Annotated in this window: 49 protein-coding genes (1 of these 49 only partly in view); 26 read left to right on the top strand and 23 right to left on the bottom strand. The window is 58.5% G+C overall.

From position 1 onward, the window contains the following. Positions 1-224 precede the first annotated feature (224 nt). Complete coding sequence (locus EE949_RS15000) at positions 225-383, bottom strand: DUF3309 family protein (RefSeq protein WP_080238018.1); 159 nt, start codon at positions 381-383, stop codon at positions 225-227. A 230-nt stretch (positions 384-613) separates the two neighbouring features. Between EE949_RS15000 and EE949_RS14995 the strand changes: the two genes are divergently transcribed. From EE949_RS14995 to csrA, 4 genes are all read left to right on the top strand, one after another. After that, entirely contained in the window at positions 614-985 is a 372-nt protein-coding gene (locus EE949_RS14995) for a DUF2784 domain-containing protein (RefSeq protein WP_122664988.1), read from the top strand. Positions 986-1,101: 116 nt separating this feature from the next. Continuing rightward, positions 1,102-1,917: an SDR family oxidoreductase gene (locus tag EE949_RS14990; protein WP_122664987.1), complete on the top strand. Its 816-nt coding sequence runs from the start codon at positions 1,102-1,104 to the stop codon at positions 1,915-1,917. 189 nt (positions 1,918-2,106) lie between these two features. Further along, positions 2,107-2,439 (top strand): YnfA family protein, encoded by a 333-nt coding sequence (locus tag EE949_RS14985; RefSeq protein ID WP_122664986.1) that lies wholly within the window; start codon positions 2,107-2,109, stop codon positions 2,437-2,439. Positions 2,440-2,589: 150 nt separating this feature from the next. Then, positions 2,590-2,808 carry a carbon storage regulator CsrA gene (gene csrA, locus EE949_RS14980; RefSeq protein ID WP_122664985.1) on the top strand — a complete coding sequence of 73 codons (219 nt, stop codon included), beginning with the start codon at positions 2,590-2,592 and terminating at the stop codon, positions 2,806-2,808. Here csrA and EE949_RS14975 read toward each other — a convergent pair whose 3' ends face one another. The 8 genes from EE949_RS14975 to mnmC all read right to left on the bottom strand — a co-directional run bounded on the left by EE949_RS14975 (position 2,809) and on the right by mnmC (position 15,677). Continuing rightward, a complete protein-coding gene (locus EE949_RS14975) occupies positions 2,809-3,036 on the bottom strand; it encodes a YheU family protein (RefSeq protein ID WP_087265449.1) in 228 nt (75 codons plus the stop codon). Positions 3,037-3,471: 435 nt separating this feature from the next. Next, on the bottom strand, positions 3,472-4,674 hold the full coding sequence (locus EE949_RS14970) for an osmoprotectant NAGGN system M42 family peptidase (RefSeq protein WP_122664984.1): 1,203 nt from the start codon (positions 4,672-4,674) through the stop codon (positions 3,472-3,474). A 172-nt stretch (positions 4,675-4,846) separates the two neighbouring features. Next, positions 4,847-6,595 carry an N-acetylglutaminylglutamine synthetase gene (ngg, locus tag EE949_RS14965; RefSeq protein WP_122664983.1) on the bottom strand — a complete coding sequence of 583 codons (1,749 nt, stop codon included), beginning with the start codon at positions 6,593-6,595 and terminating at the stop codon, positions 4,847-4,849. Between the two features lie 3 nt (positions 6,596-6,598). Then, the gene (locus EE949_RS14960; RefSeq protein WP_122664982.1) at positions 6,599-8,371 is read right to left on the bottom strand and encodes an N-acetylglutaminylglutamine amidotransferase; all 1,773 of its coding nucleotides are present in this window, start codon (positions 8,369-8,371) and stop codon (positions 6,599-6,601) included. Between the two features lie 291 nt (positions 8,372-8,662). Beyond that, positions 8,663-9,736: a lipocalin-like domain-containing protein gene (locus EE949_RS14955; RefSeq protein ID WP_122664981.1), complete on the bottom strand. Its 1,074-nt coding sequence runs from the start codon at positions 9,734-9,736 to the stop codon at positions 8,663-8,665. Further along, entirely contained in the window at positions 9,726-12,206 is a 2,481-nt protein-coding gene (locus EE949_RS14950) for an ABC transporter permease (RefSeq protein WP_122665006.1), read from the bottom strand. Before EE949_RS14950 ends, EE949_RS14955 begins: the two co-directional genes overlap by 11 nt. 1 nt (position 12,207) lies before the next feature. Continuing rightward, positions 12,208-12,876 carry an ABC transporter ATP-binding protein gene (locus tag EE949_RS14945; protein ID WP_122664980.1) on the bottom strand — a complete coding sequence of 223 codons (669 nt, stop codon included), beginning with the start codon at positions 12,874-12,876 and terminating at the stop codon, positions 12,208-12,210. 824 nt (positions 12,877-13,700) lie between these two features. Then, the gene (gene mnmC / locus EE949_RS14935) at positions 13,701-15,677 is read right to left on the bottom strand and encodes a bifunctional tRNA (5-methylaminomethyl-2-thiouridine)(34)-methyltransferase MnmD/FAD-dependent 5-carboxymethylaminomethyl-2-thiouridine(34) oxidoreductase MnmC (RefSeq protein WP_122665005.1); all 1,977 of its coding nucleotides are present in this window, start codon (positions 15,675-15,677) and stop codon (positions 13,701-13,703) included. A gap of 602 nt (positions 15,678-16,279) precedes the next feature. On the opposite strand from mnmC, the gene EE949_RS14930 reads away from it, so the two are divergent. Together EE949_RS14930 and pap are read left to right on the top strand one after the other, a co-directional pair. Continuing rightward, the gene (locus tag EE949_RS14930; RefSeq protein WP_122664979.1) at positions 16,280-21,013 is read left to right on the top strand and encodes a dermonecrotic toxin domain-containing protein; all 4,734 of its coding nucleotides are present in this window, start codon (positions 16,280-16,282) and stop codon (positions 21,011-21,013) included. A 223-nt stretch (positions 21,014-21,236) separates the two neighbouring features. Next, complete coding sequence (gene pap / locus EE949_RS14925; protein ID WP_122664978.1) at positions 21,237-22,733, top strand: polyphosphate:AMP phosphotransferase; 1,497 nt, start codon at positions 21,237-21,239, stop codon at positions 22,731-22,733. A gap of 142 nt (positions 22,734-22,875) precedes the next feature. On the opposite strand, the gene EE949_RS14920 is transcribed toward pap, so the two are convergent. The 3 genes from EE949_RS14920 to EE949_RS14910 are packed head-to-tail and all read right to left on the bottom strand — an operon-like array spanning position 22,876 to position 27,774. Further along, positions 22,876-24,225, bottom strand: a complete 1,350-nt coding sequence (locus EE949_RS14920; RefSeq protein ID WP_122664977.1) for an HlyD family type I secretion periplasmic adaptor subunit — start codon at positions 24,223-24,225, stop codon at positions 22,876-22,878. A gap of 12 nt (positions 24,226-24,237) precedes the next feature. Beyond that, the gene (locus EE949_RS14915; RefSeq protein ID WP_430735955.1) at positions 24,238-26,385 is read right to left on the bottom strand and encodes a type I secretion system permease/ATPase; all 2,148 of its coding nucleotides are present in this window, start codon (positions 26,383-26,385) and stop codon (positions 24,238-24,240) included. 33 nt (positions 26,386-26,418) lie between these two features. Then, complete coding sequence (locus EE949_RS14910) at positions 26,419-27,774, bottom strand: TolC family outer membrane protein (protein WP_122664975.1); 1,356 nt, start codon at positions 27,772-27,774, stop codon at positions 26,419-26,421. Positions 27,775-28,194: 420 nt separating this feature from the next. Here EE949_RS14910 and EE949_RS14905 point away from each other — a divergent pair, with 420 nt between their 5' ends. Beyond that, on the top strand, positions 28,195-31,074 hold the full coding sequence (locus EE949_RS14905; RefSeq protein WP_122664974.1) for a retention module-containing protein: 2,880 nt from the start codon (positions 28,195-28,197) through the stop codon (positions 31,072-31,074). A gap of 119 nt (positions 31,075-31,193) precedes the next feature. Here the strand turns inward: EE949_RS14905 and EE949_RS14900 are convergent, their stop codons facing one another. Beyond that, a complete protein-coding gene (locus tag EE949_RS14900) occupies positions 31,194-31,595 on the bottom strand; it encodes a YbaN family protein (protein WP_122664973.1) in 402 nt (133 codons plus the stop codon). 10 nt (positions 31,596-31,605) lie between these two features. Further along, positions 31,606-32,193, bottom strand: a complete 588-nt coding sequence (locus EE949_RS14895) for a YecA family protein (RefSeq protein WP_087265463.1) — start codon at positions 32,191-32,193, stop codon at positions 31,606-31,608. Between the two features lie 176 nt (positions 32,194-32,369). Between EE949_RS14895 and recQ the strand changes: the two genes are divergently transcribed. The 4 genes from recQ (at position 32,370) to EE949_RS14875 (ending at position 38,011) form a co-directional block, all read left to right on the top strand. Further along, positions 32,370-34,499, top strand: a complete 2,130-nt coding sequence (gene recQ / locus EE949_RS14890) for a DNA helicase RecQ (RefSeq protein WP_122664972.1) — start codon at positions 32,370-32,372, stop codon at positions 34,497-34,499. Positions 34,500-34,775: 276 nt separating this feature from the next. Next, the gene (locus tag EE949_RS14885) at positions 34,776-35,210 is read left to right on the top strand and encodes a MarR family transcriptional regulator (protein WP_122664971.1); all 435 of its coding nucleotides are present in this window, start codon (positions 34,776-34,778) and stop codon (positions 35,208-35,210) included. A 103-nt stretch (positions 35,211-35,313) separates the two neighbouring features. After that, positions 35,314-37,461: a FimV/HubP family polar landmark protein gene (locus EE949_RS14880; protein WP_122664970.1), complete on the top strand. Its 2,148-nt coding sequence runs from the start codon at positions 35,314-35,316 to the stop codon at positions 37,459-37,461. Positions 37,462-37,714: 253 nt separating this feature from the next. Then, positions 37,715-38,011, top strand: coding sequence for a SelT/SelW/SelH family protein (locus EE949_RS14875; RefSeq protein WP_122664969.1), 297 nt, complete (start codon positions 37,715-37,717; stop codon positions 38,009-38,011). Here EE949_RS14875 and EE949_RS14870 read toward each other — a convergent pair. After that, complete coding sequence (locus EE949_RS14870; protein ID WP_122664968.1) at positions 38,005-38,886, bottom strand: DMT family transporter; 882 nt, start codon at positions 38,884-38,886, stop codon at positions 38,005-38,007. The two genes, EE949_RS14875 and EE949_RS14870, sit on opposite strands and share 7 nt — an antisense overlap. A gap of 324 nt (positions 38,887-39,210) precedes the next feature. On the opposite strand from EE949_RS14870, the gene EE949_RS14865 reads away from it, so the two are divergent. Beyond that, positions 39,211-40,038 carry a UDP-2,3-diacylglucosamine diphosphatase gene (locus EE949_RS14865; RefSeq protein ID WP_122664967.1) on the top strand — a complete coding sequence of 276 codons (828 nt, stop codon included), beginning with the start codon at positions 39,211-39,213 and terminating at the stop codon, positions 40,036-40,038. A 26-nt stretch (positions 40,039-40,064) separates the two neighbouring features. Here the strand turns inward: EE949_RS14865 and EE949_RS14860 are convergent, their stop codons facing one another. Then, positions 40,065-40,376: a DUF962 domain-containing protein gene (locus EE949_RS14860; RefSeq protein WP_122664966.1), complete on the bottom strand. Its 312-nt coding sequence runs from the start codon at positions 40,374-40,376 to the stop codon at positions 40,065-40,067. An 80-nt stretch (positions 40,377-40,456) separates the two neighbouring features. Then, positions 40,457-41,911, bottom strand: a complete 1,455-nt coding sequence (locus tag EE949_RS14855) for a TrkH family potassium uptake protein (protein ID WP_122664965.1) — start codon at positions 41,909-41,911, stop codon at positions 40,457-40,459. 163 nt (positions 41,912-42,074) lie between these two features. On the opposite strand from EE949_RS14855, the gene EE949_RS14850 reads away from it, so the two are divergent. Next, positions 42,075-42,635, top strand: coding sequence for a nitroreductase family protein (locus EE949_RS14850; protein ID WP_122664964.1), 561 nt, complete (start codon positions 42,075-42,077; stop codon positions 42,633-42,635). A gap of 122 nt (positions 42,636-42,757) precedes the next feature. Here EE949_RS14850 and EE949_RS14845 read toward each other — a convergent pair whose 3' ends face one another. The 6 genes from EE949_RS14845 to EE949_RS14820 form a co-directional block, all read right to left on the bottom strand. After that, a complete protein-coding gene (locus tag EE949_RS14845) occupies positions 42,758-44,095 on the bottom strand; it encodes a HAMP domain-containing sensor histidine kinase (RefSeq protein ID WP_122664963.1) in 1,338 nt (445 codons plus the stop codon). 66 nt (positions 44,096-44,161) lie between these two features. Further along, positions 44,162-44,599: an LTXXQ domain protein gene (locus tag EE949_RS14840; protein WP_122664962.1), complete on the bottom strand. Its 438-nt coding sequence runs from the start codon at positions 44,597-44,599 to the stop codon at positions 44,162-44,164. A gap of 285 nt (positions 44,600-44,884) precedes the next feature. Next, entirely contained in the window at positions 44,885-45,562 is a 678-nt protein-coding gene (locus EE949_RS14835) for a response regulator transcription factor (protein WP_122664961.1), read from the bottom strand. 7 nt (positions 45,563-45,569) lie between these two features. Further along, positions 45,570-45,977, bottom strand: coding sequence for a translation initiation factor 2 (locus EE949_RS14830; RefSeq protein ID WP_122664960.1), 408 nt, complete (start codon positions 45,975-45,977; stop codon positions 45,570-45,572). 189 nt (positions 45,978-46,166) lie between these two features. Then, positions 46,167-46,466, bottom strand: a complete 300-nt coding sequence (locus EE949_RS14825; RefSeq protein WP_122664959.1) for a YciI family protein — start codon at positions 46,464-46,466, stop codon at positions 46,167-46,169. A gap of 1 nt (position 46,467) precedes the next feature. Further along, entirely contained in the window at positions 46,468-47,070 is a 603-nt protein-coding gene (locus EE949_RS14820; protein WP_122664958.1) for a septation protein A, read from the bottom strand. Between the two features lie 66 nt (positions 47,071-47,136). Between EE949_RS14820 and EE949_RS14815 the strand changes: the two genes are divergently transcribed. From EE949_RS14815 to murB, 13 genes are all read left to right on the top strand, one after another. Further along, a complete protein-coding gene (locus EE949_RS14815; protein WP_122664957.1) occupies positions 47,137-48,000 on the top strand; it encodes a PHP domain-containing protein in 864 nt (287 codons plus the stop codon). Positions 48,001-48,013: 13 nt separating this feature from the next. Next, positions 48,014-48,643, top strand: coding sequence for an L-threonylcarbamoyladenylate synthase (locus EE949_RS14810; RefSeq protein ID WP_122665004.1), 630 nt, complete (start codon positions 48,014-48,016; stop codon positions 48,641-48,643). Positions 48,644-48,762: 119 nt separating this feature from the next. Next, entirely contained in the window at positions 48,763-49,461 is a 699-nt protein-coding gene (locus tag EE949_RS14805; protein ID WP_205505018.1) for a segregation and condensation protein A, read from the top strand. A 10-nt stretch (positions 49,462-49,471) separates the two neighbouring features. Further along, entirely contained in the window at positions 49,472-50,239 is a 768-nt protein-coding gene (gene scpB / locus EE949_RS14800) for an SMC-Scp complex subunit ScpB (RefSeq protein WP_122664955.1), read from the top strand. Positions 50,240-50,341: 102 nt separating this feature from the next. Continuing rightward, the gene (locus tag EE949_RS14795) at positions 50,342-50,533 is read left to right on the top strand and encodes a DUF1289 domain-containing protein (RefSeq protein WP_095093414.1); all 192 of its coding nucleotides are present in this window, start codon (positions 50,342-50,344) and stop codon (positions 50,531-50,533) included. Positions 50,534-50,730: 197 nt separating this feature from the next. Beyond that, positions 50,731-51,987 (top strand): 23S rRNA pseudouridine(2605) synthase RluB, encoded by a 1,257-nt coding sequence (gene rluB / locus EE949_RS14790; protein ID WP_122664954.1) that lies wholly within the window; start codon positions 50,731-50,733, stop codon positions 51,985-51,987. A gap of 166 nt (positions 51,988-52,153) precedes the next feature. Further along, the gene (locus EE949_RS14785) at positions 52,154-54,370 is read left to right on the top strand and encodes a DNA internalization-related competence protein ComEC/Rec2 (protein ID WP_122664953.1); all 2,217 of its coding nucleotides are present in this window, start codon (positions 52,154-52,156) and stop codon (positions 54,368-54,370) included. Positions 54,371-54,451: 81 nt separating this feature from the next. After that, positions 54,452-55,126: a MotA/TolQ/ExbB proton channel family protein gene (locus EE949_RS14780; protein ID WP_027898764.1), complete on the top strand. Its 675-nt coding sequence runs from the start codon at positions 54,452-54,454 to the stop codon at positions 55,124-55,126. After that, positions 55,123-55,554: an ExbD/TolR family protein gene (locus EE949_RS14775; RefSeq protein WP_122664951.1), complete on the top strand. Its 432-nt coding sequence runs from the start codon at positions 55,123-55,125 to the stop codon at positions 55,552-55,554. Before EE949_RS14780 ends, EE949_RS14775 begins: the two co-directional genes overlap by 4 nt. Then, positions 55,554-56,549 carry a tetraacyldisaccharide 4'-kinase gene (gene lpxK / locus EE949_RS14770; RefSeq protein ID WP_122664950.1) on the top strand — a complete coding sequence of 332 codons (996 nt, stop codon included), beginning with the start codon at positions 55,554-55,556 and terminating at the stop codon, positions 56,547-56,549. Before EE949_RS14775 ends, lpxK begins: the two co-directional genes overlap by 1 nt. Before the next feature lie 17 nt (positions 56,550-56,566). Then, positions 56,567-56,752 (top strand): Trm112 family protein, encoded by a 186-nt coding sequence (locus EE949_RS14765; RefSeq protein WP_007931663.1) that lies wholly within the window; start codon positions 56,567-56,569, stop codon positions 56,750-56,752. Further along, complete coding sequence (gene kdsB, locus EE949_RS14760; protein WP_122664949.1) at positions 56,749-57,513, top strand: 3-deoxy-manno-octulosonate cytidylyltransferase; 765 nt, start codon at positions 56,749-56,751, stop codon at positions 57,511-57,513. Before EE949_RS14765 ends, kdsB begins: the two co-directional genes overlap by 4 nt. Beyond that, positions 57,510-57,671, top strand: the 5' portion of a protein-coding gene (murB, locus tag EE949_RS14755) for a UDP-N-acetylmuramate dehydrogenase (protein WP_122664948.1). It continues 858 nt past the right edge of the window; the window shows 162 of its 1,020 coding nt (coding positions 1-162); it begins with the start codon at positions 57,510-57,512; the stop codon falls past the right edge of the window. Before kdsB ends, murB begins: the two co-directional genes overlap by 4 nt.

The raw sequence follows: 57,671 nt of genomic DNA, 5'->3' as shown, positions 1-57,671 counted from the left end.
CAAGCTCACTCCTACAGAAACGCATTCCAAATCAGGTAGTTGAATTTTGTTTGATAGGTGTCATCGCGGTTTACGGCGGTCGTGATGTCGAATTGTCAGACACTTTGCCATCAAGTGGTTAGATCAAAAGTGAATCTGATAGTTAAGCGCTTAAAGTGGTTAGTTATCAATCCAATAAAAAGCCCCGCTATAAGCGGGGCTGTTTTACTGCGGGTGCGGGAACGTTATATCCGTCCCAACAGCACCAATATCAGCAGAATCACCAGGACGGTACCGATGATGCCCGATGGACCGTAGCCCCAGCTGCGGGAGTGCGGGAAGACTGGCAGACCGCCGATCAACAGCAGAATCAGGACGATGATAAGAATAGTGCCGATGCCCATGATGATTTCCTTCCTTAGTTCTTGGTAAATGGCTAGAACAGTTCAAGCTTCCGCCCGATGGCATAAAGTTTGTGCTGCTTGAATGATCCGACTGTAGGCGTTCGGAAAAAGTCCATCGAAAACGTGAGAAAGTTTACATTTTGAAAAAAGTTTATAGTGAGCGAAATCAAGTTGAACTTTAAACACTTGGAGCTGTTTCCGTTTTCGCCGTTTTGCTTGAGGACATGTACATGCTCTATCGTCTGGGCGCCGATGCTGTATTGGTCATTCATCTGCTGTTTATCGTGTTCGTGCTGTCTGGCGGACTGCTGGTTTTGCGCTGGCGCTGGGTGATGGCGTTGCATATACCGGCGATGATCTGGGGGGCAGTGGTGGAGTTCTTTCATCTTTACTGTCCGCTTACGCCTTTGGAGAACGCGCTACGTGCCCGCGCGGGCGGGGAAGGGTATGACGGGGGATTCATCGAGCACTATCTGATTGCGTTGATTTATCCGGCAGGCCTGACTCCGCAGATCCAGCTGTGGCTGGGTGCTGTAGTACTGCTGGTCAACACCGCAGTGTATGGCTGGGTCATCTTCCGTTTATGGCGCAAGCCCACGTAGGCCGTGGGTTTGCCCGTGTCATTCAGCGCCCTGATGGTGGGTAGAAGTGATGATTTCCGTGGTTACACTGGGCTCACGCTGTAAAAACATGAGCCCCTAACCACAAGGCGTTTGTTATGCAAAATCGCATCATGATCACTGGTGCAGGTTCCGGCCTGGGTCGCGAAATCGCTTTACGCTGGGCCCGGGAAGGCTGGCGCCTGGCACTGTCTGACGTCAACGATGGCGGTTTGCAGGAAACCCTGAAAGTGGTGCGGGAGGCCGGTGGTGATGGCTTCGTTCAGCGCTGCGACGTGCGTGACTACAGTCAACTGACGGCGCTGGCTCAGGCGTGCGAAGAGAAGTTTGGCGGTATCGACATTATCGTCAATAACGCTGGCGTGGCTTCGGGAGGCCTTTTCAATGAGCTGTCTCTGGAAGACTGGGACTGGCAGATCGCGATCAATCTCATGGGCGTGGTCAAAGGCTGCAAGGCCTTTTTGCCGATGCTTGAAGCGAGCAAAGGCAAGATCATCAATATTGCGTCCATGGCTGCCCTGATGCAGGGGCCTGCCATGAGCAATTACAACGTCGCCAAGGCCGGTGTCGTGGCTCTTTCCGAGAGTTTACTGGTTGAATTGAGTGCGCAGGAAGTGAGCGTTCATGTCGTGTGTCCGTCGTTTTTCCAGACCAACTTGCTGGATTCTTTCCGTGGGCCAACGCCGGCCATGAAAGCTCAAGTTGGCAAGTTGCTGGAAAGCTCGCCGATTACAGCCTCGGACATTGCCGATTACATCTACGAACACGTCGCGCAAGGCGAATTCATGATCCTCCCCCACGAACAAGGGCGCATGGCCTGGCAACTGAAGCAGAAAAACCCCCAGGCGCTGTACGACGAGATGACGAGCATGTGCGCGAAAATGCGGGCGAAGGCGCGGCAGGGTAGGGAATAGATAACCGGCGATGAAATGCAATCTCTGTGGGAGCCGTCCAGACCAAGCACCGCTCCCATATGAAATCGTATTCCGGCTCAGCCGTGATGGTGTTGACGGATGCTGTCCTTGGGCCGCATGCCTTTCGTTACATCCCCTGTTTTCTGATACGGTTGCCGCCATCCATCGCAACCGTTGAAGAGAATCTCTGTGCTCAATTACCTGTGGTTTTTCCTCGCGGCGCTGTTTGAGATCGCGGGCTGCTATGCATTCTGGATGTGGCTACGCCAGGGCAAAAGCGCACTCTGGGTGATTCCGGCGTTGATCAGCCTGACCGTGTTCGCAGTCTTGCTGACCCGTGTCGAAGCAGCGTACGCAGGGCGTGCTTATGCGGCGTATGGCGGGATCTACATCATCGCGTCCATAGCCTGGCTGGGAATCATAGAGCGGGTCAGGCCCCTGACATCGGACTGGCTGGGCGCAGCACTTTGCGTCATTGGCGCGAGCATCATTCTGCTCGGTCCGCGTTGGTCTGCGCAGTAAGTTTTCCTACCTAATTCGTCGTTAAGTAAGACATTTCTGTCAGTTAAATCTGGCGGAGATGAAGGACGTTACTGAATTTATCCAGGCCAATTGATGCCTGGAGACAGGCCATGCAATCTGCTCTTCGGTTAACAATAAGAGAGCAGGGATATGCTGGTTATAGTGCGCGAAACAGGAGAGGTGTTCTCGATCGGCGAAGAGATCACCGTACAAGTCCTGGCTATTCACGGGAATCAGATACGCTTGGGGATTGAAGCTCCACGGCATGTCAAGGTTCACCGGGCCGAAGTCTATGAGCGTATTGCCAAGAGGCTTTCGAGTCAGTCGAAGGTCAAGGTTGAAGGGGAAGTACCCGACACCAGTTCATGATCAGTCGAAAAATTCTTTTGGAACGTCGTGCTTGAGCATGAGCTGGCACTGCTGACTTTCCAGGTCGAAAAAAATCACCGCCTGACCTTTGCTCAGTGCATGACGTACACGCAGGACTCGGGTTTCCAGCGGGGTTTCGTCGCCATTGTCGGTTCCGTCACGGGTCACGAAATCTTCAATCAGACGGGTAAGGGTGTCAGCTTCGAGTTGGTCGTGGGGGATCAGCATGGGCGCTCTCGCATCAATTCCCGGCGATGATAGTGCCGATGTCTGAAAAAAGCAGGGAGATTTTCCCAGACGCAGATAGGAGGAAGTTGTGAACCCGAACGGTACAGACTGTGTGAAAACTACTGCAGGCTGGGCACCTTCGGTGCTACGCGCACAATACTGCGTTAAAAACAGCCGAAAAATGCTCATTTAGAACATCTAGAGTCGGACGCGACCCCGGCCGTTTTTCGGCTGTTTTTGCCTTGTCTTGCCGTCGCTCGCTACGTTTTCACACCGTCTGGGTAGGAGCGAATTCATTCGCGAATGCGGTGTTCCAGTACATAAATCCATAGCGACTGTACGTGCCTCTTCGCGAATGAATTCGCTCCCACGGGAGACTCTGTGTTTTCAGGCAAACACAGAGTCTCCCGTGAAGGTGTTTTTCCGCTCTAAGCGTTACTCGACTTCTTCCCGGTTCTGCCCCACCAGGCTATCGACGCTCGGTACCCGGGTATCGGTTTCCATCTGCGCATCGTGCTCGATCTGATGGCTGAAACGCTCAAGCGAAGACTGCGCGGGCTGCGCGTCGCTGGCAAAGACCGGCGGGCTGAGCATGTAGGCACCCAGCAGGCGGCTCAGCGCGGCCAGGCTATCGATGTGAGTCCGCTCGTAACCATGCGTGGCGTCACAGCCGAACGCGAGCAGCGCGGTACGAATGTCGTGACCTGCGGTGACTGCTGAGTGGGCATCACTGAAGTAATAGCGGAACATGTCGCGACGCACCGGCAGCTCATTCTCAGAGCCCAGACGCAGCAGGTGGCGGGACAGGTGATAGTCGTAAGGGCCACCGGAATCCTGCATCGCCACGCTGACCGCGTGTTCGCTTGAGTGCTGACCCGGCGCAACGGGCGCGATATCGATGCCGACGAACTCACTGACATCCCAAGGCAGCACTCCCGCAGCGCCGGTGCCGGTTTCCTCGGTGATGGTGAACAGCGGGTGGCAATCAATCTGCGGCTCGGCACCACTGTCAACAATGGCTTTGAGTGCGGCCAGCAGCGCGGCGACACCGGCTTTGTCGTCCAGGTGGCGGGCGCTGATATGGCCGCTCTCGGTGAACTCCGGCAGCGGGTCAAACGCTACGAAGTCGCCGATACCTACACCCAGAGATTCGCAATCGGCTTTGGTGGTGCTGTAAGCATCAAGACGCAGCTCGACGTGATCCCAACTGATGGGCATTTCGTCGACAGCCGTGTTGAACGCATGACCGGAGGCCATCAACGGCAGCACGCTGCCGCGAATCACACCATGGTCAGTAAACACGCTGACCCGGCTGCCTTCGGCAAAGCGACTCGACCAGCAGCCAATCGGTGCCAGTGACAAGCGACCGTTTTCTTTCACCTCTCGCACGGCGGCGCCAATGGTGTCCAGGTGGGCAGATACCGCCCGATCAGGGCTGTTTTGCTTGCCTTTGAGGGTGGCGCGAATGGTGCCGCGCCGCGTCAGCTCAAAAGGGATACCCAGTTCTTCAAGGCGCTCGGCGACGTAGCGCACGATGGTGTCGGTGAAGCCTGTAGGGCTTGGGATCGCGAGCATTTCCAACAGGACTTTCTGCAGGTAGTTCAGATCCGGTTCGGGGATAGTTTTTGCAGTCGTCATGGGGGTACTCCTGAGATACATAGTGCTGCTGGAGGCCGAAGTCGGATCTCCTGTGGGAGCGAATTCATTCGCGAAAGCGGTGTGTCAGATGGCTTTGTGCTGACTGACCTGTCGCTTTCGCGGATGAATCCGCTCCCACAGGTTCAACGTCGGCCTGTGGAAGCGTGGTTATTCACACGTGCGCAGGCAAGCTGTGCGGGAACAGCAGATCGACAAACTTTTCTGCCGTCGGTTGCGGTTCATGGTTGGCGAGGCCGACGCGTTCGTTGGCCTCGATGAAAACGTACTCGGGCTGATCGGCGGCCGGGACCATCAGGTCCAGGCCCACCACCGGGATGTCCAGCGCACGGGCGGCGCGGATGGCGGCGTCGCTGAGCACCGGGTGCAGAATCGACGTTACATCCTCCAGACAGCCACCGGTGTGCAGGTTGGCAGTGCGGCGTACCGCCAGACGTTCGTCCATGGGCAACACGCTGCCGAACTCGTAACCGGCATCACGCACCGTGCGTTCGGTTTCTTCGTCCATGGGGATCTTGCTTTCGCCACTGGTCGCTGCCGCACGGCGGCGACTCTGGGCTTCGATCAACTGGCCTATGGTGTGGCGACCATCGCCCACCACTTCTGCCGGCCGGCGGATGGCTGCGGCAACCACTTCAAAGCCGATCACGACAATGCGCAGATCCAGCCCCTCGTGGAAGCTTTCCAGAATGACCCGGGTGTCGAACTGTTTGGCGCGCTCGATGGCGCCGTGCATTTCTTCGACGGTCTGCAGATTGACGGCAACGCCTTGACCCTGTTCGCCGTCCAGCGGTTTGACAACAATCTGCTGATGCGCTTCAAGAAACGCCCGATCAGCCTCGTCGTCACCGGCCCGTTGTTGCGCAGGTAACTTCAGGCCTGCCGCTTTCAGGGCTTTGTGGGTCAGGCTTTTGTCCTGGCACAAAGTCATGCTGACTGCGCTGGTCAGGTCGCTCAACGATTCCCGGCAACGAATTCGGCGTCCGCCATAAGCAAGGGTAAACAAGCCTGCTTCAGCGTCATCGACTTGTACTTCAATACCGCGACGATGAGCTTCTTCGACAATGATCCGCGCATATGGATTGAAGTCCGCCTGCGGGCCCGGGCCGAGGAACAGCACTTCGTTGATACCGTTTTTGCGCTTGATGGCGAAAGTCGGCAGGTTACGAAAGCCCAGCTTGGCGTACAGCGCCTTGGCTTGCTGATTGTCATGCAACACCGACAGGTCCAGATAACTCAGGCCACGGCTCATGAAATGCTCAATAAGGTGACGCACCAGCACTTCGCCAACACCGGGGCGCGTGCATTGCGGGTCTACGGCCAGACACCAGAGGCTGCTGCCGTTTTCCGGATCGTTGAACGCTTTATGGTGATTGAGGCCCATGACGCTGCCAATCACCGCGTTAGTCGTTTCGTCCTCGGCCAGCCAATACACCGGCCCGCCCTGATGACGCGGGGTCAGCAATTCGGGGTCGATGGGCAGCATGCCCCGCGCGATGTACAGATTGTTGATGGCCTGCCAATCGGCACTGTTCTGCGCCCGACGAATTCGAAAGCCGCGAAACACTCGCTGCGCGGGACGGTAATCGCTGAACCACAGGCGCAACGTGTCCGACGGGTCGAGAAACAATTGCTGAGGCGATTGAGCCAGTACCTGCTGCGGGGCCGCGACATACAACGCAATATCGCGTTCGCCAGGTTTCTCGTTGAGCAGTTCGTTGGCCAGTGCGGCCGGGTCAGGGTACGTATGGCCGATCAGCAGTCGGCCCCAGCCGCAATGCAGGGCAAGCGGCTTGGCTTCGTTGTCGCTGCCGTCCTCTGCAAAGCGCGCTTGAAGCCGTTCATACGAAGGCGACTGGCCGCGCAACAGGCGCTGGCTGTAGGTCGTCGAGTGCTGTTTCATTAATCAGAGTCCTTGTTCGCTGAGCCACAGGTTCAGCGCTGCCAACTGCCACAACTTGGAGCCGCGCAGAGGCGTCAGTTGACCTTCCGGGTTGGTCAACAGTTTGTCGATCATGGCCGGGTTGAACAGGCCACGATCCTGGCTTGGGTCAACCAGCAAGTCGCGTACCCAACCCAGCGTCGCACCTTCCAGATGCTTGAGGCCCGGTACCGGGAAGTAACCTTTTTTGCGGTCGATCACTTCCGAAGGAATGACCAGGCGCGCTGCTTCTTTCAGCACCTGTTTGCCGCCGTCGGGCAGCTTGAATTTGCCGGGAATGCGCGCCGACAGTTCCACCAGGCGATAGTCGAGGAACGGCGTACGTGCTTCCAGGCCCCAGGCCATGGTCATGTTGTCCACGCGCTTGACCGGGTCATCAACCAGCATGATCGTGCTGTCCAGACGTAACGCCTTATCTACCGCCGCATCAGCACCTGGCTGAGCGAAATGCTCACGGACGAAATCGCCCGCTGCGTCATTGGCAGTCAGCCATTTAGGCTGCACGGTGGCTGCGTACTCGTCGTAACTGCGATCGACAAACGCATCGCGATAAGCCGCAACCGGATCGGCAGCGCCATCCACTTGCGGATACCAGTGATAACCGGCGAACAGTTCGTCCGCGCCCTGGCCGCTTTGCACCACTTTGCAGTGCTTGGACACTTCGCGGGACAGCAGATAGAACGCGATGCAGTCGTGACTGACCATCGGCTCGCTCATGGCGCGAAACGCCGCAGGCAACTGCTCGATAATCTCGTGTTCCTGAATGCGCAACTGATGGTGGTTGGTGCCGTAATGCTTGGCGATCAGGTCCGAATACTGAAACTCGTCACCCCGCTCGCCGCCTGCATCTTCAAAGCCGATGGAGAAGGTCGACAGATTCTCGACGCCGACTTCACGCAACAGACCGACCAACATGCTCGAATCGACACCGCCGGAAAGCAATACACCGACATCAACCGCCGCACGTTGACGAATTGCCACCGCTTCGCGGGTGCTGTCGAGCACACGATCACGCCAGTCTTCCAGCGTCAGGTTGGCTTCGTCGGCATGCGGGCCGTAAGGCAGGCGCCACCAGACTTTCTGCTCGGTCTTGCCGTGGGCATCAATGCGCATCCAGCTGGCAGGTGCAAGCTTCTCGACACCGGCTAGCAAGGTGCGCGGGGCAGGGACCACTGCGTGGAAGTTCAGGTAGTGATTGAGTGCCACCGGGTCGAGCATGCCGCTGATGTCGCCACCTTTGAGCAGGGCTGGCAGCGTCGATGCGAAACGCAGGCGCTTGTCAGTGCGCGAGAAATACAGCGGCTTGACGCCCAGTCGGTCACGAGCGATGAACAGCTCCTGCTTGTCGCGATTCCAGATCGCAAAGGCGAACATGCCATTGAGCTTGGGCAGTAAGTCCACGCCCCAGGCGTGATAGCCCTTGAGCAACACTTCGGTGTCGCCTTCGGAATGGAACTGGTAACCCAGGTTTTGTAGCTCGGTCCGCAGTTCCGGATAGTTATACACCGCACCGTTGAAAGCCATTGAGAGGCCCAGATGGCTGTCGATCATCGGCTGCGCAGAGCCGTCCGACAGGTCCATGATTTTCAGACGGCGATGACCAAGGGCAATCGGCCCCTGGCTGTGAAACCCCCACGCATCCGGGCCGCGAGGCGCCAGCTCATGGGTAATGCGTTCAACAGCGGCCAGATCCGCTGGTTGATGGTCGAAACGTAGTTCACCTGCTAATCCGCACATAAGTCCTTACCGGTTTTCCGTTGGGGAAGGTGGCTGAGAAAGTGCAGCCACCCAGAAACTGACCCATGGGAAACGGGGGAGTTTTAGATCAATCGGTTATAAGGGCTTCAGTGCGGGCTAGATTTGGGTTCAATTCCTGTATGAACTTTGCAATGCATTACCCCGTGGGAGCAGAGCTTGCTCGCGATAAGAACACCGCGGTCTACCCGAAATCGAGTCCAGCCATATCGCGAGCAAGCTCTACTCCTACAGAGGATCATCCAAGGCACTTGCACTCTAGGCGTGCAGCCATCAATACCCGGTCATCTCCAGATAGCCCACGCCCTTGTGGCTGCCGCTCAAGGTAATCGGGCCTTCCCAGTAGGGGATCTGCAGGTCCATCCAGGCTTTGGGGTTCAGGGCTTCGGTGATGATTTCCAGATCCTTGCCAGGGATTTTTACCGACCAGCGGGTCGGCATGTCATGACCCGCAACGCGGGTGTTGGCCAACGGCGACAGGCTGATGTCCCTGCCGCTCAACAACTGCGTATTGCCGTCGACACCGATCCATGTTCCGGTCAGGTAGGGCTCGCCCTGTTTTTGGCGCATGCGATACAGCATCAACTCTTCGCCACTGTCCAGATGCACGGAGAACCAGTCCCAGCCGGTCTGGTTGGCGGTCAACGGCTGGCTGCTCCATTCCCGGTCCAGCCACGCCGGGCCGCTGACGCGATAACGTTTGCCAGCGATAGTCAGTTCGCCGTCGGCTTGAAAGTACGGCTGGCTGTAGTAATACGAAGCCTGACCCTGTTCGGATTTCTGGCTGAAGCCCTGTGTGCCTTGCAGCACCAGCGGCTTGCTGGCTGTCAGGTGGAGCTGATAAGCGAACTGCGGCCCTTTTGCTTGCAATTGTATGTCGGCCAACGGGTCTGCCGTGGTCGAATCGCTACGCAGTGCCCACTCGTCGATCCACGCTGAAAATGGCGTGAGATTTACACCTGCCTGTTCGATACCCCCCCGTGCATAGCGCTCCGCCGCGTAGTGTTGCGTGGCCGAGGTCACCGCGGCGTGGCCCATCCAGATCGTTCCGTCATTCCAGCCCGAGCCCTCGGCACCCGCGCGCAATGCATTGCGGAACAGCGTCCATTGCACGCCGAAGTCCTGCCCTTGCTCGTCCTTGAGGTTGGCGGTGATGTACCACCATTCGATGCGGAATCCCGGATGCGGGCCGTGATCCTTCGGAAAGGCGAACTGGCGGCCCGGCGTGACCGGGGTGAACTGTTCTGCCTGAGTGCCCAGACCGGCGAAGCCCTGTTCTGGCTCGGCAGGTTTATCACAGCCAACAAGGGCCAGGAGAATCAGCGGTACCAGCCAGTTAAGCTTCATTGGCAAAGGTCCTCAGCAGGTCGGCAGGGCGAGTGCGCGACAGCTTCAACAGTGGCCATGCAGAGGCGAGCAGGGTGGCAAGCAGTGCCAGCGCGGCCAATTGCAGGAGCTGCATCGGGAAGATATGCAGCGGCAAGCGCCAGCCGAAGGCCTGCACGTTGATCACGGCATCCAGGCACCACGCCAGCAGCAAGCCCAGTGGCAAGGCCAGGATCAGTGTCAGTACCGCCAACAACCAGGTCTGGCCGAGGTTGAGCAGCATCAACTGGCGACGTGTGACACCCAGCGCCCACAACGGCGCGAGTTGGCCGAGGCGGCTTTGACTCTGGGTCAGCAGGCTGATGAACAATGCGATGCCCGCGACGGCGAGGGTCAGGCTGTTCAGCGCGGCGGTAGCCGCGAAGGTGCGTTCAAAGATCTGCGTGGACCAGCCTTTGAGTTGGGTCTGATCAATGATGTGGTTGTCGTCCAGCGCGAATCGTCGTTGCAGCTCGCTGACCAGCGCGGGCACGACGGCCGGATCGATGCGCAGGTTGAAGCGATTGGCAGCCAGTTGTGGCCAGTGGCTCAGCAAGCGTTGCGCGTTGACCAGCAAGTGGCCTTTGGGATTGCCGTAGTCGGCGTAGACACCCACGATGCGTGGCGTCCACTGGCCGTCCGGGGCGGGAATCACCAGGCTTTCGCCGACGCTCAGTTTCAGGCGACGGGCCAGTTGTTCGCTGATCATCACGCTATCACTCTGGACCAGTTGGTCCCACGGATCGCCGCTGGCGGCCTCCAGCAGTGGCCAATGTTCGCGGTAGGTTGAATGATCCACCACGCCGAACAGGTCCGCTGGCCAACCCTCCAGTTGAACCGCCACTTGCCAGTTAGGCAGTATCGCGCCAACGCTGGGTTGCTGCGCGAGCCAGGCTTGCAGCTCGGGCGCTTGGGCGGCATTTTGCGGGGTGACGTACAACTCGGCAGTCAGCCTTTGTTCCAGCCAGTTGCCGAAGGTTTGCCGGAAGCCGGACGTCATGCTCCCAGCTCCGATATTGGCCGCCAGCGCGAGCAGCAAGGCCATCAATGCCAGGCTCAGGGCGGGCAGTTGCTGACGGCAATCAGCCAGAAACCATTGGCCCAATACTGAACGACTGCGCCCCAGTAACACCTTGAGCAGACTGTTGAGCACCACCGGCAGGCCCAGAGCCGCAGCCAGCAGCAGGGCACCTGTCAACACAAAGCCAGCCGCGAGGCTGTCACCCAGCACCAGTGCGGCCAGTGCAATGATTGCGGCACCGCCAGCCACCCAGCCCTGGCGGCGCAACCAGCGGCTGTGGGCCTGATGCCAGGCCTGTGGGTTGGCCAGTGCCAGCAAGGGCAGGCGCGCCGCACGCAGCAAACTGCTGACGCCAGCCAGCAATGCACCCAACACACTCAAGCCAAGGCCGCCCAGCCACCAGACCGGACTCAGGCTCAGTTGCCCGGCGACCTCAGCGCCATACAAGCCGCGCAGGCTGGCAGCAACATCGGGCAGCAGCAGACTCGCCAACAGATAGCCACTGGCAATCCCGAGCAGCCCGCCGAGCAGGGCCAAAACCCCTAACTCCATGCCCAGCGCTGCAATCAGCATTCTGGCGCTGACCCCGCAGGCGCGAAGGTTGCGCAGCAGACCCCGGCGCTGCTCCAGCGCCAGACCGATGGCCGCATGCACAATGAACAGACCCACGATGAAGGCCAGCACGCCCAATGCGTTCAGGTTCAGGTGGAAACTTTCAGTGAGGCGCGTCAGATTGTTCTCTTCGCCGCTTTTCTTCAGTTGAAGCAGGCCGTTCAATTCAGCTGGTAAAGGCGGATTGCTCGCGGCGAAGTCTTTGGGCAGCAGCAGACGTGACACTTGATTGGGCATCTGCAGCAATGGCTGAGCGAAGCCGATATCCGTGAGCAGTACGCCGGGCGCCATGCCGACTCGACTGTGCAGCGGTGGCAGGCGCTGGCCGTTGCTGGTCAGTGGTTGTTGCCCCTCATGTAGGCCCAGCGCTTGCAGTGTCTGGGTCGCGATCCAGGTCTGGCCGGGTGGGGTGAGGAAATCAACGATCCCGTTCAGATCAAGTGTCTGTCCGGCCACCGCTGTACCGCTGGGCAATGACACCGGTTCAATGCCCATCAGTTGCACACGGCGGCCTTCCAGCCCTCGAAGGGAGATCCGGCCCTGTACCACGGGCGACACCGGCCAGCCCTCACGGCGCAGACTGATAAAGACGTCCTGCGAGAACGCCCCGTTGTTGGCGGTGGCCAGACTGCTTTGCGGTTCGCCGCCGATCAGTTGGCTGGCCTGGGCGTAGCTCTGCCGCGCCTGACTGTTGAGCGCTTGCACACCGGTCAACAGCGCAGTGGCCAGCCACAGTCCCGTCAGTACGCTGAAAAACTGCACCGGGTGACGTCGCCAGTGGCTGAGCAGGGCCCGCAGCGTCCAGTAGAAAACCCGCACTTCAGCGACCGCTCTCGGTTGCCAGACGGCCATGATGCAGGATCACTTTCTGAGCCAGTCGCTCGGCCACTCGAGGGCTGTGGGTGACCATCAACAGGCTGATGGAGCTGTCGGCCAGCAGGTCCAGGAGCAATTGCAGGACTTCATCGCTGGTGGCTTCATCGAGGTTGCCGGTGGGCTCATCGGCCAGCAGCAGACCCGGTCGAGACGCCAGCGCCCGGCCAATCGCAACCCGCTGTTGTTGGCCGCCTGACAGTTGCTCGGGATAGCGTTTGAGCAAGTCACCAAGACCCAGTCGTTCCACCAGTTGCGCCTGCCATTGCGGCTCATAACGCCCGGCCAACCGCGCCTGAAATGCCAGATTGTCTTCAACCTTGAGGCTGCCGATCAGGTTGAATTGCTGAAACACCAGGCCGATTTCCGTACGGCGCCAGTTGGCGAGTTGTGATTCGCTCATAAGATCCAGCCGCTGCCCGGCAATCTCGATCTGCCCCTCGTCGGCCTGATCAAGGCCGGCCACCATATGCAGTAACGTGCTTTTGCCGCTGCCGGATTCGCCCATCAAGGCGAGACTGCTGCCTTTCTGCAGAGATAAATCCACTCCACGCAAAACTGCCAGTGGACCTTGGGCAGTGGCGTAGCTCTTGAAGACATTTTTTACTTCAAGCATGGGGGGCTCGATTGGCGGGTTGGGAGGGGAGGATAGCAATATTGTGTACATATCCGTTTTTGCGTTCATGGCTGATATTGGTTGCGCTTTTACAGCGCCTCACTTTTGAAAAGAGCCCAAAAGTAAGCAAAACGCTCTTGCCCCATCACTTGGCACCTCGCTGGTGCTCGGTGTACCCGCCCGCAGATCCTGAAGCGTGGGCCGCCGCAACGGGCCATCCATGGCCCAATGCGGCTAACCCGGCGTCCTGCCGGGTTGCCCACGCTTCAGAATCTGCGTTCGGCCAGCGTGATTTAACGGGGCGCCTCAGATCAAAATCAGAAGCGCGGCGGCCTGACAGCCGACCTGGTTGTGTGAGCTTTCCGGTTTTCTGTAGGAGCTGCCGAAGGCTGCGAAGCGGTGTGTCAGATGTCAAATGCGTTGGTTGTGGTGACGTCTCGCGAACAAGTTCGCTCCTACCGTTCCGCGGTGAAACCGCTGTTTTTGATCTGCTTTTGATTTTGATCTGAGGCGCCCCGTTAAACCACGCCGGCCGGAATTCGACATTGCTGCGTGGGGCTAACCGGCAGGGATGCCGGTTTAGCCGCCTCAGGCCATGGATGGCCGGTGGCGGCGGCCCCACGCAGCAATGTCGGATTACGGGCATGCCGAGCACCAGCGAGGCACCCAGTGGTGGGGCAAGAGCGCTTTGGTTACTTTTGTCTGGGCCGGCTTCCGGATTTTCGAAAGTGACGCGCTGTAAAAGCGCAACCAATACTAGCCGTTACCTCATCAACGGATATGTACACTGAACCCGAGCGCGACCAGGCCAAGCCAAGTCGTAACTATTTCCCCCGAATCAACTCCCGCAACATAAACCGATTCGGATGACACGCCTCAGCCACACTGCGGGGCAATGGCAGCGGCTCATTGTCGAGCCAAGCGGCAAGTAGCTCGGCGCACAAGGGCGCGGTGATCAGGCCACGAGAGCCATGACCGCTATTGATGTACAAACCATCCAGCCAAGGGCAGGGCGTTTCGGGGATCTGCCGAGCGTCCTTGCCAAGGGCGGCATAAGCCTGGACGAACGCGTCCCTGTCCGCCAACGGCCCGATGATCGGCAGATAGTCCGGGCTGGTACACCGGAAAGCAGCTCGCCCCTCTAACTGTTCTGCCGACAAACCAGCGACACCGAGACGCTCACTCAAGTCCGCCGAGATTTCCTGCAATAACTGTAGATTGCCCAGATGATCGGCCGTCGTGGTGCTCAAGTCTTCATTGGTGAAATCAAAACTGGCCCCCAAGGTATGTTCACCCAACCTTGCCGGAGCGACGTAGCCTTCAGCACAGACCACTGTGTTCAGCGCTTTGCTGGCCTCGGTTTGCGTTAAACGCGTGATCTGTCCGCGAATACGCTTGAGCGGTAACGAAGCGCTCAAGGGGAATTGCCTGATGTCGGCTGCTCCGGCAAGCACTACGACTTCTGCCTGATCCAGCAACTCCTCGCCATCCCATGCTTGCCATTGGCCTGATTCACGGCGCAGTTCGACGATGTTTCGATGAGTTTGCAAACGAATATTTTCGTGGCCGACATGCGCACGGCACAAGGCTGGCGGATGCACCCAGCCCCCCTCAGGGAAGAACAAACCGCCATTTTCCAGCGCTATGCCACTGCGTGCTTCGGCGGCCGGTTGATCAACCTGATGCAACAACTCTTCAGGAAACGCCGCCGCCAGTTGCGCCTGGCGCTGGGCTTCCTTGTCGTTAAAGGCCAGTTGCAACACACCGCAGGCATCCCAGTCCACGCCCCTTTGCAGACGTTCGAGAATGCGCCGGGTATAACCAAAACCACTGAGTATCAGTTGCGACAACGCCGTGCCGTGGGCCGATAGCTTCAGGTAAAGCACACCTTGTGGATTACCCGACGCTTCCTGCGCAAGGTCGCTGTGGCGTTCTATCAAGGTCACTCGCCAGCCCCTTGCCGCAAGGCTTGCAGCGGTGGTGCAGCCAGCCATGCCGCCGCCAATGACTAGTGCTTTCCGGTCGCCGGTCAGCGGCGCAGGGCGGGAGAACCAGGGTTTGCTCGCTGGCACTGGCGGTGCCTCTTCCGGCCAGCCAAGGAAGGTGCCGCGCAGCACTTCCCATTTGTGACCAATGCCAGGCACTCGCTTCATTTTGAAGCGTGCGGCATTCAGCGCACGGCGTACCCAGCCAGTACTGGTGAAGGTACCAATCGTCGAGTTCGGCGCAGCCAGTCGGGCCAGTTCGGCGAACAACTCGGGTGTCCACATTTCCGGGTTTTTCGCCGGAGCGAAGCCATCCAGAAACCACGCGTCAATTTGCCCGTCCAGCTGCGGCAGCATGTCCAGCACATCACCGATCAGCAGGGTCAGCGTCACGCGTCCGTCGTCGAACACCAGACGCTGAAAACCCTCATGCACCGCCACATACTGCTCCAGTAACGGCTCGGAAAAGGGCAACAGCTCTGGCCACAGTGCGAGGGCGCGCTTGAGGTCTGACTGGCTCAGCGGGAATTTTTCGACGCTGACAAAGTGCAGTCGGGCCGATGCGGGGGCGCACTCGGCGAACAGTTGCCAGGCGCAGAGAAAATTCAGCCCGGTCCCGAAGCCCGTCTCGCCAATCACCAACCGACCGCCCAACGGCAATGCGCTGAAACGATCACGCAGATCGTTTTGCACCAGAAATACGTGTCGGGTTTCTTCAAGGCCTGCCCCGGTCGCGAAGTAGACGTCGGAGAACTCCCGGGAAAGAGGGTTGCCCTGTTCGTCCCAGTCGATCTGGGCATGGCGGGTGATGGTCACGGTATGGCTCGGCTTGTGTGCGGGGGCGTGCATCTTAGCGCAGCAAGCACCACACCTGTAGGCGCTGCTGAAGGTTGCGGGCGAGCGCTGTCGGGGGCTCTGGGCGATTGCTTGGCAAATAACACTAAATTTATCTGAGTCTACACAGGACCTGTGCAGACTGTGTGAAAACTACTGCAGGCTGGGCACCTTCGGTGCTACGCGCACAATACTGCGTTAAAAACAGGCGAAAAATGCTCATTTAGAACACCTAGAGTCGGACGCGACCCCGGCCGTTTTTCGCCTGTTTTTGCCTTGTCTTGCCGTCGCTCGCTACGTTTTCACACAGTCTGTGTAGGACCGGATTTATCCGGGAAGGCTGCATTCCAGCCGACGATGATGTGCCGGATGCACTGGCCTTTTCCCGGATGAATCCGGTCCCGCACGTCCAGTGTTTGCTGAACGACAACGCCGTTTCAGGGCTTCGGTACGATCTTCTAAAGGGATAGCCGGAGTGTATGGCCTGGCATGAAGCCGCAAAGCCCCATGCTGGTATTAACTATCTACCCCCTTAGGCACGACTAAACCTGATCACGTGCAGACTCTTCTATAGGAGTCATGCAATGAGAAAACCTGTAATCCAACCCCACCAGCGTCACATCAAAAATACCCTGCCATCCTGGTACGTCTATACCACCGCTGAACTGCGTCAGCGATTGCATCGCGACATGTTGCGCAGCCATCACCTTCGCGAGCAGGTGAGCAAGGCCCTGAGCGGTATGCAGGATCTAATGGCCTTCGCCCGCCCTTTACTGACCCGTGCGCTCAACGAGGCATTCGGGCCGGGCCTGGATATCGACCGTGATCACTTTCGCCATGTCCGTTTTGCGGACACTTGGTTGCCGCTGCCAAGCAAGTTGGTGGAGCGCCGCTTTACCGTGCAATCGTTACTGGAAGCTGCGTTGCAGAACTACCATCAGGAGGAGGTTGATGAAGTCACTGGCGACTCGGTGATTTATCACGGCAAGCCCAATCTTGCGAACTTCGCTTCGGGTGCCAGTTACCCTCATGCCCTGAAGGTATCGCCAGCGAAGTTCATGGCGTTATGTCGAAGCCTGGATATTGGCGGTCAATACCAGAATCATCTCAAGTCTGTATTGGAGCCGGTTTCAGGCCCGCTGGCGACGGGTGCGCTGGGTACTACGCAGATCAAGGATGTGCTGAGTCATCAAGTGCGTAATGCCTTGTATGTCGAGGCGCACCTTGCCTACATGCAAGGGCGCGATGTGCTTTCCTGGGAGGCTTATCGTTCAGTCCTGTCAGCCATCGGGCACCGGGCGGAGCAGGGGCGGGCGCAGGCCCTGGATATCCAGCATCTGACGCTGCTCGGTTTTTCCGTGCGCGACGTTCTGGTGTTCCAGGCCCGCAGCCTGAGCGGCTGTGTGGTGTATATGCCGGGCGACCCGACGGCCCCCCTCAAGGAATACGATTCACTGGATCAGTTCGTGAAAGAGCTGCGCACAAAACTGAGGGCTGGCGACTATCAGCGTTATTTCTCCGGTTTTATTGCGCAGCGGCGCAGGGCCGAGTTTCTCGGCAGGCTTCGTGCGTGCTTGACGCCGATGCGCGAGCGTCGGGTGCCAGGGGATACAGGGTTGATACCCAGAATGTGGCTGGTGCCAGAGGTCGATGCAGATGCCGATCTGCAACCGATCGCCGAGACCATTCCTTATCCACTGCTGGAGTATTTGTATTTTCAGCGAATGCTGCGCATCAAGGACGATGCCAGAGCGTTGGCTGTGCCTACCGGCGATGAAGATGAAGCGTCACGTCGTGCGCGGCTGGCTCACTGCCTGGCGTTAGGCATGAACGTGGCCAATCTGGCTGCTTTGTTCGTGCCGGTGCTGGGCGAACTCATGATGGTCGTCGCGGGGGCGCAACTGCTGGTCGATACCTTTGAAGGCGTCGAAGCATGGGCGCTCGGCGATATGGATCAGGCCCTTGAACACCTGGCCAGCGTTGCGGAAAACCTGGCAATGCTTGCAGTGTTTGCTGCTGCGGGTAAAGCCGCGTCTTCAGGTGAACTGCCAGCGATCAAGGACTCCTCGTTTGTGGGCAATATGATCCCGGTCAAGCTGGACAATGGCCAGATGCGCCTATGGTCGGTGGACCCCAAGCCCTTCGCTGTCGATATCACGCTGCCGACGGGTGCGACGCCCAGCGCAGAAGGTATCTTTGAACACCAAGGCGTCAAATACATCGGGTTGCAAGGCCGGTTCTATCGGGTAGAGCTGGACACTGCACTGAATAAATGGCGAATCAAGCCGCCTCGCGGCAGGCGTTTTTCTCCAAAACTGGAGCACAACAGTGCAGGCGCCTGGCGACATGAAGGTGAAAACCCGTTGCTGTGGGATTTGAAAACCTCGTTCCGGCGTCTGGGCTACTCGGTGACGGATTTGTCCGCGCAAGCCGTTGAAGACGTTCTGAGCGTAACCGGTACTGATCAGGCGTTGCTCACCACGTTGCATCTTGAGAATCAGCCACCGCCCGGAGCGTTGACGGATACCGTTGAACGTTTCGCGCTGAACGAGCGTGTGATGCAGATGAACGCCGAGTCTGCGCCGTTGCTGTTTGAGCGTCTCAATCAAGTGCGCGAAGCCAGCAATGACCCTCTGGTGCAACTGATAAGAAGGGATTTCCCGGGGATGACCGGAGCAGCAGCCCGCGAGTTACTGCTTGAAGCCAGTGCGGAGCAATTGGGGGCAATGCAAACAACGCAGTCAATCCCTGTGAATATTGCCGGAAGGGCGCGTGGTTATTTGCAGCAAACCCGGATCAATCAGGCCCTGGAGGGCTTTTTTCTGCAATCGAGGGCGGGCAGCCCCGACACGCTGAAACTGTCTTTGCATGGGTTGAAGCAGCTGCCGGGATGGCCTGCTGACCTGCGGATTGAAATCAGGGATGGTGCGTTTGGCGGGCCCTTGCTGGAGGGCGTGGGCGAGCGCTCCACCACTCGACGCCGGATTCTTGTCAAGCAGGGCAATCGCTACACGCCTTGCGATACGACTGGTAAAGAACTGGCACCTCAGGGGGAATTCTTTACGGCTGTGGTGAACGCATTGCCCGGCGATGTACTGCGTGACATCGGCATCACAGAGGCCGCTGCGCTGAGTAAACGCATTGTCAGTGAGGCAACCGGGCAACGCGGGCGGGTAGCGCAGACGCTTGGCCTGCAGGAAATCACTCCCGGTTTCCGTGGCCCGACACGTCTGGCGGATCGGCGGCTGGGTTACGAGTTGAGCGGGCGAGGTGCGGCGCTGCCCGATTTGCCAGTTGAGTCTGTTGACTTGATTACAGCGATGAACATCCTTTATCCGGAAGCGCCCGATCTGGCAACCCATGTGCAAAATCTGATGTTGCGGGGCTGGGACATTCCGCAATTGGTGGAAATGACCCGGGCCAGATTGCAGTCCTGGGAAGTGATGCGCAGTGCGCTGGAAGGTTGGGTAAACCCTAGCGGTCCCGGACCTTCAATCAGCAACGAGCGATTGGCTGTTCGCCGGGTCGTCGCGGATGCGTTGGGGCGTACCTGGCGATTCAGTGATCTGCTATCGCCTATGCACTCCAGAAACCTCTTGCTGGAGAACCTCGACCTTACCGGGCTTTCCGATATGCCCGATCTGCCTGCCCACTATTCGCAGGTTCATTATCTGACACTGAATACTGTCACGGGTGAAGCTGAGGATATCAACCGCTTCCTGGGACGTTTTCCCGCGGTTAACCGGCTGGAAATACTCGGCCGTGGTTTGACTGCAATACCTGAGGGCATAGCGGGTATGGAGGATTTGGTTCACTTGTCACTTGAACGCATGGGGCTGACCATTGATCAGCAGTCCATGGACCTGTTCATGAGGATGCGGGCTCTGGATGACCTTGATCTGACCGGTAATATACTCGGGGAAATTACCGACGTCGGTCGCCTGCGTATCTCAACACTCTGGCTCAACGAAACGGGATTGACTCAGTGGCCCGCATGGGTCGACAGCCTTCCTTTGCAGACGCTGGATATCAGCGACAACCAGATTGTGCATCTGCCAGATTACATCCTCGATAACAGCATGGGGCAGCCGTCGCAGATGACCATTCATGCGTATGACAACCCTATCGATAATGAGGAACTGCGCAGGTTCTGGGTCAATGATCGCGGTTACGACATGACCTATCGTCTTGAATACGACTTCCCGGAGGATATCCGTGACCTGGTGGTGGATACCACCTCCAGCGATGACGAAGCCTCGTCGGACGAGGATGTTGATTGGCATACCCACAACGCTGGTCATACGCCTCTTGCGCCCCCTGTGCCCGTGGCGGATATCTGGGTTGTCGAAGGGCGCACTGAACTGAATTCAAGGTTGAGCGTTGCCTGGCAAACGGTGGAAGAGGCAGCGGATGCGCCCAACCTGCTGATATTGCTGCAGCGCCTTCAAGAGGCTCCGGATTTCCAGCGCTTTCATGAAGAGCTGGCCAATGACGTGATGAGGGTGCTCGAAGCAGCGGCGGAAAATCCGACGCTGCGTGCTGAGCTGGAAGTCATGGCCAATGATCGGCTGTTTGGTGCTGATCAGACCTGCGAGGACGGCGCGAGGCTTATTTTCAGCGACATCCAGGTGGCAGTTTATGCCCAGAGGGAGTTGCAGGAAGTACCTGAGGCGCAGCATACCGAAGTGCTGTTTCGGGTCATGCGTGGCCTGTTTCGTCTGAATGAGGTACAGGCCATCGCCGATCTGGAAATCGCCAGCAGGGAAAGTCGCGGCGTTCATGTTGACCATGCCGAAGTCCGTATGGCGTATCGAATCGGTCTGGCTCCCGATTTGAACTTGCCGGGTCAGCCGTTGAGCATGGCCTGGAGCCGACTGGCTTCGGTGGATCGTCAGGCGATTCTTGCGGCGCGGCGTTTGGTGCTGGAGCGCGAAATCGGCGATGAGTTTGTCACCTACGCGCTGGCTGATCGTCGCTGGACCGAACGCTTGCGCGCGGAGCATCAGGCTGACCTGGTGCGGGTGACTGCTTCCATCAGGGAGCAAATGGATGCCCTCGAGGAACACCCACCCATTGATATTGCCGAGGACCTGCGTCGGCGCAGCGAGGTCAACGCACGTCTGGTCGCTGCCCAGTTTGCGAACGACCTGCAAGCTGTGGTTCGGGAGAATCATGAGCTTGAACAACTGATCGCCAACCCGCCGATTGATAACGATGAATACGACCGACAGGGCCGAGCGCTGATCGCCAGTCTGAACGCGGCCGAAAAGGCTCTGCTTGAGCAATTGATCCACAACATGCGCCAACGATGGTTCTGATTCATTGATCCATCCCCGGCAACTTTGCCGGGGATGGATTAGTCTCAGGGTTATTACCGAGTCTTAAGCAGGTGGAGGACCTGTAGGAGTGAGCTTGCTCGCGATAGCGCCACGTCAGACGATATCTATCAACGTACAAAACCTCATCGCGAGCAAGCTCACTCCTACAGGGATTAACGTCGTTTCAGATGTTTACAGGGTCCAGGCCAGAGAGGAGTCATGCATGTTCGAATCCGCTGAAATCGGTCACGTCATCGCCAAGGAAACTTACGACGCTGAAGTTCCGGCTTTGCGCGAGGCGTTGCTGGAAGCGCAATACGATCTTCATGAGCAGGGCAAGCGCCAGATCATCGTATTGATCAATGGCATTGAAGGCGCGGGCAAGGGCGAAACGGTCAAGCTGTTGAATGAATGGATGGACCCTCGTTATATCGAGGTACGCACCTTTGATCAGCAGACGGATGAAGAGTTGGCGCATCCCACCGCTTGGCGTTATTGGCGGCAATTGCCCGCCAAAGGCCGGATGGGTGTTTTCTTCGGCAACTGGTACAGCCAGATGCTGCAGGGGCGAGTTCACGGGTTATTCAAGGATGCGGTGCTGGATCAGGCCATCAATGGCTCCGAGCGTCTTGAAAAAATGCTCACCGATGAAGGCGCGCTGATTTTCAAGTTCTGGTTTCATCTGTCGAAGAAACAGATGAAATCGCGCCTCAAACAGCTCAAGGACGACCCGTTGCACAGTTGGCGCATCAGCCCGCTCGACTGGCAGCAATCCAAAACCTACGACAAGTTTGTCCGTTACGGTGAGCGTGTTCTACGGCGCACCAGTCGCGAGTATGCGCCGTGGCACGTCATCGAGGGTGTTGATCCGTATTACCGCAGCCTGACCGTGGGCCGTTTGCTGCTTGAGGGCATGCAAGCGGCGTTGAACGCTCCCAAGGCCACTTCGCAACCGCTGAGCATTGGGCCGCTGGCGCATAACCACGATGAAGTAACCCTGCTGGGCAGCCTCGACATGAGCCTGAGCCTGGACAAGGACGATTACGAAGAGCAACTGATTACCGAACAGGCGCGGCTGTCGGGCAATATTCGCGACAAGCGCATGCGTAAACATGCGTTGGTTGCAGTGTTCGAAGGCAACGACGCGGCAGGTAAGGGCGGGGCAATTCGCCGGGTGGCGGCGGCGCTCGACCCACGCCAATACAACATTGTGCCAATCGCCGCGCCCAGTGAAGACGAGCGCGCTCAGCCCTACCTATGGCGTTTCTGGCGACAGATTCCGGCGCGGGGCAAATTCACAGTGTTTGATCGTTCCTGGTACGGCCGGGTGCTGGTGGAGCGGGTCGAAGGTTTCTGCAGCGAGGCTGACTGGTTAAGAGCCTATGGCGAGATCAACGACTTCGAAGAGCAACTGACCGACGCCGGAATCGTGGTGGTCAAGTTCTGGCTGGCCATTGACGAAAAAACCCAGCTGGACCGGTTCAAGGCCCGGGAGAAGATCCCTTTCAAACGTCACAAGATTACCGACGAAGACTGGCGCAACCGCGAAAAATGGCCGCAGTATCGTGAAGCGGTGGGCGATATGGTCGATCGCACCAGCACCGAAATTGCGCCGTGGACACTGGTTGAAGCCAATGACAAACGCTGGGCGCGGGTGAAGGTCCTGCGCACCCTCAACGAAGCGCTGGAAGCAGCGTTTGCCCGGGATAAGAAGAAGTAAGTGCTGGGATGGCAGCACCGACGCTATCGCGAGCAAGCTCGACTCCTACAGTCGACGGCATACCCCTGTAGGAGTCGAGCTTGCTCGCGATAGCGATTTTAGGTCCTCGGACTTCGGGCTGATTCAACCCGGGAGCCAACCATCACCGCTCGCGCATCGCCTCTGTCCTCGCCTTCAATACCGGCTTCAACAAGTAGTCCATCACGCTTTTCTCGCCGGTGATGATATCCACGGTGGCGATCATGCCGGGGATGATCAGCAGCGGTTTGTCGTCGCTGCCCAGGTGATTACGATCGGTGCGCACCTGAATCAGATAGAAGCTGTTGCCCTTGTCATCCGTCGTCGTGTCCGCCCCGATCAGTTCAAGCTTTGCCGGGAGCCCGCCATAGATCGTGTAGTCGTAAGCACTGAACTTGACCATGGCCTTCTGGCCCGGGTGCAGAAAGGCAACGTCCTGCGGTCGCACTTTTGCTTCGATCAACAGGTTGTCTTCCAGCGGCACTATTTCCACCAGATCGCTGCCTGGCTGGACCACGCCGCCAATGGTGTTGACCTTGAGCATCTTGACGATGCCGCGCACCGGCGATACCACGGTCGTACGGCTGACCCTGTCGTCAATGGCAACACTGGTGGCGGTGATTTTCGCCAGCTCTGAACGCCGCTCATTGAGTTCTTTCGACGCGTCCGAGCGGAAGGTCATTTCTGATTCCTGCACCTTGCTCTTGATCTCGTTGATCGCGGCTTCAGCCCGGGGAATGGCTAGCGTCGCGGCTTCCAGAGAGCCTCTGATATCCACTGCGCTGCGTTTCAGACGAAGGATTTCCACTGGTGAGACGGCACCGGAGGCCACCAGTGGCGACGACATGTTCAGTTCCTGCTGAACCAGTCCCAGGCTGCTGCGGTACTGCTCTTGCTTGGCGCGAAACTCGGCCAGTTCTTGAGTCTTCTGTCGCAGTTGCTCGTTCAGCGTACGTTGCTCGCTGGTCAAGCGGCGCTGCCGGGATTGGTAGAGTGACAACTCATCCCTCGCCGTTTGCGACGCCTTGGCGACGATCTCGTCCGAAAGCTTGAACGGCCAGCCCTGCGACTCCGCTGAAAGACGTTCCACTTGAGCGCTCAAGGTGTAGCGATCAACTTCACTTTCGCCCTTGTTGGAAAGAAAGCGCGTGTCATCCAGACGCAACAGCGTGTCGCCTTTGTTCACCAGTTGCCCTTCACGGACAAAAATGCCGGTGACGATGCCGCCTTCCAGGTTCTGGATAATCTGCACTTTGCTCGAAGGAATGGCTTTGCCTTCGCCCATGGTGACTTCCTGAAGTACGGCGAATTTGGCCCAGACCAGCGCAGTCAGCATCAGGCTTGCGACCACCCAGACGGTGATGCGCGATTTGCGTGGCGAGTCCTGAGCCATGGCGCCGGCCAGATACGGCATGAATTCGAGGTCGTCGCGCAGGCGCGGATTGAAGTAACGCGGAGAAGTAGAGGCGGGCATAAGTGATGCTCCTTAAACCGCGCCCGGGCCGATCTGGCCCTTGCGCAGTGCTTCGATTACAGCGTCTTTGGGGCCGTCGGCGACGAGCTTGCCGTTGTCCATGACCAGCAAGCGATCAACCAGTGTCAGCATCGACATGCGATGGGTCACCAGCAGCAGGGTCTTGCCCGGTAGCAGTTCGTACAGGTGTTGGCGCAGTTGATCTTCACTGCTGTTGTCCATGTGGCTGGTCGGTTCGTCCAGCAGCAACAACGGTGGGTCGAGCAGCAGCGCGCGGGCCAGGAGGACTGTTTGTCGTTGACCACCGGAGAGCAACTGCCCGCGCTCACCGACTGGCCGGTCGAAGCCTTGCGGGTGCCGCAGGGCCAGCTCATCAACGCCGGTCAGGCGCGCCACCTCAAGCATGCGTGAATCACTGATGTAGCGAGCGCCCAGGGTCAGGTTGTCGCGCAGGCTGCCGGACAACAAGGGCAAGTCATGAGCGACATAGCCGATCTGCTGGCGTACATCAGCGACGTCCAGTTGTCGCAGGTCGAGGTTGTCGAGTAAGACCTGACCTGCATCGGGCGGGTAAAACCCCATCAGTAATCTTGCCAGCGTGCTCTTGCCGGAGCCGCTGCGGCCAATAATGCCGATCCGTTCACCGGGGCGGACCTTGAAGCTGACCGCCGATAACGCTTCAGCCCCTTTGGCTGCATAGCGAAAGCTCACCTGATCCATGCACAGCCCGCCCAATAGCGCGCTGTTTTGCAGGGGCTTTTGCTCCGCCTGGGTTTCCTGAGGCAGCGTCATCAAGGCGTCGGTACTGGTCATGGTCAGTCGCGCTTGCTGATAGCGCGTAATCAAACCGGCGATTTGCCCGAGTGGAGCCAGTACGCGACTGCCGAGCATGTACGTGGCGACCAGCGCACCAACGCTGAGGTTACCGGCGATGATGCTGTAGACTCCGGCAACAATCGTTGCCATGCCAGCGAATTGCTGAACGAACAGTGTGCCGTTGCTGGCCAGCGCGGCAAGGTTGCGGGCGTGGCCGTCGAGGCGGGTCAGGGCGCCGTGGGTACTCTCCCATTGGTGTTGCCGCTGGCTCTGTGCGCCGCAGGCCTTGAGGGTTTCGAGGCCGCCCAGGGTTTCGATCAGCAGGCCCTGGCGTTCAGCACCCAGGGTCAGACTTTTTTGCACGGTGTCGCGCAGGCGGATCTGGATCAGCCAGGCGAAGACGATCGTCAGCGGGAAAGCGATCAGCGGGATCAATACTAGCCAGCCACCCAGCAACCCGATGACCACCAACATCAATGCAGCGAAGGGTAGATCGATAAGGCTGGTCAGGGTCACTGCGGTCAGGAATTCGCGCAGACCCTGAAAGTCATGGATGCTTTGAGCGAAGCCGCCAATGGTCGCCGGGCGTGCTTTCATGGTCATGCCCACGATGCGCTCGAACAGCGTGGCGGACAGAATCAGGTCGGTTTTACGCCCGGCCTGATCCAGCAGATGTGCACGAATCAGACGCAGACCGAGCTCGAACACTGTGCCGATGAGCAGTCCGATGGCCAGCACCCACAGGGTCGACGTGGCCTGGTTGGGTACCACTCGATCGTAGGTCTGCATGACGAACAGCGGCACCATCAAGCCCAGTACGTTGATCAACAGGCTGGCCAGAATCGCGTCGCTGTACAGACCACGGGACAACTTGAGCGTATCGCGAAACCAGGCCTTGACCCGTGGTACCAGCGGCGCACGCAGGTCCTCGAGTTCATGGCGCGGACGGGCGAACAGTGCCTGGCCGCTGTAGCTTTTGGTCAGCTCCTCGCGAGTGACCCATTGCTCGCCACCCTCGCTTTCGCAGGGCAGGATCAACGCCCGGCCGTCCTCCCCCCAACTGCGAAGTACCGCACAGCGCTGCCCGTCCAAAAGCAGTAAAACCGGCAGGCTCAAGGCGTCGATCGCGTTGAGTTCGCGGCGCAGCCAGCGCGCCTGCAACCCTGCCCGGGCTGCCGCACGCGGCAGCAGGTCGGCACTCAAACGCTGCTCCGCCAGGGGCAGCCCGGTACTCAGGCTGGTTCGGCTGGCGGCACCGTCATGCAATCGGCAGAGAATCAGCAGGCCGTCTAGCAGCGGATCATCAAAGCTTGAGCGGGCATCGAGTGAAAAGGGCAATTCCATGCTGGTCACAGGCATACTCCCGAGGCAGAAGCGTTATTTCAGTTCAGGCAGGCGTGCGTCGCTTTTGACTTCCGTCAACGCGATAGCCTCGGAGGGCACCACGACTCGTTGCTTGCGCAGCAATTCGCCCTCGGTCGCGAGCACGCGATACATGGCGAACTCCTCGGTGTAACGCACTTCGGTGTAACGGCGGCTGGCGTTGTACAACTCGTTTTCGCTGTCCAGCAGATCCAGCAGTGTGCGTTGGCCGAGGCCGAACTGATCTTGATAAGCGGCCCGTACACGCGTGGTGGTTTCGGCATATTCCCTGGCAGCGGGCGTTTGCAGGCGAGCATTGGACATGGCGTTCCAGGCCAGCGAGAGGTTCTCGTTGAGCATGCGCAGCGCGTTGTTGCGGATGTCCAGAGCTTGTCCGGTCTTGTAGGAGTCCGAGCGCAGGCGGGCCTTGTCGCGGTTGCCGTTGAACAGGTTGTAATTCATCACTACAGCGGCGCGCCATTCGTTGTCGTGACCTTCTTCGCCTTGCAGATTGTTATTGGCGCCCACTGCCACTTCGGCATCGAAGCGTGGATAGAACGGTGACTTGGCAATTTCGTATTGTTTCTGCGCGGCGTTGACATCGGCCTGAGCGGACTTGAGATAGGGGTTGTTGATCAGCATGCTTTGTTGCGCGGCACTGAGGCTCAACGGCACTTCGCCCTTGATGGATGGCGGGGTCTCCAGCTCGTCAGGCATGCGGCCAACCGCGCTGAAAAAGTTGGCTTCGGCATCAGCCAGATCCACTTGGGCAGTGTAAAAATTGTTCTCTGCCAAGGCTCGACGCGCTGCGGACTGGTCGCGGTCTGCCGTACTGCCCACGCCGCGCTCACTGCGCAGGCCGATCTGATCATTGATGCGCAAGTGAGCCTGCAGGTTGTTCTTGGCCAAAGTCAGCAACTCGCGCCGTTTCAGTACATCGAGATAAACCTCGATGGCCCGCAACGCGAGGCTTTCCGAAGTACCCCGCACGTAATACGCCCGGGAGTCGACTACCGCTTTGGTGCGGCCTACTTCGTTCGGGGTATTGAAGCCATCAAACAGCAACTGGCGCAGGCGCAACTCTGATTGCGTGTAGTTCAGGTCACGATTGTCATGCCCATAAATCGCCCGGGTGGTGGGGTTGTCGGTGCGTTGTCGGCCGTAACTGGCGACCAGGTCCACTGCGGGCAGGTATCCGCCCTTGGCGACATTCACATCCTCATCGGCGGACAGCCGGTTGTTCTTGCTGGCCTGAATTTCCGGGTGGTTATCGAGGGTGTCCTGAATGGCGTCGGTCAACGACATGGCTTGCGCTTGAGCACAGGCCACCGCTAACACCACGGCACTGTAAAGCGGGGTCAAATCGCGCATGAATACTTCTCCCTAAGTAATACTGTTCTTGTTTGCCAAAAAACTGACGATCTGTGCGTTTAAAACCGTATCAGGTTTGTAACATCACAGCTAAGAACAACTTTGGAGGCAGCCAAGACGTTTTTTTCATAACGCTTATGCCGAAAAAAACTTATGAGATTTATTAGAAGCGAGCGATTGTCTATGGATTGATTTGCATAAAAACAGCTATTTACGGTTGTTGGTTTCGAAAATTTAAAGTTATGACGTTTTTATGGCTTTACTGATCTTGATGATTTTTAAAGCGAAAACGGAGTTGCTGATGGGTGTCGGTTTTATGGCGTTTAAATAAATGTCGATCTTTTTCTAGTCCATAGAAGGCGAAAAACAGGCCTTTTTGTAACGGGAACGGGTCGGATTGTTGCGAATCAGGGAGGGAATATGGGCGGGTTTATCGGCACGGTGCGACAAGTGGCGGGTGACGTATTTGCAGTGGCGGGCGACGGTACACGCAGGATTCTGATCGATGGGGATCGGCTGTTTGCCGGAGAACAGTTGCAGACCGGCGGAAGCGGTGCCGTGGCGGTCAATCTCAACGGCGGAGGCGAACTGACCCTCGGACGTGGCAGCAGTCTGCAACTCACGCCGCAGTTACTTAATCATCAGGCCGGACATGTCGAAACGGCGGACGAGCTGACCCCCACCTTGGCTCAATCTGCCGTTCAGCCCACGCAGACTGTATTGCCTGAGCAAGTCATCAGCGCAGATGCGCAGTTGCAAGCCCCTGAAGCGGTTGATGCCGAGCCGGAGGCGGCGGATGGTTCATCGCTGGGAGGCGGGCATTCGGCATTGTTGTTGGCCGAAGTTGGCGGCGAAGTAACACCGGAGATTGGTTTTCCGACCCAGGGCTTTAGCGCTGCTCCCGAGTTCCCCGAAGGGCGTATCGAGGGGCCTGGCGATGCTTCGAGTCGTTCGGGCAGTGTTTATGAGCCTCCGGTTCTCATCGTGCCGCCTACTGATCCTGAACCGCCGACAGACCCTGAGCCCCCGGTCGAGCCTCCCGTCGATCATGCCGTGGAGTTGTGCGGCGGTGAGCTGACGCTTAATGAAAACGATCTGTCCTGCGGCCCCGTCACCCAGTCAGGGGTGTTCACCGTCAATGCGGTCGACGGCTTGCAAAGCCTGGTGATCGGTGGGCTGGCGGTCATCAGCGCGGGCATTGTCGCGGGATTTCCGCTGACCGCGCAGACCCCTTTGGGCAACACATTCAGCGTCACAGGTTATGACCCCACTACTGGCGAAGTCAGCTACAGCTACACCTTGCAGGGTGCCGCTGACCATCCTGCCGGTGATGGCGCGAATGTTACGGGCGAGTCGTTCAGCGTCGTCGCTCACGACAGCGATGGTGATTCGGCCAATAGCACGCTGGACATCAATATTATTGACGACGTGCCTGAAGCTCATTGCATCGAAGTCACACTGAGCGCTGATCCAGGGTGCCCCGGCTCGCCTCTGAACAGCGCCAGTGGCAGTCTGTTGCAGGGCGGTACGTTCGGTGCCGACGGCGGGTTTGTACACTCCATCAGCATTGATGGCACCACTTACAGCTACGACCCGCAAACCGGGCTGTGCGTCAGTTCCTGCGCGGGGGCCGGGGTGTTCGATCCCGCCACGAACAGCCTCACGGTCACCAGCGACGGCGGCGGTACCCTGGTGGTTAACCTGCTCAACGGCGACTTTAGCTATACCCCCTCGGCGAATCCTGACTGTGAGCCTTTGACCGAGAACATCCAGTATGTAATCAGCGACAACGACGGTGACCTGGCTGGCTCCACTCTACAAATCAACGTTCCGGCCATCCAGCCACCCGAAGGCCCGACGGCTGTGGCCGACAACGTCATCACTAATATTCTCGCACCCTGCATCAATATTCCCGGGGCGCTGTTGCTGGCCAATGACGTGCCCGGCAGCGGTGGGCCTTTGGCCGCCAGCCCCACGGTGTTCCATACGGGATGGCAGGCCAAGGGCGAGGGGTTTTCCAATGACTGCCCGAAAGTCATCGATTTTTCCGGTAAACGCGATAACCCCGGTAACCAGTTGAAGAACCTTGAACGCAGCGACTTTGCGAACACCGGTGCCATGACCGCACTAGTGGCTATTACGGGGTATCTGGGGGCATTCAGCGCTTCAGGGGCTAATGCGCAGGACCTTTACAGCGTCAGCCTGGTGGCTGGCGAGAGCGTGACGGTCGACCTGAAAAGTCTGAGTGAGCAAATCGGTGTTCTCTGGCAACTTGACGGTGGCGAGTTTCAATTGCTGGACGCTGGCGGGACCTTTACCGCAACGGAAAACGGTGTCTATCGCATCCTTCTGGTTAATCAGCCTGAAGCCGGGCAACCCGGTCCTGCGCTGCACTATTCCCTTGATCTGGCGATTGATTACAGCGCCGCCGACACCGCGCCGAATCACGAAAGTGCTTACACGGTGAGCGACGGCCATGGCGGCAGCGATTCAGCGGCGGTGAACATCAGTTATCAGGAAGGGTGCACATTGCTGGGCACCACGGGCGACGACGTACTGCTCGGTGGTGCGGGAGACGACAGCCTGCATGGCGGCGATGGCAACGACGTGCTCAGCGGTGGTGCTGGCAACAACGATCTGTATGGTGATAACGGTAATGACATCCTGTTCAGCGGTGCGGGCAATGAAGTGCTGGACGGCGGCGCGGGTAATAACACCGCCAGTTATGCGTTGGCCGAGTCCGGCGTCACTGTCAGTACGGCGCAGCTCGGGCCGCAACACACCGGCGGGGCGGGTACTGACACGTTGATCAATATCCAGAACCTGATCGGTTCGGATTACGACGATCACCTCACCGGTGACTACGAGGCCAATACCATCAATGGCGGTGCAGGCAATGACGTGCTGATTGGCGGCTTGGGTAACGACACGCTGACGGGCGGGGCGGGTCACGACACGTTCAAGTGGTTGGCGGGGGACAGTGGGCACGATGTGGTGACTGATTTCAGTCTCGGGGCTGACACGCTGGATTTGTCGAAGCTGCTGCAAGGTTTTAGCGCGGGTGCGGATTCGCTGGATGACTTTCTACATTTCAAGGTCACGGGCAGTGGTGCGGATCTGGTGTCGAGCATTGAAATCGGATCGGGCGGTGCTTCACAAACGATCGACCTGGCGGGCGTTGATCTGGCGCATCACTATGGGGTCGGGGTTGGCGCGGGGGGTATGGTGTCTGGTGCTGATGCCGGGTCGATCATCAGCGGGATGCTGGGGGATCATTCGTTGAGGGCGGATGTGGTTTGAGGTGTTTGCCTTGAATTGTGTACAGCCTTATCGCGGCATACATATCCGTTACCGCAGAAATGGATATGTACCCAAAAATCCCTGCATGGAAAAGATGTATCGCTTGGGCGACGCAAACTTCAAGCCTTGCGCAACGTCTTCTGCCGCAAGATATAAACCGTCACCAACACCGCACAGGTCACCATGAACACTCTTGCCCAGAGGAACGACACGAGATAACAGGAAAATCCGATGCTGATCCACATCGTCACAATCGCATAAACCTTACCCTTGAGCGGGATGCCATTGCCCTCAAGGTAATCGCGAATCCACGGGCCTAGCCGCGGGTGATTGACCAGCCAGTTATAAAAGCGCGGAGAGCTTCGAGCGAAGCACGCGGCGGCGAGCAATAGAAAAGGCGTGGTGGGCAGAATCGGCAGGAAAATCCCGATGACACCCAATACCACGCTTAACCAGCCAGCGCCCAGAAAGGCATAGCGCACGAAACGGTTACGACTCGTGCGCGGTGCGGCCTGCGCCATAGGCGCAGACTCAGTGGTGGCGAGGCTTGAGGATCGCCGGCTTCTCATCCGGCGCCTGGCACAGCAGGTACAACGCGGTGAGCGCTTCCGGAATCTGCACGATCATGTCATCCATCAGGTTGGCATCAGCCGCGATGTCAGAGAACTCAGGCTGCTCATCGAACAGGCCCGAACCGACCATGATCGGCAACAGCATCTCGCTGACTTCTTCCTCGGCGGTTTCGAACCAGGCGCTTTCACGCAGGAACACACCTTCCATGAAGCCAATGCACCAGCCGCGCAGGTCGGAATCATCCGGCTCGTCGCCCAGGTCCAGATCGCATGGCAGTTCGAACTCTTCATCAGAAGCCAGTTGACGCGCAATGTGCGCCTGCAACTGGATCAGGGTGCCTTCGATTTCTTCGCGCTGCGCATCATCGGCGTAATGCGGTGGCTCGGAGAACAGCGCATCGATCCACTCGCGCTCTGGCACGGTTTCGGCGCAGATGGAAAGAGCGGTCAGGTAGCCATGAGCGGCCACGTAGTCCAGTGCCTCGTCATGCAGCTCATCTGCATCGAGGAAGACTTGCAGGCGGTTTAGTTGCTCAGCGAAGGACATTGACGGACTACCTTGGAAATAAACGATGCTGAATTCTAGGCCCTGAGCGCCTCGGGCGCCAGCGCGGAGGTAGTTGATGCTTAATTTCGACCGCTTATATCCATGCCACCCTTTGCCCATGACTCGTCGGGTATACTGGCGCGCTTTGCAGTGCAGCAGGACATTCTGGGGTTTTTATGCTCGAACAGGCGCAACGCGTACTTAAAGACATCTTCGGCTATGACAGCTTTCGTGGTCGCCAGGGTGCCATTATTGAACGCGTGGCCAGCGGCGGTGATGCGCTGGTATTGATGCCCACCGGCGGTGGCAAGTCGCTGTGTTTTCAGGTCCCGGGCCTGTTGCGTGATGGCCTTGCGGTGGTTGTTTCGCCACTGATCGCCCTGATGGACGATCAGGTCGCCACGCTGGAGGAGCTGGGCGTCTCGGCAGCTGCGCTGAACTCTACCCTGAACGCCGATCAGCAGCGGGAACTGGCTCACCGGATTCGTCAGGGCGAAATCAAGATGCTGTACCTGGCGCCGGAGCGTCTGGTTCAGCCACGTATGCTGGCGTTTTTGCAGAATCTGCAGATTGCCCTGTTCGCCATCGACGAAGCTCACTGTGTGTCCCAATGGGGTCATGACTTCCGTCCCGAGTATTTGCAACTGGGACAGTTGGCAGAGCTGTTCCCCGATGTACCGCGTATCGCCCTGACTGCCACAGCCGACAAGCGGACCCGGGAAGAAATCGTCACCCGGCTGCATCTGCAGAACGCCGAGCGCTTCCTGTCCAGTTTCGACAGACCGAATATTTTTTATCGCATCGTGCCCAAGGAGTCGCCGCGCAAGCAATTGCTGGCGTTTCTCTCCGAGCGTCGTAGCGACGCCGGTATTGTGTACTGCCTGTCACGCAAAAAAGTCGACGAAGTGGCTGCTTTCCTTTGTGAAAACGGCTATCCGGCGTTGCCTTATCATGCCGGCCTGCCTTCCGAGACCCGTGCTGCCAACCAGAAACGCTTCCTTAATGAGGAAGGCCTGATCATGGTTGCGACCATCGCTTTCGGTATGGGCATTGACAAGCCCAACGTGCGATTTGTTGCGCACATGGATTTGCCCAAGTCTCTTGAGGCGTATTACCAGGAAACCGGTCGGGCGGGGCGTGATGGTTTGCCCGCTGATGCGTGGATGGCCTACGGTCTGCAGGATGTGCTGATGCTCAAGCAGATGCTGCAGAACTCCGAGGGCGACGAACGACACAAACGTCTGGAGCACCACAAGCTGGATGCCATGCTGGCGCTGTGCGAAGAAACCCGCTGCCGCCGTCAGACGCTGCTGGCCTATTTCGACGAAGACATGCCTCAGCCGTGCGGTCATTGCGACAACTGTGTCGATGGCGTACAGACCTGGGATGCGACAGAGCCAGCCCGTCAGGCATTGTCGGCGATTTATCGTACAGGCCAGCGTTACGGGGTTGGTCATCTGGTGGATGTGCTGCTGGGTAAATCCAACGACAAGGTGCAGAGCTTCGGTCATCAGCATCTGTCGGTGTTTGGCGTCGGCAAGGCGCGCTCCGAGGGCGAATGGCGTTCGCTGTTCCGCCAGTTGGTGGCACGTGGGCTGGCTGATATCGATCTGGAAGGCTACGGTGGACTGCGCCTTAGTGACACCTGCCGTCCATTGTTGCGTGGCGAAGTAACGCTGGAACTGCGTCGTGACCTGAAACCGCAGACCACGGCGAAAAGCAGCTCCGGCAGCCCGGCCAGCCAACTGGTGCGTGGCGAAGAGCGTGAGCAGTGGGAAGCGTTGCGCGCGCTGCGACGCAAGCTGGCTGAAGAGCATGGCGTGCCGCCTTATGTCATCTTCCCGGACTCGACCTTGCTGGAAATGCTGCGCAGCAAGCCCGAAACCATGTCGGACATGGCTCAGGTCGGCGGCGTCGGCGCACGCAAGCTGGAGCGTTACGGCGAAGCCTTTCTGGAAGTGCTGGGCGGTGCAGCCGAAGCGCCAAAGGTTGTGGCCGATGTACGCCACGAACTTATCAGCCTGGCTCGCGCCGGGATGACCCCTGCACAGATTGCCGGTCAGTTGCAGTGCACCGAGAAAAACGTCTACACCATGCTCGCTGAAGCCATCGGCAGGCAGCAGCTTTCTCTGGAGCAGGCGCTGGACCTGCCGGAAGACTTGCTCAGCGAAATTCAGGATGCGTTCCTGGACGGCGAGGGTGAGTTACCGCCTGTAGCGGCCATCGCCGAGCAGTTTTCCGGGCGCGTACCGGAAGGGGTTCTGTATTGCGTACGCGCTGCCCTGCAGGCTGAGTTCGAGGTTTGATGCAGGCCCATGCTATTCCCGTGGGAGCGAATTCATTCGCGAAGGGGCCGGTACATTCGCAGCCTGTGTATCGCCTGAAACACCGACTTCCCGAATAAATTCGGTCCCACAGGTTTTGCATCGCGTATCAGATTGGTAGGCAGGCTGAGTATCTCCCACATAGCACTGCCTCACCTGTAGCAGATATCCAACTCATATACTTACAACCCCTCACTTGCCTCAATCCTGACGCCATGCTTAGCTGACTAATTATTAGTATCGACCCAGAGTTTCTCTATGCCCATGACAGATGAACACCGCTTCGGCATGCAACTGGCACACATGTCCCGTGGCTGGCGCGCAGAACTGGATCGACGCCTGGCCGATCTCGGGCTATCCCAGGCTCGATGGCTGGTGTTGTTGCACCTTGCGCGGTTTCAGGAGCCGCCGACTCAGCGTGAACTGGCGCAGAGCGTGGGCGTTGAAGGGCCGACCCTCGCGCGCTTGCTCGACAGCCTGGAGGCGCAGGGGCTGGTGCAGCGCCACGCAGTAGCCGAAGACCGTCGCGCCAAGAAAATCGTGCTGTGCGACACAGCCCGTCCCTTGATCCAGAAGATCGAAGCCATAGCCACTGCGCTACGGGTTGAGCTGTTCGCGGGTATTGATGAGGAAGAACTTCGGGTTTGCATGCGCGTCCACACACGGATTCTGGCCAACCTCGAAAGATCCTGAGGCAGACACGCTCCTTCTCGCTCATACTTGCAGCCAGGCATTGAAGTCCACGCCATGTATTGAATATGCAAAGAAGCCTGTTTCGGTTTCTATAAGGGTTCGTATGCGCAATAGCTCTCAGGCGGCTACTCGATCAGGTTTTGCCAAGACCGCTTTTCGTCGCGGCTTGATGGTCGCCGCTTTATCCTCGGCATCTCTGTTCTATTCGACGTTTGCGTCTGCATTGGGCATGGGCGATATCACGCTGCACTCGGCCCTCAATCAGCCGCTTGATGCCGAAATCGAGTTGGTGGAAACCGCCGGACTGAGCGCTGAAGACATCGTCGCGCGACTGGCCTCGCCGGAAGAGTTTGCCCGCGCAGGTGTCGACCGGGTCTTCTTTTTCAATGATCTTCGCTTCACTCCGGTGATTCGCGGCAATCGCGGTGTGATTCGTGTGGTGTCGAGCAAGCCGGTCACCGAACCCTACCTGCAGTTTCTCGTGCAGATACTGCGGCCGGGCGGCGACATGTTGCATGAATACACGTTGCTGCTGGACCCGGCGACGTCTGCGCAAGGTCGCGCTGCAGTGGCGGGTCGCTCCCGCAGCGCCGCGACTCAAGGCTCCGAACAATCACGGATGCCTGTTGCGCCACCGGCAGCACTGGAAGGTAAACGCTACTCGGTTGTGGGCGGCGATACCCTTAACTCCATCGCCCGACGTATCCAGGGCACTGGCTCCAGTGCATCGGCAGGACGAATGGCTGACGGGATCAAGGCGCTCAACCCTCAGGTTTTTCCTAATGGCGACAGTACCGCACTAAAGGTCGGGCAAAGTCTGTTGCTGCCGGACGCCGCCGTGTTGCCTTCTGGTAATCCGTCTCCCGCGCCCACCGCAGCAACTTCGCCGCCAGCCGCAGAAGTTCAGCGCGGTGCCGAACAACTTGCCGCATCGGCCATTGAAAATCAGTTGCTGACCAAGACAGTGGAAGACCTGCGCCTTCAGTTGCAGGCGCAGCAGGCATCGATTGATGGCAAGGACAAACAGATTATTGGTCTGCAAACCGAGCTGGCGGAAAGTCGCGCAGACACTTCGGCACTGGCACCTGTAGCACCTGCGCCTATCGCTGCGGCTCCTTCCGTTAGTGCGGAGCCACAACCAAGCCCCTCGTTGCTGACTTCGCCGTTGCTGTTGGGCGCGGTGGCGATTTTGCTATTGCTGCTGGGGCTGGTCTGGTCGGTGCGTCGTAATCGTCGCAAACAGCCGGTAAGGCAACCGGTCAGCGCCGACCCAACCCTGATCAAGCCAGCGCGTACTCCAGTTGTTCCGGTTTATGACACGCCTGCCGTAACCCCCAAAGTGTCAGGGCCTGTTGTTGCTGCTTCGGCTTCGACTCCTTCGCGTCCAGCCCCGACCCGTCAGGCTGCCGGTAGCACCGACCCGCTGGACGGCGTCAGCATCTATATCGCTTATGGCCGGTTTGCCGAGGCGATGGGCATTCTGCGCGATGCGCTGGTCAAGCAGCCTGAGCGTACCGACGTTCGTATTCGTATTCTCGAACTGTTGGCAGAGCAGGGCGATTCTGCCGGTTTCGCCGAGGAGGAGCAGAGCGCTTTACACAATGGCGTGGAGCCGGAACAGCTTCAGCAGATCCGCTCTCGTTATCCACAGCTCAAGCCTGCCAGTGAAGCGCTGAGTGCTGCGCCCGCCACCCTGGTTGCTGCTGCGCCGCTGGCCGCCGCAGTTGTCCCGGCCGCAATGGCTGAACAGCAACCCGCACAGCTCGATGAAAGTGCGGCTGCCGCGCTCAACCCGGAGCCCGTCGATGATTTCCAGTTGAATCTGGATGATCTGTCGATGGATGCCGACTGGGACCTGGTAGATCCTTTCGACAAACCCGTCACCGCACGTGCGGATGCATCGGTGCAAAAACCGGTCGAAGATCCGGGATTCGCTTCAAACCTCACTGAGCTGCCTGACGTGCAGGAAATTCCGGATGATCGTTTTCTTAGCGATTTTCCCGAGGAAGATGGGGTTGTCGAGTCTAACAACGACGCCCTGGACGATACCTTCCTTGATGGATTCATGGATGAGTCCGGTGAGTTTGATTTGCTTGATCTCGAAGAAGTCCCGCTCAGTAAAGTCAATCAGGCCCAGGTACTGATTGATGACGGGGACATTGAAGGCGCTCGTGAACTGTTGTTGCAGGTGATCGAAGAGTCCGACGAAGAACATCAGCAGACGGCTCGTGCCCTGTTGGCGGGGCTGTAAGCGCTCACGAGTATCCCCATCGCGACCGTCGTAGACTCGGTCAGCTCCTGTTAGACAAAATGCAAATCACTGAATTGAAATGCGCATTCTGTAGGAGCTGCCGAAGGCTGCGAAGCAATCGTTATGACCTGCGTCCCTCGCAGCCTTCGGCAGTTCCTACAGGTCCAATATCTGCCGTGAGACAGCGCTGTGTCAGGGACGCTGAGCGATGTCCAGCAGGAAATCATCTGTCCTTATCCTGGAGATTCTTTCCATGTCTACCGCAAAACCCGAAATAACCATTACCTACTGCACGCAATGCCAATGGTTGCTGCGGGCGGCATGGCTGGCTCAGGAATTACTCAGTACGTTTTCCGATGATCTGGGCAAGGTCTCTCTGCAACCTGGTACTGGCGGTATATTCGTCATCGCGTGTGATGGCGTGCAACTCTGGGAGCGTAAGGCTGACGGCGGATTCCCCGAGGCGAAGGTGCTCAAGCAGCGTGTCCGCGATCAGATTGATCCACAGCGTGATCTGGGGCACAACGACAGGACCAGGCCTGATCAGTGAGTCGTCGCTGCCTGAGGTGGTTTTTTACCGTTCATCAGGCCTGAGACGATGATTGCGATGATGATCAGCGCGCCGCCCAGCAACATGCTCAAGGTTGGGACTTCGGCAAACAGCAGCCAGGCAAATGTGATGCCGTAAACCGGTTCCAGGGCGAATACCACAGCAGCGGTCCGGGCTTTTATCACCGCCAGGCTCGCAACGAAAAGGCTGTGAGCCAGCCCGGTGCAGAGCACACCCAGCAAGCCGATCCACAGCCAGTCCAGGGCAGGAACGGTACTCAATTCAGGGGCCGCCATCGGCAGCAGACACAGCCCCACGATCAGGTTTTGATACAGCGCGGCTTGCACGGGTGGGACGCTTTTTGAACTGACGCGATTGACCAGCGATAACAGCGAAAATGTCAGCCCGGAAAACACCGCCCACAGCAGGCCGCTGGTGGCCTCGCTGGCCAGATTGAACTCGGGTGTCACCAGCACCAGTCCGATACTGACCAGTATCACCAGAACAATCTCGTTGCTGCGGATTCGTTCGCGAAACAGCAGCCCTTCAAGGATCACGGTAAAAGCCGGAAAGCTGGCGAAGCCCAGGGTTGCGACAGCCACACCGGCGACTTTGACGGCGATGAAAAAACTCACCCAGTGCGCTGCGAGCAGGATGCCTGCAAGTGCCAGTCGTGCCCAATCGGCTCGTCGCAGGGTTTGCCACGGGGTATTGCTGGCAAAGCGGGCGAAGACGGCCAACGCCGCAACGGCGAATATTCCGCGACCGAACACGATGACTGAGGGCGATGCACTGGCCAGCTTGCCGAAAACACCGGTGAGGCCAAACATCAGTGCGCCGATATGCAGGGCGCCGAGGGCGGAACGGGGCGTCATGGTGTTCCTCAAGTGAAATTGTTTGTAAACCCAATTCCTGTGGGAGCGAATTTATTCGCGAAGAGGCAGGCACTCCCGATACAGATTTATTGCCTGAAACACCGCCTTCGCGAATGAATTCGCTCCTACAGGGTATCAGGGCATTCTCAAGATACTTGGAGTCCGAAGCTGCGTTTGTACTGTTGGAACGCACGAGTCTACCAGCGCCCACCTGAAGCATTCAGTCCAACTATTCCTGCGCATTGTCATGACATTGCCACAACCCGGTCACATTCGATTAACCGGTAACGGGCACTCTCATGCAAACCCAGCAGGAGATGGTTCATGACCAGTGCTCAGCTTGCCAAACCCAGCCGTAAGCAACGCGTTCGCACCTTGTGGATTTCTGATGTGCATTTGGGCACGCGGGATTGCCAGGCCGAACACTTGTCACATTTCCTCAAAGGCTATCAGGCTGACAAGGTCTATCTGGTGGGGGATATCATCGATGGCTGGAAGCTGCGCGGCGGCATGTATTGGCCTCAGGCCCATACCAACGTGATACGCCGCCTGCTGACCATGAGTAAGCGCGGCACCGAGGTGATCTATGTCACCGGTAACCACGATGAATTTTTACGCCGCTATTCGAAGCTGATTCTGGGCAATATCCAGTTGGTGGATGAGGCCGAGCACGTCACTGCAGACGGGCGCCGTCTGTTGGTCATCCACGGCGACCAGTTTGACGTGATCACACGCTACCACCGCTGGCTGGCCTTCCTCGGCGACTCTGCTTACGAGTTCACTCTGACCCTCAACCGTTGGCTGAATCATTGGCGGGCCAGGTACGGCTACGGTTACTGGTCGTTATCGGCCTATCTCAAGCACAAGGTCAAAACGGCGGTCAGTTTCATCAGTGACTTTGAAGAGGCCATCGCCCATGAGTGCGTCAAGCGCGGGCTGGATGGTGTGGTGTGCGGGCATATCCACCATGCTGAGATGCGCATGGTCGGCGACGTGGAATACCTCAACTGCGGTGACTGGGTGGAATCCTGTACCGCATTGATTGAGCATCTGGACGGCACGATTGAGCTGTTTCGGCTCGCGGACGCTCATCTCAAGCATAAGGAACTGCTTGCTGAAGAAAAGCTTGAGGCCAGCGAGCCGGTAGTCTGAAACGCTGGCGGTTGATGTGCCGTCGGCTAAAACGGAACCTTGCCAGTCAGCATGTCGCGGTACATGACGAAATCGCCCAGCAAGCTATAGAACGGATGCTGAAAAGTAGCAGGGCGATTCTTCTCGAAGAAAAAATGACCCACCCAGGCGAAGCCATAACCTGCCACTGGTACTAGCCAGATCAGGCTCCAGCTGCCGCTGCCAATCACAAAGGCCAGCAGGAAGATCACCAGACTGGTGCCGACAAAGTGTAGGCGACGGCACGAGCTGTCACGGTGTTCTTGCAGGTAGTAGGGATAGAAATCGGCGAAGCGGGTAAACGACTTGGTGGTTTCCATGGCTGGAGTTCCTGATCGTTGGCGCTGTTGATTTAATGTCAGCTGGCTTTTGCGTCAACTGACATTAAACGCCATTACGATCACTGGCGCCAGAATGCCGGAATGCACAGTACCAGTACCGTGATGATCTCAAGACGCCCCAGCAGCATGCCACCCGACAGAATCCACTTTGCGGCGTCGGGCAAGGTAGCGAAGTTACCGGCCGGGCCAATGGTCTCGCCCAGCCCTGGGCCTACGCCGGACACCGTGCTCGCCGCGCCGGTCAGCGCAGTCATCCAGTCCAGTCCCAACAGCGACAGCAACAGGGCGATGCCGCAAATAGTGATGGTGAAAAAGAACGAGAATGTCAGGATCGAGCGCACGATTTCATCGTCCAGACGGTGGCCGTTATAGGTTTGCTTGAGCACCGCACGCGGATGGATCAACTGATTGAGGTTGGCCTTGAGCAGAATGTAGGCGACCTGGAAGCGGAAAATCTTCACCCCGCCAGCGGTGGAGCCGGAACAGCCACCGATAAAGCCCAGATAAAAGAAGAACATCAGCGCGAAGTTGCCCCACAGGCTGTAATCGCCGAGGGCGAAACCGGTAGTTGTCACCACAGAGGTCACGTTCAGGGCCACATGACGTAGCGCGTCGTACCATGGCAGATCGGTGGTCGCCCAGTACCAGGCGCCGAGTACCAGCCAGGTAACCAGCAATAAGCCCAACAAACCGCGAACCTGTTCATCCCTGATCAGGGCTCCACGGTTACCGCGCAAGGTTGCGACATAGAGGGTGAACGGCAGGCTGCCGAGGATCATCACCACAATGGCAACCCAATGCACCGCAGGTTGAGGCCATTTGGCCAGTGACAGGTCAGAAGTGGAGAACCCGCCGGTCGAGATGGCGGACATGGCGTGGTTGATCGCATCGAACAGGCTCATGCCGGCAGCCCAGAAGGCCAGGCTGCCCAGCGCGGTAATGCTGACGTAGGCCAGCACGATAAACTTGGCGACCATATGCGAGCGGGGCATGACCTTTTCCGAGCGGTCGGAAGATTCCGTCTGGAACAGACGCATGCCACCGATACGTAGCAGGGGCAGAATGGCTACTGCCATACCGATAAAGCCGATCCCGCCCAGCCAGTGGAGCATCGAGCGCCAGATAAGGATGCCGGGCGACATGGTGTCCAGACCGCTGAGTACTGTTGAACCCGTCGCGGTAATGCCGGACATGCTTTCGAAGAAGGAGTCGGTGTAGCTGATGTGCTGGGTCAGCAGAAACGGCAGGGCGGCGAACACGCAAACGACGATCCAGCTGGAGACTGTCAGCAGATACATGTCTCGCGGGCGCAAGTGCACGTGTTCCGGTCGACCGGGCAGGATCAGCGCCAGCCCGGCCATGAACGTCAGCAAGCTGGCCCATAGAAAGGAGCGCAGATCTTCGAAGCGGTCGTAAATGACCAGCGTCACCATGGGCACGATCATGGCGATGGCCAGGGTGATCAGGAATATGCCGATAATGAAACCGATGATGCGAAGGGTCGGCAACGCCATGCAGTCACTCTGACTAGGTTCGGGGAAAGGCGCCATTCTACCTGCGGCCCACGGCAAGTAAACCGTGGCCTGTGCGTCGCAGCGTGTAAGTAATTGCCTCGCAGGTTCGTTATCCGTGTGCACAGGCTCTAGAATGACCCATCATTTCTCAAGGAGGTAGCCCATGGTGGCGCTCGACGTATTGCTCAATCGTGTCTCGGTCCCACGATTGATCGACCCGGCCCCGGATGCAGCCCAGCGTGAAATTTTGTTCAGTGCGGCCATGCGTGCACCGGATCATGGCCAGTTGCGTCCGTTTCGGTTTATCACGGTGGAAGGCGCAGCCCGTGAGCGCATGGGGGATTTGCTCGCTGAGGCGTTGCAGGCCAGTGGATCGGAAGTGACACCGCAAGCCTTGGACAAAGCACGCCTCGGCCCGCTACGCGCGCCTTTGGTCGTGGTTGTGGTTGCCCGTCTGCAGGATCACTACAAAGTGCCAAAAACTGAGCAACTGATTACCGCCGGTTGCGCGGCGCACAGTGTTTTGCTGGCGTCTTATGCGCTGGGCGTTGGTGCGGTATGGCGCACGGGTGAACTGTCTTATTCGCCGCTCGTCGCCAAAGGTTTTGGCCTGGCGGATGACGAAGAGGTGATTGCCTTTCTGTACCTGGGTACGCCGCTGAATCCGCCACGGGTTGCTGGCAAGGTGGATGTAGTGGATTTTGTGAGTGAGTGGCAGGGCTGAGTGCTGAAGTACTGAAGTTTTTTCTGTAGGAGCTGCCGAAGGCTGCGAAGCGGTGTGCCAGATACATCGCTTTCGCAGCCTTCGGCAGCTCCTACAGGGAACGTGTGCAACAGCAAAATTAACTAAGCCCCCGAACTCGCCGGCTCCGCTGGCAAATCAATAATCGCCAGAAATCCGCCCTCGGGATGATTACCCAGAATCAATTCCCCACCATGACGTTGTGCGGCGCGACGAGCAATTGCCAGCCCCAGGCCGTGCCCCGGTGCGGCCTGGCCGGGGGCGCGGTAAAACGGCTCGCCCAGTTGCGTCAGGTGCTCAGCCGCTACGCCTGGTCCATGATCGCGCACACTCAATTGCAGCCGGTCGCCGACCCGTTTTGCCTGAATGTCTATCGGCTTGCCGGCCGGATTGAAGCGCAATGCGTTACGCAACAGATTGTCAGTGGCCCGCTCAATCATGTCAGGCCAGCCCTGTAGAGACAGATTGGGCTCAACGCTCACGGCAATTTGCTGGTCACCACCGTCCAGATTTGCATCATTCCTGAGGCGTAAAAGCAACGCGTTGAGATCAATGAGCTCAGCGCTGCTCAGTTGCGCATCAAGCCGCGCCAGCGCGAGGATTTCGCTGATCAGTGCCTCCAGTCGGTCACACTCCCGACTCAGGCGCGGCCAGAGTTTTTCCCGTTCGGCCGGTTCCGCCCGTTCCGCCAGCGCCAGCGCAATACGCAAGCGCGCCAAGGGGGAGCGCAGCTCATGGGATACATCGCGCAGCAACTGACGCTGACTGCCAATCAGGCTTTGCAGCCGCGCGCCCATACGGTTGAAGTCGGTTGCCAGCACACCAAACTCATCCCGGCGGTTAGCGAGCTGCGCAAGGCTGTTCTGCTGATAGGTGGTTTGCCCGAGGTCATGCACCGCACCGCGTAAGCGGCTGAGGGGGCGAGTGATCGACAAGGTCACCAGCAGGCTGAACAAGGTCAGCACCACCAGGGCAATCCCGAGTGCGCTGAGCGGCCACATCAAACTGTCGCGGTGCCACGCATCCAGCTCCGGGTGAGGAATGCGATAAATGAACAGGTAGGTTTCCCCGGATTTTTCACTGGTGTACTCACTGGTCAGGCGACGCCATGGAAGCTGTCGGGGGTCATCGCCCTGGCGAGCCTCAAGAGCGGCAGCGCGGGGCGAAAAGGTGCCGCGCACCACCGGGTCGCCATTGTCGTTGAGGACCTGAACGTCCATGTGATTCTTGCGTTTGAGGCTTTGCAGGTAATCCTGTGCAGCATCTGCGCCCTGGTTTTCGTATTGCTCGGTCCAGGCTTGCGGCAAATGACTCAGCAGCGGATGACGGCTGAGGATCCATGCGTCTTGATTCAGCATGTGGCCGAGCAGAATGGACAGGCCTGCAACCAGGGCAATGGCCAGCCAGAAGCTAGCCAGAATTCGCCAGAACAATGAACGCACGGGACAACCTCAAAATAGAGAAACCCGGCACGCTTGGGGAGTGCCGGGTTCAGGTGGATCAGTAGCTTACTGGGCTTTTTGTGCTTTTTGCGCCTTCCACGCTTCGAATTCAGCGCGTTCGGCCATCTTTGCTGCGCGCTCTTTCTTCATTTCGTCGAATTCCTTCTGCTGCTCAGGCTTGAGCAGGGCGCGGATATCGCTGTCAGTCTTGGTGCGCTTGGCGTCCAGTTCGTCTTTCATGGCTTTCTGGTCAGCAGGCGACAGCTTGGCCAGATACTTTTCAGTGATGTCCTTGCGGTCGTGCATTCGCTCGCCCATCAGTTTGCCGATCTGTTGACGCTGTTCGCGGCTCAGGTCCAGCTTGTCGAAGGGACCGCGGTCATGGTGCATGCCGGCACGTGGACCCTCAGGGCCTGGACCAAAACCAGGGCCATCCCCAGGAGCAGCCATTGCAACGGTAGGCAGTGCAGCAGCGAACATCAAAGCGATCAGAGTCTTGCGCATGGTGTATCTCCTTGTCTCGAATCCGGCTCGTTGCCGGTTGAGGCCAGTTTAGGGAGATCAAGGTCAAGAGCGGTCAGGCTACTGTAAAGCCTTAGTAAAGAGGGGAAGTGACTGGGCTGACATATAGAATTTAACTTGGGGGATTTTGTGGGAGCAGAGCTTGCTCGCGATAAGGCTGGACGCGGTTCATTGTCGATCGCGGTGCCCTTATCGCGAGCAAGCTCTGCTCCCACACAAGCTCTGCCACATAAGCACTGTTCCTGCCGGGATGCAGCGTCCAAGTGACTACACGCTGTAGTAATAACCCCGGCTACGCAACGCCACTATTCGCGGGCGGCCGTCAGGGTGCGGGCCGATTTTCTTGCGCAGGTTGCTGACGTGCATGTCCAGGCTGCGATCGTAAAGGGTCAGCTTGCGGCCCAATGCCAATTGCGCCAGTTCCTGCTTGTCCAGCGGCTCACCCGGCTGGCGCAACAGGGCTTCGAGCAAACGGCTTTCTGAGACGGTCAGAACCAGCTCCTGATCGTTGATGATTACCACGCCGCGCACCGGACTGAAGCTCAGGTCTCCCAGCTCCAGCTGTGTCGATACGGCTGTCGGATGGCTACGGCGCAGTACTGCGCGAAGGCGGGCGGTTAGCTCGCGAGGGTCGCAGGGTTTGGCCAGGTAATCATCGGCACCCAGTTCCAGACCCAGAATCCGGTCCAGAGGCTCGCCGCGTGCAGACAGCATCAATACCGGCAAGTCCGGATGATCGCTGCGCAACTGCTTGAGCAGTTCCAGGCCGCTGCCGTCGGGGAGCATGACATCCAGAACGACCGCAGCGGGTGCGGATTCCGCAAGGGCGCGACGGGCACTGTTGCCGTCGTGGCAGGCGTGGACCAGAAAGCCTTCCTGGCTCAACCAGCTACTCAGGAGCTCGCAGAGTTCCTGGTCATCATCAATAAGTAACAGCTCGCTCATGTCTCACTCAATTTAGCCACTGTCGACGCTGCTTACGTCCACCGCGGGCAAAGATACCGCACAGGAGGGCTATCAGCGCAACACCCCCTCCGGTGACGAACCATTGTTGCTGTTCGGTCAGGATACGTTGCGGTTCGGCCGATTGTGCTTCTTTGAGCTGTAACTTGAGCCTTTGGTTCTCCTGGCGCAGGCGACCGAGTTGGGCGCTCTCGCGTGCGGCGTCAGCGTTCTGCACCTGCTTGAGGAGTTCTTCGCGCTGGCGCTCGCTTTCCTTCAGGCGCTGCTGAAGATCACTGATCTGGGCGGCAGTGGTCGGCAGCGGTAACGCATAGGAGGTACCGGAACCACTCGTTTCCTCGGCCTGGACGGTAGTCGCACCCATTGCCAACACAACAGCCAGTAGACATGCCCGCATCTGAACTCCTGTTTCAGCGTCCGTGTTTCAACGGCCGCATTTTTAGACGGCAGTGTTCTTATAGAACGGTTTTTATAGAACATTCAGCAGGTTGTCGGCAGGGCGTTGAGAATGATTAGCGTCAGAGCGGGAGATTTTGTAATCGCTGCCAGGAGCGGCAGCGATTGCAGGGGGTAGCGCGGGGAAGATTTAAGGCAGGACTTTCTTGAAGGGCTTCACAACAACGTTGGCGTAGACGCCTGCCTTGACGAACGGATCAGCTTCGGCCCAGGTCTTTGCAGCGCTCAAGGACTCGAACTCGGCCACGATCAGGCTGCCGGAGAACCCCGCGGCACCAGGATCATTGCTGTCTACGGCCGGATTTGGCCCGGCGAGAATCAAGCGCCCCTCGTCCTTGAGCGCATTCAGGCGGTCCAGATGAGCCGGGCGCACGCTCAGGCGTTTTTCCAGGGAGTTTTCGACGTCTGTGGCAATGATTGCGTAGAGCATGTCAGTCCTCGGTTTTCGTTGGGGGCGGTGCGGAAGCAGGGTCATGCATGTGCTTGGCAAGGTACAGGCCCTGAGCGATCAGGAATACCAGCGTCATGCCCAGGCTGCCGAATACTTTGAAGTCGACCCAGAATTCCTGATAAGTGAACGCCACATAAAGGTTGGCCGCGCCGCAGAACAGGAAGAAGATGATCCAGGCGATGTTCAGCTTGGTCCAGATTGCTTTCGGCAAGCTCAATGCGTGCCCCATGATGCGTTGAATCAGTGGACGGTCGCCAATGAAATGGCTTCCGGCAAAGGCCAGCGCAAACAGCCAGTTCACCACGGGCGCTTTCCATTTGAGGAAAGTTTCGCTGTGAAAGGCCAGGGTCAGACTACCGAACACCAGACAGGCAACCAGCGTCAGCCACTGGCTTTTTTCCAGTTTGCCCTGTTTGACGAACAGAATGCCGTAGACCACCACTGAACTGACGATCAGCATGGCGGTCGCACTGAAAATACCGCCCAGCGTGTAGCTGTTGCCCAGGAACTCGACGGCGCGCGGTTCGATCTTGTAAACGATGAAAAACAGCAGCAGCGGGATGAAGTCGATGAATTGTTTCACAATGGCAGCCAGAAGCAGGATGTGGCGGCATAATAACAAACATCAATGACAGCGAAAGCGCCACCTATGAATGTTGACCTGCACTGCCACAGCACAGCCTCCGACGGCGCTCTTGCGCCCACGGCATTGGTTGCGCGTGCTTACGAGAATGGCGTGCGCGTCCTTTCCCTGACTGACCACGATACCCTTGAAGGTCTCGAAGAAGCCCGGACTGCGGCGCTTTCACTGGGTATGCAACTGGTTAACGGGGTCGAGCTTTCGTGCACCTGGGGTGGGGCAACTATCCATATTCTCGGCTATGGTTTCGCCATGGATGCACCACCTTTAGTGGCTGCAATCGCCCGTTTGCATGACGGTCGCTGGTTGCGCGCCGAAGAAATCAGTCGCAAATTGGCGATCAAAGGTATGTCTGGAGCGCTGGAAGGTGCTCGCGCTATTCAGCAAGAGCTGGGCGACAGTGGTAATGCTCCGGCTCGTCCGCACTTCGCGGACTTCATGGTGCGCGCAGGTTTCGTCAAGGACCGCGCCGAAGCTTTCCGTAAATGGTTGGGCGCGGGCAAACTGGGCGATGTGAAACAACATTGGCCCACGCTTGAGGAGACCGTCGGTACCTTGCGTGAATCCGGCGCCTGGGTCAGTCTTGCGCACCCCTCGCATTATGATTTCACCCGTAGCAAGCGTCGTAAGCTGGTCGCCACGTTTCTTGAAGCGGGTGGCCATGCGATTGAAGTCGTCAATGGCCTGCAACCTGCCGAACAGGTTGGAACCCTGGCCATTCTGGCGCGTGAGTTTGGCCTGCTGGTAACCGCCGGCAGTGATTTCCATGCTCCTGGTGGCTGGTCCGAGATAGGTATCTATCGTCCGGTGCCGGAAGACCTGCCGCCCCTTTGGTCCCGGTTCAAACATGATCAGTCTACTGCTGCCTTCTGAACAGGAAGATACCGTGAGTCAATTTTTCCAGGTCCACCCGGAGAACCCGCAACCGCGCCTGATCAAACAGGCTGTGGAAATTATTAAAGCGGGCGGTTTGGTGGTCTATCCAACAGATTCCTCCTACGCCCTGGGTTGTCAGCTCGGTGATAAAAGCGCCATCGAGCGCATTCGCCGTCTGCGCCAGCTGGACGACAAGCACAACTTCACGCTGATGTGCTGCGACCTGTCCCAACTGGGGCTGTTCGCCAAAGTCGATACCGGTGCGTTTCGCGCACTCAAGGCCCACACGCCGGGGCCTTACACCTTCATTCTGAACGCCACGCGGGAGGTGCCACGGCTGATCCTGCATCCCAAGCGCCGGACGATCGGCCTGCGGGTACCCAAACATCCTATCGCCCAGGCTTTGCTTGAGGAGTTGGGCGAGCCGTTGATGAGCGTCAGTTTGATCCTGCCGGGGGAAAGCGTGCCGCTAAGCGATCCCTACGAGATGCGCCAGGCCCTCGAACGTCAGGTTGACCTGATCATTGATGGCGGCATGGGCGGGATTGCTGCTTCGACTGTGATCAACCTGACCGGCGATGAGCCTGAGGTCGTTCGTGTCGGTTGCGGCGATCCGTCACCGTTTGGTGTCGAGGCTTGATGGCTACGGTAGAAGCCGTTGACAGTCAGGCCGACGCTCAACAAGAACTGCCGTTCGCCATGGTCTACGGCCAGGCGGTCACGCAGATGCCAATGGATCTGTATATCCCGCCGGATGCGCTGGAAGTCTTTCTTGAGGCATTTGAAGGCCCGCTCGACCTGCTGCTCTACCTGATCCGCAAGCAGAACATCGACATCCTCGACATCCCGGTGGCGGAGATCACCAAGCAGTACATGGGCTACGTCGAGCTGATGAAAACGGTGCGCCTGGAATTGGCTGCAGAGTACCTGGTGATGGCCGCGATGCTGGCGGAAATCAAGTCGCGCATGCTGCTGCCGCGTTCTGCCGAAGCCGAAGAGGAGGAAGACGACCCTCGCGCCGAACTGATCCGCCGGTTGCAGGAGTACGAGCGCTTCAAAGTCGCCGCCGAAGGTATTGACCAGTTGAGCCGCGTAGGGCGTGATGTCGTCGTGCCCAAGCTGGACGCTCCCGAAGCCCGGGCGCGCAAGTTGTTGCCTGAAGTCAGCCTTGAAGAGTTGTTGATGTCCATGGCCGAAGTGCTGCGCCGTGGCGACATGTTTGAAAGCCATCAGGTCAGCCGTGAGGCCTTGTCGACCCGTGAGCGCATGAGTGATGTGCTTGAGCGGCTGAAAGGCGGCGGATTTGTGCCATTTGCCGAACTCTTTACCGCCGAAGAGGGGCGCCTCGGTGTAGTCGTGACGTTCATGGCCGTGCTTGAGCTGGTCAAGGAGTCATTGGTGGAATTGGTACAGAACGAGCCCTTTGCGGTCATCCATGTGCGGGCGCGAGCCGAATAAGAGCTGAACAATGAATCTCAACGAACCTCGCGAGCTGGCTCCGCTGCTCGAAGCTTTCCTGTTGGCCTCGGGCAAGCCGCAATCGCTGGAACGCCTTTACGAACTGTTCGAGGAAGGCGAGCGTCCTGAGCCGCCGGTCTTCAAGAAAGCACTGCAGTTACTGGGCAAGTCCTGCGAGGGCAGGGCTTTCGAACTCAAGGAAGTGGCTTCCGGTTACCGCCTGCAGATTCGCGAAAAGTTTTCCCCTTGGGTCGGTCGTCTTTGGGAGGAGCGTCCGCAGCGCTATTCCCGAGCCATGCTGGAAACCATGGCGTTGATTGCTTATCGCCAACCCATTACCCGGGGTGAAATTGAGGATGTGCGCGGTGTTGCGGTTAACAGTCATATCGTGAAAACCCTGCTGGAACGCGAGTGGATCAGGGTGGTGGGATACCGCGAGGTGCCGGGAAAGCCTGCGATGTTTGCGACCACCAAGGTATTTCTCGACCACTTCAACCTGAAAAATCTCGACGACTTGCCGCCGCTGGCTGATCTGCGTGAGCTGGAGCCGGACCCCGTTCTGGATTTCGAAGACGCTCCGGTGCCCGCGCACCTGCAGGCGATGGCCGACGCGAGCATCGATCCGGACGCAGAACCGGAGCCGCCAAGAGACGAGACGAGCTTCCGCAGCCTGTTGGTCGAACTCGACTCGATGGAGCAGGGTCTGAAGATCGACTTCGATGATTTGCTGCCGGATGAGCCAGATGAAAAACCAGAGGACGGTAGCGATCCCCTGTAGGAGCTGCCGAAGGCTGCGAAGCAGTGGGTCAGACAAATCGCTTTCGCAGCCTTCGGCAGCTCCTACAGGGCAAACAGCGTTCATTCAGGCGGTGCACCACTCATGAGCGACACCAAGAACCCCTGCATCAGCCTCTGTAAATTCGACGCCGACATCTGCATTGGCTGTGGCCGCAGCAAGAAAGAAATCAAGGCCTGGAAAAAGATGGACAAGGATGAGCGCCGCGACGTGCTGAAAGAAGCGGCTGTGCGCATGAAGGGTTTCAAGAGTGCCGGTCGGCGGAAAAAGAAGTAAGCCGCAATTTTTCGACTAGCCTCTGATGCGCAACGCGTTATGTGAGCGTATGATTCGCGACCTTTTGGCGATTCTGCTCGTGATGAGTTTAGCGCCAGAAGTTTTTCAGTATTACGCCTCGTGGCTATCCACAGCCCAGGCAACAGGTTGCGCCGGTCCTCGGCGTCCCCTGAATCGACACACCGGGAGGTGCCCAGATGAGTGAACAAGACAAGCAGGACAGCCAGGAAATCGGACCCGCAGGCGAAAAGCTGCAGAAGGTTCTGGCACGTATTGGCGTAGGCTCGCGTCGCGACGTTGAAGCCTGGATCAGCCAGGGCCGTATCAAGGTCAATGGCAAGGACGCGACCCTCGGTCAGCGCGTCGATCTGCACGATGCGATTACCGTTGACGGCCGCGTCATCAAACGCGAAGAGGCCGCCGAAACGGTGCGCCGCGTCATCATGTACAACAAACCGGACGGTGAAATCTGTACCCGTGACGACCCTGAAGGTCGCCCGACGGTGTTCGATCGCCTGCCGCGTCCAAAAGAGGGCCGTTGGGTCAATATCGGTCGTCTGGACATCAATACCACCGGTTTGCTGATGTTCACCACCGATGGTGAGCTGGCCAACCGTTTGATGCACCCGTCTTTCGAAATGGACCGTGAATACGCTGTGCGTGTGCGTGGCGAAGTGGACGATGACATGATCGCGCGGCTCAAAGCTGGCGTTGTTCTTGAAGACGGTCCGGCTCGTTTCACCGATATCCAGCAAGCGCCGGGCGGTGAAGGCTTCAACCACTGGTATCACTGCGTGGTGATGGAAGGCCGTAACCGTGAAGTGCGTCGCCTGTGGGAATCCCAGGGGCTGGTGGTCAGCCGTCTGAAGCGCGTACGTTACGGGCCGGTGTTCCTCAACTCCGACCTGCCGATGGGCCGCTGGCGCGAAATGAGCCAGTACGAGGTGGATATCCTCAGTGCTGAAGTAGGCCTCACACCTGTGGCTCAACCGCAGATGAACGCCAAGACCAAGGACAAGATGGAGCGCTTGCAGCGTCAGTCTTCCCGTCCATTGGGCAAAAGCGAGCGCGTGCGCACCCTGCGTCCGGCCAAGGACGGTGCTCCGACTGGCGAGCGTGCTCCACGTCAGCCGCAAGTGACCGGCAGTGACCGTGATCGCGCCCAGCGTCCAGCAGCGCCGCGTTCGGATTCCGGCCGTGGTCAGCGCAACGACCCTAACAAGTCGGCGCCGCGCACGCCGCGTCCAGCCAATGGCCGCAGCGATACGCGTACCGACAACAGCCGTGGCACGCCAGTGGCTGAGCGTCCGAGCGATATGAACAAACGCCCGGCCAAGCCGTCGCCTAAGCGCCCAGGCATCAATCTGGTCGATGACGCGCCGTCCGGCAAGCGTCGTGGCCCGGCATCGGGTTCGGGCCAGCGCCCGGGTTTCGGTCGTCGCAAGCCGCAGTAAAGGTCAGCAGTCATAAGAAACGCCCCTCGCAAGACGGGCGTTTTTTTTCGCCTCGATATACCTCGAATAGCCCTCCCGCCTAAGACCTTGTGACACTTGATCCCGACATCTTCACCTCACTGAGCTAAGCCGTAAGGGTGTCTTCGACGTTATCGGGATGGGCGCTATGCGTACAGGGATGTTCGCGTTGGCCTTGGGGTTACTGGCGCTACGCTTTTTACCGGTCTTGCCGCCACTGTGGCTGTTGTTCGTCATGCCGGTGCTGGCCTTGATGCTGTTGCCGTTTCGCACGTACCCCATCGCTTTGTTTTTATTCGGCTTCAGTTGGGCGTGCATCTCGGCGCAATGGGCGCTGGATGATCGCTTGTCGCCCGCGCTGGATGGCCAGACAGTCTGGTTGCAAGGCAAGGTCGTCGGTTTGCCTGCGTCAACCGAAGGTGTGGTGCGCTTTGAGCTGGAAGGGCTGCAATCCAGACGCTTCAGATTGCCGGAGCGCATGCGGGTAGCCTGGTACGGCGGTCCACAGGTGCGCAGTGGTGAACACTGGCGTCTGGCAGTCAAGCTCAAGCGCCCGGGCGGACTGGCCAACCCGCATGCATTTGATTACGAAGCCTGGCTCCTCGCCCAGCGTATCGGTGCAACGGGGACCGTCTCTGATGGGCAGTTGCTGAAGTCTGCTGCGTCCGGCTGGCGTGACGCGATACGCCAGCGCTTGTTGGCGGTGGATGCACAAGGACGCGAAGGCGGTCTGGCGGCTTTGGTCCTGGGCGATGGATCGGGCTTGAGTGCGGTTGACTGGCAGATACTGCAGGACACCGGCACCGTGCATTTACTGGTGATTTCCGGCCAGCATGTGGGCTTGTTGGCGGGTGTGATGTACGCGTTTATCGCCGGGCTGGCGCGCTGGGGGCTGTGGCCGCGGGCCTTGCCGTGGTTGCCATGGGCGTGCGGGTTGGCGTTCAGTGCCGCGCTCGGTTACGGCTTGCTTGCAGGCTTTGAAGTGCCGGTGCGTCGGGCGTGCGTCATGGTCGGTATGGTTTTGCTTTGGCGGTTGCGCTTTCGTCATCTGGGGGCCGTCGGGCCGCTACTGGTATCGCTCAATGTGGTGCTGGTGTTTGAGCCACTGGCCAGTTTGCAGCCGGGTTTCTGGCTGTCATTTATCGCCGTGGCGATTCTGATTCTGATATTCGGTGGGCGGCTGGGTGCCTGGAGTTGGTTACAAAGCTGGACGCGCGCCCAGTGGTTGATCGCCATCGGTCTGTTACCGGTGTTGCTGGCGCTGAACCTGCCCATCAGTTTGAGTGGTCCGTTTGCCAATCTCGTCGCGGTGCCCTGGGTCAGCTTCCTGATCCTGCCGCCTGCATTGCTCGGGACCTTGTTCCTGCCGGTTCCGTATCTGGGAGAAGGGTTGCTATGGCTGGCAGGCGGTGCGCTGGAGTGGTTGTTCACGTTTCTCGGCTGGGTTGCTGAGTGGTTACCTGCCTGGGTGCCAAGTGCCATCCCGTTCTGGGCCTGGCTGCTGAGCCTGCTGGGCGGCGTGTTGTTGCTCTTGCCCGGCGGTGTGCCGTTGCGCGGGCTGGGTTGGCCGTTGTTGCTGCTTTGCGTGTTCCCGCCGCTGAAAAGCGTGCCGCACGGGCAAGTCGAAGTGTTGCAACTGGACGTGGGGCAGGGTTTGGCGATTCTTTTGCGCACCCGACACCACACCCTGCTCTATGACGCCGGGCCACGTTTCGGTGAATTCGACATCGGGCAGCGCGTCGTGCTGCCCGCCATACGCAAGACCGGCGCACGCCAACTTGATCTGATGCTGATCAGCCACGCCGACGCGGATCACGCCGGTGGCGCGCAGGCGGTCCATCAAGGCTTGCCGGTCATGCGAGTGCTGGGAGGTGAGCTGGAAAGGTTGCCGCCGTTGCTGAACGCGCAACTGTGTAGCAATGACGAGCGCTGGGAGTGGGACGGTGTGCTGTTTTCAACCTGGCGCTGGGGGGATGCCAGAGAGGGTAACCAGGCCTCTTGTGTGCTGATGATCGATGCTCAAGGCGAGCGCTTGTTGTTGACCGGGGATATCGACGTCGAGGCCGAGCAAGCGCTGATCGACAGTGGCCGCGATGTAAGCGCCGACTGGCTGCAAGCGCCGCACCACGGGAGTCGCACTTCTTCATCGAAAAGCTTTCTGCGCTCGGTCGCCCCTCGCGGCGTATTGATTTCCCGAGGTCGCAATAATGCCTTTGGGCACCCGCATCCATTGATCATGGCGCGCTATCAATGGTTCGGCATTCCCACCTGGGACAGCGCCGAACTGGGTGCGATCAGCCTGCACCTCGGGACCTTCGACAAGCCCCGGTCGCAGCGGGCCGAGAGGCGATTCTGGCGTGACTGACGCAAGGATATCGATCGCAGGCTTCGGCGAGTCGCCGACCCTATGATAGAGTGGCGCCAATTTTTCGAGGGAGTCGTCACTGTGTGGGAACTGGTCAAATCTGGCGGCTGGATGATGCTGCCGATCATTCTGAGTTCCATTGCTGCGGTCGGCATTATCATCGAGCGCCTCTGGACCCTTCGTGCTAGCCGCATTACCCCGCCGCATCTGGTAGGGCAAGTCTGGCAGTGGATTCAGGACAAAAAGCTCGACAAGGAAAAGCTCAAGCAACTGCGTGCCGATTCCCCTCTGGGTGAAATCCTTGCTGCAGGCCTGGCCAATTCACGGCATGGCCGCGAAATCATGAAAGAGTGCATTGAAGAGGCTGCTGCCCGGGTCATTCATGATCTGGAGCGTTATCTCAGTGCGCTGGGCTCCATCGCTGCAATGGCCCCTTTGCTGGGTCTGCTGGGTACGGTGCTGGGCATGATCGACATTTTCGGTTCGTTCAATGCCACCGGCAATACGGCCAATGCCTCGGTTCTGGCGGGCGGTATCTCCAAAGCGCTGATCTGTACGGCGTCAGGCCTGATCGTTGCGATTCCGGCAATCTTCTTTCACCGTTACCTGCAAAGCCGCGTCGACGAGCTGGTGGTCGGCATGGAACAGGAAGCCATCAAACTGGTGGAAGTGGTGCAGGGTGATCGCGAAGTTGACCTGAACGATCCAAAAATCGACCTCAAGTCGCAGGCTCGGGGCGAGGGTCGTAAAAAGTGAAGTTTCGTCGTCGCAAGGTCAGGGAGAACATCGACATCAACCTTGTTTCGTTGATTGATGTGGTGTTCATCCTGCTGCTGTTCTTTATCGTGACCACGACCTTCACTCGCGAAACCCAACTGCGCGTCGACTTGCCGCAGGCGGTAACCGGCGCTCCGGAAACGGATGCCGATCTCAAGCATCTGGACATCACTATCAATGCTGACGGCGTCTTTTCGGTGAACAACCAGTTGCTGCCGAAAAACGATCTGCAGACCCTGATCGATGCGCTTCAGCGTGAGTCTGCCGGTGATACCAGCCTGCCGCTGTCGATCAGTGCCGATGGTAAAACCCCGCACCAGTCGGTGATCACCGCCATGGACGCCGCAGGCAAGCTGGGTTTCAGCCACCTGCGCATGACCACGGTCGAAGCCGCACCGGCTAACTAATGGCACTTTCTGACCGCTTGCTTGACGCCTGGTACAACGGCCATCCGGCGCTGATGCTGTTGCGTCCGTTGGAGAGCCTCTATCGGCGCGTCGTGCAGGGCAAGCGTGAGCGTTTTCTGGCGGGGCAGGGCGAGATCTACAAGGCCCCTGTGCCGGTTATTGTCGTCGGTAATATCACTATCGGCGGAACGGGCAAAACACCGTTGATCCTGTGGATGATCGAACACTGCCGCCAAAAAGGCCTGCGTGTCGGGGTGGTCAGCCGTGGTTACGGCGCTAAACCGCCGAGTCTGCCGTGGCGTGTAACCGGCGAGCAGAGCGCCAGCGAGGCAGGCGACGAACCTTTGCTGATCGTACAGCGCAGCGGCGTGCCGTTGATGATCGACCCTGATCGCAGCCGTGCCGTGCAAGCGCTGCTCGACAGTGAGTCGCTGGATCTGATTCTTTCCGACGATGGCCTGCAGCATTACCGGCTGGCGCGAGACCTTGAATTGGTGCTGATCGATGCTGCTCGTGGGCTGGGTAATCGCCGTTGTCTACCCGCAGGCCCGCTGCGCGAACCTGTCGAGCGTCTCGAAAGTGTTGATGCGTTGCTCTACAACGGAACCAGCGCTGATCGGGACGACGGCTATGCCTTTCAGTTGCAACCTTCGGCGCTGGTCAATCTGCGCAGCGGCGAGCGTCAGTCGCTGGAATTCTTCCCGGCCGGGCAGGCACTTCACGCCGTGGCCGGTATCGGTAATCCGCAGCGTTTCTTCAATACTCTCGAAGGGCTACACTGGCGGCCGGTCAACCACGCGTTTGCCGACCATGCTGTTTTCAGTGCTCAGGCGCTGACTTTTTCTCCGGAGCTGCCTGTTGTCATGACCGAGAAGGATGCCGTGAAGTGCCGGCCTTTCGCGGCGGATGACTGGTGGTACCTGGCTGTGGATGCGGTGCCATCCGATGCTTTTATCAGTTGGTTCGATTCGCAGTTGTTACGTCTTTTGCCATGATTCGCTCAGGATTTCTTATGGACACCAAATTACTCGACATCCTCGCTTGCCCTATCTGCAAGGGGCCGCTGAAGCTCAGCGCCGATAAAACCGAGCTGATCAGCAAAGGCGCTGGCCTGGCTTACCCGATTCGCGATGGCATCCCGGTGATGCTCGAAAGCGAAGCGCGCACGCTGAGCACTGACGAGCGCCTGGACAAATGACAGCAGCATTTACGGTCGTTATCCCTGCGCGTTACGGCTCCAGTCGATTTCCGGGCAAACCGCTCAAAGAGATTGCTGGCAAACCGATGATCCAGCATGTCTGGGAACAGGCACGCAAGAGCAGCGCGACGCGGGTTGTTGTCGCAACGGATGATGCGCGCATCGTTGAGGCCTGCAAGGCCTTTGGCGCTGAAGTGCTGCTGACTCGCGACGATCACAACTCCGGTACTGACCGGCTGGCCGAGGTCGCCACACAGTTGGGCCTGGAAGCCGATGCTATCGTGGTCAACGTGCAAGGCGACGAGCCGATGATCCCGCCTGCGGTGATCGATCAGGTCGCCGACAATCTTGCTGCCCACCCTGAAGCCCGGATGTCGACGCTGGCCGAGCCAATTGATGACGTAGCGGCGTTGTTCAACCCGAACGTGGTCAAGGTCGTGTCTGACATCAACGGCCTTGCCCTGACGTTCAGCCGTGCGCCGTTGCCTTGGGCCCGGGACGCACTGGCCAGCGATCGCGAGCAATTGCCTGCGGGCGTGCCTTATCGTCGACATATCGGAATCTACGCTTACCGCGCAGGGTTCCTGCATGACTTCGTGAGCTGGGGGCCATGCTGGCTGGAGAATACTGAAAGTCTGGAGCAGTTGCGTGCGCTCTGGCATGGCATCCGGATTCATGTCGCTGATGCGCTGGAAGCACCACCTGCCGGCGTCGATACGCCAGAAGACCTTGAGCGCGTTCGTCGCTTGCTGGAGATTTGACGTTGCAACCGCAGTCTGCTGTTTCGCTCCGGCCGTTCAACACGTTCGGCGTTGATGTAAAAGCACAGATGTTTGCCGAAGCGCATAACGACGACGATGTGCGCGACGCTCTGGCCTACAGTGCTGAGCATGATCTGCCGCTCATGGTGATCGGCGGA

The sequence above is a fragment of the Pseudomonas viridiflava genome, assembly GCF_900602065.1.
In the GTDB taxonomy this organism is placed as follows: domain Bacteria; phylum Pseudomonadota; class Gammaproteobacteria; order Pseudomonadales; family Pseudomonadaceae; genus Aquipseudomonas.
Note: the sequence above shows the minus strand (reverse complement) of the source record. Positions and strands in the feature narration are given on the sequence as shown.

Coding starts and splice junctions, on each gene's coding strand:
- EE949_RS15000 (WP_080238018.1), bottom strand. CDS start 383: ATGGGCATCGGCACTATTCTTATCATCGTCCTGATTCTGCTGTTGATC.
- EE949_RS14995 (WP_122664988.1), top strand. CDS start 614: ATGCTCTATCGTCTGGGCGCCGATGCTGTATTGGTCATTCATCTGCTG.
- EE949_RS14990 (WP_122664987.1), top strand. CDS start 1,102: ATGCAAAATCGCATCATGATCACTGGTGCAGGTTCCGGCCTGGGTCGC.
- csrA (WP_122664985.1), top strand. CDS start 2,590: ATGCTGGTTATAGTGCGCGAAACAGGAGAGGTGTTCTCGATCGGCGAA.
- EE949_RS14975 (WP_087265449.1), bottom strand. CDS start 3,036: ATGCTGATCCCCCACGACCAACTCGAAGCTGACACCCTTACCCGTCTG.
- EE949_RS14970 (WP_122664984.1), bottom strand. CDS start 4,674: ATGACGACTGCAAAAACTATCCCCGAACCGGATCTGAACTACCTGCAG.
- ngg (WP_122664983.1), bottom strand. CDS start 6,595: ATGAAACAGCACTCGACGACCTACAGCCAGCGCCTGTTGCGCGGCCAG.
- EE949_RS14960 (WP_122664982.1), bottom strand. CDS start 8,371: ATGTGCGGATTAGCAGGTGAACTACGTTTCGACCATCAACCAGCGGAT.
- EE949_RS14955 (WP_122664981.1), bottom strand. CDS start 9,736: ATGAAGCTTAACTGGCTGGTACCGCTGATTCTCCTGGCCCTTGTTGGC.
- EE949_RS14945 (WP_122664980.1), bottom strand. CDS start 12,876: ATGCTTGAAGTAAAAAATGTCTTCAAGAGCTACGCCACTGCCCAAGGT.
- EE949_RS14930 (WP_122664979.1), top strand. CDS start 16,280: ATGAGAAAACCTGTAATCCAACCCCACCAGCGTCACATCAAAAATACC.
- pap (WP_122664978.1), top strand. CDS start 21,237: ATGTTCGAATCCGCTGAAATCGGTCACGTCATCGCCAAGGAAACTTAC.
- EE949_RS14920 (WP_122664977.1), bottom strand. CDS start 24,225: ATGCCCGCCTCTACTTCTCCGCGTTACTTCAATCCGCGCCTGCGCGAC.
- EE949_RS14915 (WP_430735955.1), bottom strand. CDS start 26,385: ATGGAATTGCCCTTTTCACTCGATGCCCGCTCAAGCTTTGATGATCCG.
- EE949_RS14910 (WP_122664975.1), bottom strand. CDS start 27,774: ATGCGCGATTTGACCCCGCTTTACAGTGCCGTGGTGTTAGCGGTGGCC.
- EE949_RS14905 (WP_122664974.1), top strand. CDS start 28,195: ATGGGCGGGTTTATCGGCACGGTGCGACAAGTGGCGGGTGACGTATTT.
- EE949_RS14900 (WP_122664973.1), bottom strand. CDS start 31,595: ATGGCGCAGGCCGCACCGCGCACGAGTCGTAACCGTTTCGTGCGCTAT.
- EE949_RS14895 (WP_087265463.1), bottom strand. CDS start 32,193: ATGTCCTTCGCTGAGCAACTAAACCGCCTGCAAGTCTTCCTCGATGCA.
- recQ (WP_122664972.1), top strand. CDS start 32,370: ATGCTCGAACAGGCGCAACGCGTACTTAAAGACATCTTCGGCTATGAC.
- EE949_RS14885 (WP_122664971.1), top strand. CDS start 34,776: ATGCCCATGACAGATGAACACCGCTTCGGCATGCAACTGGCACACATG.
- EE949_RS14880 (WP_122664970.1), top strand. CDS start 35,314: ATGCGCAATAGCTCTCAGGCGGCTACTCGATCAGGTTTTGCCAAGACC.
- EE949_RS14875 (WP_122664969.1), top strand. CDS start 37,715: ATGTCTACCGCAAAACCCGAAATAACCATTACCTACTGCACGCAATGC.
- EE949_RS14870 (WP_122664968.1), bottom strand. CDS start 38,886: ATGACGCCCCGTTCCGCCCTCGGCGCCCTGCATATCGGCGCACTGATG.
- EE949_RS14865 (WP_122664967.1), top strand. CDS start 39,211: ATGACCAGTGCTCAGCTTGCCAAACCCAGCCGTAAGCAACGCGTTCGC.
- EE949_RS14860 (WP_122664966.1), bottom strand. CDS start 40,376: ATGGAAACCACCAAGTCGTTTACCCGCTTCGCCGATTTCTATCCCTAC.
- EE949_RS14855 (WP_122664965.1), bottom strand. CDS start 41,911: ATGGCGTTGCCGACCCTTCGCATCATCGGTTTCATTATCGGCATATTC.
- EE949_RS14850 (WP_122664964.1), top strand. CDS start 42,075: ATGGTGGCGCTCGACGTATTGCTCAATCGTGTCTCGGTCCCACGATTG.
- EE949_RS14840 (WP_122664962.1), bottom strand. CDS start 44,599: ATGCGCAAGACTCTGATCGCTTTGATGTTCGCTGCTGCACTGCCTACC.
- EE949_RS14835 (WP_122664961.1), bottom strand. CDS start 45,562: ATGAGCGAGCTGTTACTTATTGATGATGACCAGGAACTCTGCGAGCTC.
- EE949_RS14830 (WP_122664960.1), bottom strand. CDS start 45,977: ATGCGGGCATGTCTACTGGCTGTTGTGTTGGCAATGGGTGCGACTACC.
- EE949_RS14825 (WP_122664959.1), bottom strand. CDS start 46,466: ATGCTCTACGCAATCATTGCCACAGACGTCGAAAACTCCCTGGAAAAA.
- EE949_RS14815 (WP_122664957.1), top strand. CDS start 47,137: ATGAATGTTGACCTGCACTGCCACAGCACAGCCTCCGACGGCGCTCTT.
- scpB (WP_122664955.1), top strand. CDS start 49,472: ATGAATCTCAACGAACCTCGCGAGCTGGCTCCGCTGCTCGAAGCTTTC.
- EE949_RS14795 (WP_095093414.1), top strand. CDS start 50,342: ATGAGCGACACCAAGAACCCCTGCATCAGCCTCTGTAAATTCGACGCC.
- rluB (WP_122664954.1), top strand. CDS start 50,731: ATGAGTGAACAAGACAAGCAGGACAGCCAGGAAATCGGACCCGCAGGC.
- EE949_RS14785 (WP_122664953.1), top strand. CDS start 52,154: ATGCGTACAGGGATGTTCGCGTTGGCCTTGGGGTTACTGGCGCTACGC.
- lpxK (WP_122664950.1), top strand. CDS start 55,554: ATGGCACTTTCTGACCGCTTGCTTGACGCCTGGTACAACGGCCATCCG.
- EE949_RS14765 (WP_007931663.1), top strand. CDS start 56,567: ATGGACACCAAATTACTCGACATCCTCGCTTGCCCTATCTGCAAGGGG.
- kdsB (WP_122664949.1), top strand. CDS start 56,749: ATGACAGCAGCATTTACGGTCGTTATCCCTGCGCGTTACGGCTCCAGT.